Below are 57,671 nucleotides of genomic sequence, written 5' to 3' on the forward strand. Positions count from 1 at the left end.
ATATAAATTAATCGAACAAATTGCAAAATTCAGACGCAAAGAAAATCATAACATGGCCTAACATTGGTAACCGTTGCACAACTCCAATTTTAGAATAGAAGATAACTTATTTCACCTCGTTTAAGCCTTTTTAAGCGAGGTAGTTTATATCTCACGGAAATGACAATCGTTCCTGCATGTTGCAGAACCTCGTTACCTGTCATCCGCAGAAAATCATCAAGTCGGGTCACCAACCGGTCATATACATAGGCTTACGATTGAGCGCTTGCAATTCAGCCAATTCAAGATAAGCGGTGACCATACGGTTGAGCACGTTGAGTTCTTCTTCGTTGAGGTAGTTTTTTGCAATCTGTAGCTCTTGCTTAGTAGGTGTATCTCCTTTAAAATTCGTCAACCCCAGGATGTCCAGCACTTTACGCCAAAAGACTTTTTCTGAAGAGCGTATATCGCGTATACGGGCCAATAGTTCGTCAAAATAATTGCCCCCTCCTGCTTGCTTCAGCAACTCATCATTCATCGTGAAGCCTTTGACGATATATTCGCGCAAGCGTGCCGTCGCCCACTGGCGGAACTTCGTACCTTGATGGCTTTTGACACGGTAGCCTACAGAGATGATGACGTCGAGATTGTAATATTTCACCTCGCGAGTCTGTGTTTTATCTTCAATTGCCCCGTGCTGAGTGGTTGTTCGGAAATTCCGAACAACCACTTCTTCTTCGAGTTCCCCTTCTTCGAAGATATGTTTAATATGCTCGCTGATGGTAGCTAAATAATCAATACGCATCACGATACGCGTATAGATCCACCGAAATGATGTCATCAATGCTCAGCCCATAATATCGCGCGATCTTGATTAACAGGTCTATAGGTGGCTCGGCCATGCCATACTCATACTTGGAATAGCGTGTGCGGGTGATCCCCAGCTCGTCGGCCAGCTGTTGCTGTGACCGCCCCTTCCTCCCGCGCAGATACCTCATATTGTCAGCCAGATACAACATTGTTCCAATTTTGAACAACAAACATACTAATATTTTTAGTATTTCAACATAGCTTTGTATGAAATTTAACAGGAAAGGTATAACATGGAACGCGCAATAGTACACATGGATCTGGACACGTTTTTCGTGTCCTGCGAGCGCTTGAACAACGACAAGCTGAGGGGTGTGCCGGTGATTATCGGTGGTGGCGAACGCGGTGTGGTAGCTTCCTGCTCCTATGAGGCACGCTATTTTGGGGTGCACTCGGCCATGCCCATCAAGATGGCGTTGCGGCTCTGCCCGGAGGCCAAAGTAATAAAGGGCGATATGGAGCGGTATTCCAAACTTTCGCACACGGTGACGGAGGTGATCGAAGAAAAAGCACCGGTGGTAGAGAAAGCCAGTATTGATGAACATTATCTGGACATTACGGGTATGGATCGGTTTTTTGGCGCCTATAAGTGGACGGAGGAACTTTCCCAATCTATCACCCACCATACGGGACTACCGATCAGCTTTGCGCTCTCGGTAAACAAGACCGTGGCCAAGATCGGTACCGGCGAGGCGAAGCCTCTCGGTAAAAAGGAGATCAGCGCCGCGATGGTGCGCCCATTTCTGAACCCGCTGTCGATCAAAAAGATACCCATGGTGGGCGATGCTACCTTCCAGCTGCTCTCGCGTATAGGCATCCGGCAGATACATACGCTAGCGGATATGCCGATGGAGGTTTTGCAGCAGATGATCGGCAAGAATGGTATCGACCTCTGGAAAAAAGCCAATGGCATAGATTATACGCCTGTAGAACCTTATACGGAACGCAAATCGATTTCGACAGAGCATACTTTCGGGCAGGATACGATAGACCTGGCTAAGCTACGCAGCATAATCGGCGGTATGGTGGAGAAACTCGCCTATCAGCTGCGCAGCGAGCAGTGGCTGACTTCTACTGTGGTGGTGAAAATACGTTACGCTAATTTCGACACGGAGACCAAGCAGTGCCGCATCCCCTATACTTCGGCAGACCATACGCTATCGCGTTGTGTGATGGAATTATTCGATAAATTGTATAACAGGCGTATGCGCATCCGGCTGATCGGTGTGCGCCTGACGAATCTGGTGCGCGGCAGCCTGCAGATCAACATCTTTGAGGATACGCAGGAAATGGTAGCGCTCTACCAGGCGATGGACCGTATCAAGAACCGCTTCGGCGTGGATAAGGTGGGCCGGGCTTCGGGATTCAAGGGGTTACGTAGGGAGGAGGTCTGAGCATGTACCTGAACTGCCACTCCTATCATAGCCTGCGCTACGGCACGCTTCCGCTGGAAACGTTGGTCCAGCAGGCGCTTGCCTGTGGGGTAACTTCGCTGGCCCTGACAGATATCAATACCGTGACGGGAATCTATGATTTTGTTAAAATCTGCCGAAAGGTAGGGATAAAGCCGGTGGTGGGTATGGAATTCCGCGAAGGAAACCGGCTGCGCTACATCGGCCTGGCGAAAACGCAACGGGGTATCGGGGAGCTGTGCCGACTGCTCACGGCCCGCAACTGCGAGGGTATACCCCTCCCCGATCGGGCTCCAGATTTCCAAGATGTCATCACTATCTATCCGCTGTCCAATGTGCCGCAGCAGCTGGGCACGGATGAATATATCGGCATCCGCCCCAGCGAACTGAACCTGCTGGTACAGGAAAAATGGAAAAGGTTGTAAAATGCAAATTGTTAGAGAATTGCGAAAAACAAAAGAGCGTATTAGTAATGAGGTCTGTAAACTTGTTGCTCGTCGTTAATCATGTTAGGCAATTTTTACGTTATCAGTAATGTCTGCTGTTTCTCCAGTTCTATTAAGTAGCAAGGACTGCATTTAGTCATGACTATCAAAATGTTAAAGTAATGTGCTAAATCTTTAACATTCTTTTCCATATGATAACTTCAATCGAGACTTTCCCACCATTTGGTAAACGTTTGCTCCGTGTCGTTCAAGTATACGATGTCGCCTATTCTGGGTGTGATCAATGTCGTTTTATGCGCTTCTTCATTTAACGCAGTAACACTTGTCAAAGGTTCGTCCCATGGGTGGTAGCCCAATTTGAATTTGGATGAATGTATCGGCAACAATCGCTTTGTCTGTAAGTCCTTTGCGGCTTTCAATACTTCATCTGGCAATAAATGGATCTCCCTCCAGGCTGGATTGTACTGACCGTTGTCCAAAAGGGCTAGATCGAATCCACCAAACTGTTTCCCAATCTCGGCAAAATGCGTATCGTAGCCGCTATCACCACCTAGATACAATTTCAAATCTGGTGTCTGCAAAATGTAAGAAAGCCAAAGTGTACCATTACTCTTCATGCCTCTGCCAGAAAAATGCCGTGCTGGCGCAGTGTGGACTGTAAGATCATCTCTGATCAAAATATGTTCGCTCCAATCTTTTTCGATAATTTGCGCAGGATCAAACTTCCAATATTCAAAATGCTCGCCCACTCCCAGACCACATATAACCTGCTTTATTTTGGGTTTTAATTTTATAATGGTTTCGTAATCGAGGTGGTCGTAATGATCGTGCGTGATGAGGAGATAATCAATATCAGGCATATCGTTAGCCGAATAAATATCTGTTCCAATGAATGACTTATTTGAACCTGGAATAGGCGACGCATTGCCGCTGAAAACAGGGTCTACCAGGAACCGCGTACCGTTGAGCTGGATGAAGTAGGACGAATGACCGAACCAGATCAATACATTCTCGCTGACCGGCAAGCTTTTCAAATCGGTCTTTACGGATGGGATTTCGTCTATCGGTTTGGTCCGAGGAAATTTTCGGAAAATAAAATCAAAGGTCACTTTGGTCATCGAATATCCCTCGCTGACCATAGGTGTATAGTGTGTGTTTTGAAATTTCCCGTCTCTGTACTGGGGCGATTGTTTTATCCGTTCCAATCGTTTTCCACTTGGTGCTTTCCCGAATTTAGGATGTTGCATATAGGCAAGGACAGCTACAGTCGATATACCTATAAAAATGAGTATCCCTATCATTACATTTTTCAATATTTTAAAAAGCTTCTCCCTTCTCATACTTTTGCCTTATTGCACTTTGATTATGCAAATATACTTTGTAGATTTACAACTAACAACCATATAGTATGGTTCATACTTTACATTTTTTATTCACAAAACATTAGGCCATGTTAATCAATGAATTATCAAAAAGGACAGGCGTATCGATAGCTACGTTGCGATATTACGAGAATTATGGAATGTTCAAAGGTGTATCTGATGAAAAGGTGAGAACAAACAACTATAAACATTATGACGAACTTGTAGTGGAGAAAATAGAAATCATCAAAGGTGCCAAGGAGGTTGGATTTACATTAGCTGAAATAAAAGATCTGTTGGAAAACTGGCATAGTGAGCAACTATCGATGGAAAAGAAAATAGCGGTCGTAAATAGCAAAATCAACGAGGTCGATGCCAAGATCCACCAACTAACGGAAGTCAAAAAGCTCCTAGCAAGATGCATTGAGGATATCGAAAATGGGATGTGTTAGTATGATTTAAAAAAGTTTTTCCTTTAGCCTATCATAGTACGCAAGGTCACGACTAATAGTTTAAAGCCACTATAACGGGTGCTTTATAAAATTTTACCAATCTATCATGAGTTGAGTAGCTTCTTTTTATTAACTTGGCCTATAAAATATTAGAGGCTTTATGAGCAGTCCGTTTTTTAAATTATCCGCCTCTACGCCGCAAGGTCGTGAGGTATCGATGGGAGAATACGAAGGGAAAGTAGTACTGATTGTCAATACGGCAACTAAATGTGGGCTTGCACCACAGTTTGATGGTTTGGAGGCGCTTCATCAGCGGTATAAGAACCAAGGGCTAGTAGTTTTGGGTTTCCCGTGCGATCAATTCATGGGCCAGGAACCTGAAACAAATGACACCGTCGAAGAGGCCTGTCGTATCAATCACGGAGTAACTTTCCAGCTGATGGCGAAATCTGATGTCAATGGAAAAAATACAAACGAAGTTTTTAAATACCTAAAAAGTGAGTTAGGCCGATTTCTAGGCAGCCGTATAAAATGGAATTTCACCAAATTTCTGATCGATCGTTCGGGCAAACCTTATAAGCGTTATTCGCCCAGCACGAAACCCGAAAAACTAGAACAAGACATCATACAATTGTTAGAAAAGAAAGTTCTCTAGTACTACATGGACACTCTCTCTGGAATTGCAACTAAAAAGTGGGGACTTTTTAGTTGCAATTCCAGTATTTCTCTGATCCGCCATAGCGAAACTGGGACTTCAGATTGTATTCATAGTTAGCTGTAATTTAACCCTCCAATATGCGAATCAAATCCTCATTGATATAAAAAATGATCTGGAAAAAGTCCAACGTATTCTCGTTGATTTCGTAAAAAAAGAAATAGAAGAAATAATTCAGATTTGTATACCTGACGTATAAGACTGATGAGATTTAAAGAAACTCCGACCAAGCTTATAAGGCGATGTACGATAATTATCGTAGTGTGTGCGATTGCCCTAACTATTTTTTCCTGCGGGTCAATTTCTCCTAAATATCTACAAAACATATCGATTGATGCTGGAGCGGAAAAGATAAACGAAGAGCAGACATACGTTTTTGAGAATTTTCCCACCAGTATAAGTAATCTTGGGGAAAAACCTCCTCAAAAGACGGCTGAAAACGTATCCGATTGTTTATGGAACTTTATTGATGGTAAAGGAGATAAAAATGATAGTCTCTTCTATAGATATAACGTTTCACTAGAGCTAAAAGGCAAAAGAAAAGTCCTCTTTAAGTTGCTAGATGAATCTGGTTCTGTAATCGGTAAGAAGACAAAAAAAAGGAAATCGGAGATAGCACCATTTGTTTCAATAACGCATACTGATTTCAAATTTTATTTTTTGCTAAATACACTTTTAATACAGACCTCTGCCCTGGCTTTAGACAAAAATAAAGACTTGATTTTGTCCTACGAGTACAAGGGAGGTGGGTTCATAGTCCTGTTTCCTATTCCGATAGGTACAGGACTGGATACACACATATATAAACGTGTGTCGTTATATCTTTTCTAAAATCTGTTTTTTCACTAATTCGTACGCTTCATTGATATCGTATGCAATTCCACTTCTTAGCAATCCGTTCATATCACCAGTAAAATCTGCATCTTCAATTTTCTTTTCCATATTTTCGAGGAATTCTTTTTGCGTAATAGTATTCCCTTCTTCGTTCATATAGTGTTTAAATGCTTCAATCACCTTTTCTACATTTACATCGGCATTATTCAAGGCATACCACAAATCGAATAAATCACGTCCTTTCTTACGTTGGTATAAAGCTCGTAGCTTGGTGGCTAATAGTTCATCTAATCCATATGTTGGAACAAAAGCTTCGCCGTTATCCCATTCTGAATCCAGTTTTACAGGAATATCTTGTAAGCCATACACCGAGAAATGCTCTCTTGTGTTGACTTCTATCTTCAGTTTTATAGGTACATCGTCTTCCGAAAGAATACTGAACACAATGGTATTATTATGTTCCTTTTGTTTGATACGTGGTTTTCCCAAAAAAGAAAGCTGTTCCCGAATTCTGTCTATGATTGCTCCGAATGGTTCAGCTTTGACTTGTACCAAATCAATATCTTCTGAATACCTCGCGGCAGGAGCTAAAAACAATTTATGCAAGGCTGTTCCTCCACGAAATGCCAAACGTTCTTTGATAAATTCATCACTGAATAAAGCGATCAAAGCCCGCTGTATGATCAGATCCTGTTCTACCTGATAGTTTTCCGGCCAGGGAGCCTGCTTACGCCACGCTGTTATGTACGACTGTGGTATCATATATCTGCTTCTATTTCTACATTAGGCACAATTTTCCATTTGTTGCCGGTTATCATATTTTCGGGTTTCTTTTTTTGTGGTCGCAATAAAGTCGGATAATATTCAATAGAATTAAGGTAGTTGTATAAGGCGTTGCTTAATTCGTTTTCCTCTAACACACAATCCAACACATATCCCAAACGCTGAACCACTGATATTTCATCATATCGTTTTGCAGTTTCTACTAGCTTTTCTGGTTGTATTACATCTTTCAATTCTTCGATTACAGTCGCTACCCGGTTAAATCCTCCCACTTCATTATAATAACTTACCAAATCCAAAGCGGTCAATTCTGGTGATGAAATATTGATATATCCAGTATCCACTTTTTTCTTTATGATATCCGCTTTATTCCAGGATTTTTTGATGTAAAAATGAATACCCACCTTATCGTTTTTAATCGGTCTCAAAGCAATACCTTCTGTAATAACTGAATAGTTTTGAGGTTGCTGATGAGCGGCTCCGTGATAAGCTGCTGCATTTAATAGACCAACATAATAATCTCTGTTTAAAAACTTCATCAAATCATTTACATACAAACTGGTCGGAATAATACCTTTAGCTCTATATTCAGGTGGAACAATAACATAAAACCCTCTGCGAACCATTACCACGGATTCTTGTTTTTTAAGCCGTTGTAATGTTTTCTTAAGAGCATTTTCAGATACTCCTAATTGGCTATGCAAACCTTCGGTAGTAAAGCTATACTTTCCGTTAGCCCTTTGTTCATCAATAAAGGAGTTTAAATATTTGTATTGTTCTGCCATTATTTTAGTAACTGATTGCGATACAGGTTTAATTTCAACCCTTTTTGCAATGACAAACTTATATTTTTATATAATCAGAACCAAGCGTTTAGTTAATTATTTTATAGGGTATATTAAGTTATCATTTGCAATACCTTCCTAATTCCAACCCTTTATGCAATCAAAAACTCAATTCTTCCGTTTATTTCGAATCACACCTAATTCAAAAAATAACTAGGATAACCTCATTTCCTGAAAAGATTTTTTGTTATACCCATTGCTTCTTCGTTGAAGTAGTTTTTTGCAATCTGTAGCTCTTGCTTAGTAGGAAGCCTACCGAAATCATGACGTCGAGTTTGTAATATTTCACCTCGCGAGTCTGTGTTTTATCTTCAGTTGCCCCGTGCTGAGTGGTTGTTCGGAAATTCCGAACAACCACTTCTTCTTCGAGTTCCCCTTCTTCGAAGATATGTTTAATATGCTCGCTGATGGTAGCTAAATAATCAATACGCATCACGATACCCGATATAGATCCACCGAAATGATGTCATCAATGGTCACCCCATAATACCGCGCTATCTTGATCAAAAGCTCTATAGGTGGCTCGGCCATGCCATACTCATACTTGGAATAGCGTGTGCGGGTGATACCCAGCTGGTCGGCCAGCTGTTGCTGTGACCGCCCCTTCCTCCCGCGCAGATACCTCATATTGTCAGCCAGATACAACATTGTTCTAAATTTGAACAACAAACATACTAATATTTTTAGTATTTCGCTATAACTTTGTATGAAATTTAACAGGAAAGATATAGCATGGAACGCGCAATAGTACACATGGATCTGGATACGTTTTTCGTATCCTGCGAGCGCTTGAACAACGACAAGCTGAGGGGTGTGCCGGTGATTATCGGTGGTGGCGAACGCGGGGTGGTAGCTTCCTGCTCCTATGAGGCTCGCTATTATGGGGTGCACTCGGCTATGCCCATCAAGATGGCGCTGCGGCTATGCCCGGAAGCCAGGGTGATGAAGGGTGATATGGAACGTTATTCTAAGCTTTCCCATACGGTGACGGAGGTGATCGAAGAAAAAGCGCCGGTCGTGGAAAAAGCCAGTATCGATGAACACTACCTCGACATCACGGGTATGGATCGGTTTTTTGGTGCATATAAATGGACGGAGGAACTTTCTCAATCCATCACCCACCATACGGGTCTGCCAATCAGCTTTGCGCTTTCGGTAAACAAAACGGTGGCCAAGATCGGCACCGGCGAGGCGAAGCCCATCGGCAAGAAGGAGATCAGCGCCGCAATGGTACGTCCTTTCCTAAATCCACTGTCGATCAAAAAGATACCCATGGTGGGCGATGCCACCTTCCAGCTACTCTCGCGTATAGGCATCCGGCAGATACACACCTTGGCGGATATGCCAATGGAGGTATTGCAGCAGATGATCGGCAAGAATGGCATCGACCTCTGGAAGAAAGCCAACGGCATAGATTACACGCCTGTAGAGCCTTACACCGAACGTAAATCGATTTCGACAGAGCATACTTTCGGACAGGACACGATCGACCTGGCCAAACTGCGCAGCATAATAGCCGGTATGGTGGAGAAGCTTGCCTACCAGCTACGCAGCGAGCAGTGGCTGACTGCTACCGTGGTGGTCAAAATACGCTATTCCAATTTCGACACCGAGACCAAGCAGTGCCGTATCCCCTATACTTCGGCGGACCATACGCTATCGCGTTGTGTGATGGAATTGTTCGATAAATTGTATAACAGGCGCATGCGCATCCGGCTGATCGGTGTGCGCCTGACGAATCTGGTGCGCGGCAGCCTGCAGATCAATATCTTTGAGGATACGCAGGAAATGGTGGCGCTCTACCAGGCGATGGACCGCATCAAAAACCGCTTTGGTGTGGACAAAGTGGGCAGGGCATCGGGATTCAAGGGGTTACAACGGGAGGAGGTTTAAGCATGTACCTGAACTGCCACTCCTACCACAGCCTGCGCTACGGCACGCTTTCATTGGAAACGCTGGTGCAGCAGGCGCTTGCCTGCGGGGCAACTTCGCTCGCCTTGACAGACATCAATACCGTGACGGGTATCTATGATTTTGCCAAAATATGCCGCGAGGAAGGGATAAAGCCTGTGGTGGGCATGGAATTCCGTGAGGGAAACCGTCTACTCTACATCGGCTTGTCGAAAACGCAACGGGGTATCGGGGAGCTGTGCCGACTGCTCACGGCCCGCAACTGCGAGGGTATACCCCTCCCCGATCGGGCTCCAGATTTCCAAGATGTCATCACTATCTATCCGCTGTCCAATGTGCCGCAGCAGCTGGGCACGGATGAATATATCGGCATCCGCCCCAGCGAACTGAACCTGCTGGTACAGGAAAAATGGAAAAGGTTGTTGCCGCGTATGCTGGCGCTAAACCCGGTAACGGTATCGGGCAAAAAGGAGTATAACCTGCACCGCATCCTGCGCGCTATCGACCTGAACGTGGTGCTGTCCCGCTTGTCGGAAGATGCTTGCTGCCGTACCGATGAATATATGCGGCCTGCCAGGGAACTAATGGAAATATTTGGGGAGTACTCGCAGCTCGTGGCCAATACGGCTCGGGTAATGGAAGCTTGCGATTTTGCGTTTGATTTTAAAACACCCAAGAACAAAAGGCACTATACGGGAAACCGCGAGGGTGATATCAACTTGTTGACGGGGCTGGCTTATGCGGGTTTGAAAAAGCGTTATGGGGAGAAAAACCGACCTGCGCGGGAGCGTGTGGAAAAAGAGCTGAGGGTAATCGATGAGCTGGGATTCAGCGGTTATTTCTTGATTACCTGGGATATCGTTCGCTACAGCAACAGCATGGGCTTTATGCACGTGGGCCGGGGCAGCGGGGCGAACAGCATCGTGGCGTACTGCCTCGGCATTACGGATATATGCCCCTTGGAGCTTGATCTGTATTTTGAGCGCTTCCTGAACCTCAACCGCAAGACACCGCCGGATTTTGATATTGATTGGAGCTGGCAGGAAAGGGATGTAATATTGCAGTATATATTTGACCGCTACGGAAAGGAACATGTGGCTTTCTGCGGCACGAATGTGGAATTTAAGTACCGCTCGATATTCCGGGAGGTGGGCAAGGTATTTGGTCTGCCAAAGGAGGAACTGGACGGGCTGGCAACCCAGCCGATGGAGCTGCACGATAACAACGCGGTGGTGGCGGCTGTACACAAGTATGGCAAGATGCTCGAAAAGTTTCCGAACCAGCGGAGTATGCATGCCTGTGGGATATTGATATCGGAAACGCCGATAACCGATTATACGGCTCTGGAGATGCCGCCCAAGGGTTTTCCGATCGTGCAGTTTGATATGCATGTGGCGGAGGATATCGGTTTTGAAAAGTTCGATATCTTGAGCCAGCGGGGTCTGGGCAGCATCAATGACGCGGTTAAACTGATCAGGAAAAACCGGGGGATACAGGTAGATATCCGGGATACGACGCTCTCCAAGGGGGAAATGCGCTGCAATGATTTTCTGGCTCGCGGCCAGACGATCGGCTGCTTCTACATTGAGTCGCCGGCCATGCGCGGGCTGCTGCGCCGCCTCAAGTGCGACAACTACCCGACGCTGGTGGCGGCTTCTTCCATCATCCGCCCGGGGGTGGCGCAATCGGGCATGATGAAGGAGTATATATTCCGGCATAACTATCCGGATCGTTTTGAGTATTTCCACCAGGTATTCGAGGAGCATCTGGGCGATACGTACGGTATCATGGTGTATCAGGAGGACGTGATCAAGATCGCGATGCATTTTGGTGGCCTATCGGCGGCTGATGGAGATATTCTGCGGCGGGCCATGAGCGGAAAAGGCCGGTCGCTGTCGGCCTTGCAGCGGGTAAAGAACAACTTTTTTGCGTCCTGCGCACGCCTTGGCCACCCGGAAACGCTGAGCCGCGAGGTGTACCGGCAGATCGAATCGTTCGCGGGCTATTCGTTCTGTAAGGCGCATTCGGCTTCTTATGCGGTGGAGAGTTACCAGAGTCTTTACTTGAAAGTGTATTATCCGCTGGAGTTTATGGTGGCGGTGATCAATAACCAGGGTGGTTTTTACCGCACGGAGGTGTACGTGCATGAGGCGCGTATGTCGGGCGCGCGTATCTTGAACCCATGTATAAACAAAAGTGGTTATGAGACCTCGTTACATGGCCGGGAGGTATATCTTGGATTGATGCTCCTGCAGGGGCTGGAAAACAGGCTGGCAGAGGGTATTGTGGAAGAGCGTGAACGCAACGGGGATTTCGCGTCACTGGAGGATTTTGTGCGGCGTATACCGATCGGCATCGAGGGGGTGCAGCTGCTCATCTTTATCGGGGCTTTCCGTTTTACGGGGAAGTCGAAAAGTGAGCTGTTGGTGCAGGCGAGGCTGCTGCTGGTAAATTTTAAGCCGGAGCAGCGCATGCCGCTCTTGTTGCAGGAACCGGCCAAGGAGTGGTCGCTCCCGAAGCTGGAGCGCTCTTACTTCGAGGATGCTTTTGATGAGATCGAACTGCTGGGCTTTCCGGTTTCCAGCTCGCCTTTTGATCTGCTGCAAACAGCCTTCCGGGGGGATGTGATGGCGGCTGATTTGGTGAACTGCCACAAGAAGGAGGTCCGGATGCTGGCTTATCTCATTGCACGGAAGCATGTGCCGACAAAACGGGGTGTGATGTACTTTGGGACGTGGATCGATGTGAACGGTGATTATTTTGATACGGCGCATTTTCCGGACTGCTTGGAGCGCTATCCTTTCAAGGGCGGTGGCTGCTACTTATTGCTCGGCACGGTGGAGGTGGACTACCACTTCCCTACCCTCACGATCCACAAGATGGCTAAGTTGCCTTTTATCCCGGACCCGCGTTACAACCACGACCGCGATAGCCAGTATAAGATTCATCAGCAGATTCGTGAGGATGTGAGCATGACGCATCGCGCGCCTTATCCGCAGGAACACGAGATCGGGCTGCCGAGGTTGAAAGGGTGAGATCGAGCTTTAATTCGTCCCTTCAATTGGTATAGGCCGACTTACATTTTCAATGACTTTTCCGTTTGTTTTCTTTATCCGGATCTTGAATTTATACGCGCCTGGCTCTTTCGGCAACTGATCAAGAACGCACATGTAAGTATTTCCGATAAAGGGCTTTTCAGGAAAATTAATTTCATCTAACTTACCTCCGGTAACAGCATGCGGGAAGATGCTGTAATTAATGCCCGAGAGCCGATAGCCTCCATCAGGCTGTCGGTATTCGTTTTGGATTACCAGATAAGGATCTTCAAAGTAAATTTTGAAAAGATGGTTTAAATTAGTGCCCGCAGGAAGTTCCGGTGAAAAATCGCTATCGGCGGTAATCTCGATGCTTTGCAAGGTATCAACAATTGCTATTGGCACAGACCTCAGTCCAAAAACTGGCTCAGCATTATAATAGGTATCTCCGGCCATAGGAGCATATTTTTCATCATATCCTTGCGCTTCGGTATAATCGAAAAATCCATCTCTAAATCCTTCCTTCCATTCCAAAGAGGCAAATAACATGATATTGTCTTCCAAGCCAAATGTCTTCCCTTTATTTTCTTCATGGTGCACTAAAGACGCATTACTTAGGTTTAGCTCATTGTTCTCAATAATGGCACCAATTCTTTCTAAAATAGTGAGCGTATCCGTAGCTAAATAACGTTGGACATAAGACTTCTTCGTGCCGGGAGGATATGGAGGTGAGTCTAGCTTTCCTTTGTCGCACCCGCTTGCTACTATCAAGAATGCACTTATAATGATGATGGTACCTTTCATGTTTTTAGTTCTGGATTTAAAGTTCGTTTATTTTCTTATAAATGGAATAATTTCTAAGTTGTATTGATAATTATTGGATTCGCCATCGCTATCAAGCGATTTGCTATAAACAGGTACATTGTAATTAAAGTCAGGAAAATTGTTGGCATCGAAATAATAACCAGCATAATACCCATCTCTAATGCCTCCCCAACCCCAATTGACATGGTGATAGTGAGAATTGGAAATATCACTTCCTGTCCATCTATCAATAATTGCTCCATCCGTCCTCGATCTTCTTTCTGCAATATAGTTATATTTAGTCTCGGTAGTCAAATATCCGTCGATAATCCACGCATGCCAACCCGTATAACCGACGACTATACCTAAAACTTTAACTTGTCCAGAATTTCCTCGTCCAAATACAGGTTGACCGTTATTAATAGATGAGACGACAGTATTATAATCATAAGATTGCATACTTCCATGTGAGAAACCCGCAGCAGTAAGCATCTCTGCTGCTTTATTGCTCTTAGTGCCTGTTGTTTCACAGGAATAGTCGGATTCCATCCTTCGGCCCAATTGATCCATTAAATTGGCTACTTGCGCCTTTACGCTAACGGGGGCAGTATTTTGCATCTGATTTAGAGTTGGATATTGATTTATGGACGTCCAATTGTAGGAATGGTTATAAAGTGTTGTTGGATATTTCCAAAAGGCCATCAATTGACCGACAGCTACAGGTACACAACCTGCAGGGGAGGTACCGGAGCTACAACTATTATATCTGACATTGTCGTTAAAGGGTGCATTTTGAGACCATTTTGTTGTAATTAATGGGTCTTTCTTATATATAACTCTATTCTGGTAGGCAAGGGAGGTTTCATAATAGATTTCGCCCTCATAGTCGTACTCGTCGTCTCCATAGCTTGCAGATGACACTAATTGTGGTAAGGTGATCCCTTTTTGTTTAAGCTCTGCGCTTACTGAATCTTTCATTTTTTCGTAGTCATAAATCGACTGTTTGATCCCCATTTCTGCCATACCTAAGAATGCGCCTAGCCCGCCGTTATATATAGTGTCTTGTAAACTCCCTGAATCAACGAAGGCTAAAAGCGGAACTTTTACCCTTCGATCTGCGGCAATAAGCAGAAAACCACCTTCATCTGCAAAGTCGACAACGTATGCTAACGTATCACTAAAATTAGATGACATTTTTAACTTACTATTGCTCATTCTCATTGCATTACGCGAATTCGTAAGCGCACGAACTTTTTCAACTCGTCGTGAAATAGACTTTAAAGAGAGTAGTTGATTTTTATTATTTAGCAATGCAAGGGCATTATCTACTTCTTCATAAATTTCATCTGTGTTAAGTAATTTTGATTGTTCGTTCTCTATGCTCAAAATACGTATTTCATCATCGCTTAAGGTTGCTTGTTGAGAATATGGTTGTTCCAAGTTTAAGTTTTCTGATTGTTTGGAACAACTCACGGCAAAAAATGCAAGGGCAAGGTAGGTTGATAGTTTTTTCATGCTTAATTAAATATATAGATTAAGTATTCTACACTAAGGTATGGTGTAATCGCTATATATTTTCATGTTTTATGAAATAATTTAAAACTTAACATAAATCTTTTCTCTTGTTAATATTCAGTGAACCGTCAGTATAACACCTTCTAAATTTATAATCTTGTTTTTTCTGTACATTCTTACTCGTTATGAACGATTAGTGAGTTATGGTTTTCTTTTCATTGCTTAAGCACTTGGCTTTAAATGTTTATCAATATAACATATCAACATGTGATTTGTATTACTTACCACTACTTATTTTATATTTGTTAGATTATAAAAGGAAAATAGATCACCGCATTTCTACAAATAAATTGAGACTTGGGACGAAATGGGTTAAGAACGATCTCAAAGAATAAAAATCGTTTTACATAAATACAAAATGGATATTGTTGTTTTAATTTGCACGATTATAGGCGGTATCGCAGGTTTAATTGCGATAATAAGCTATAGAAAAGATCATATCAACAAACCAAAAGAAGAACTAGAGTTTCTGAAAATCCAATTTATGAGTACCCGGTCGTTATCCATTTCTGTTTCGAACCAGTTGGATGAGTATTGTAAAAAATTTAATGCGCACAATGAGCTGATATTTCCCGGTGTTACAGTAGAAAAATACATTTCGCTACTTAAGGAATCTCAAGAATCGAATTTATCAGAAAACATCCTGCACGAAGCACTTAAACTGTCATTGACAGCTCCTATAATAGCTTCAATGACAAAAAGCCTCGAGAATCAATTTAACGAGCTACTAAAGCTTGATGGATGGGTAAAGGCAAAGATGGCTTGAGTTTAATTCCTCTCCTACTAAACCATTTTACCTCCTCACCCGACTCCTAAAATACCGCTCCGTCTCCTTATCCATAAAGTATACGTAGCAAGCTTTCATGCCACGTCCCAGTAATACGCGGTATGTATTTTTTACCAGCTGCACAAAAACCTCGCTACCCTTTACCTGACCATCGTGCGAATTTTCAGGGAAGCCCCACTGGCTGTATTTCTCTGATCCGCCATTGCGAAACTGCGATTCCAGATCATATTCATACACGGTACAGCCCATCTTTTCGGCTTGCGCACGGATAAAACTGGACGAACCAATTTCTCCTCTGCGCACGACTTGATAATCGTCTATAAAGAATACCGATATACGTGCTGCCCACAAGAGCTCCTCGACCTGTAATCTTCCAGTAGGTTTGAAAGGATATCCGGTCTTCTCGCGTATACGGTGCGATTCATCCATTGGCGGGACATCTGAAACGGTTGGGATATTCATAACGCAATTAATACTCAATCGTGACGCAATTGACGCAATTAATGACGCAATTCAATTTAAGGTATAGTAGGCACCAGCACCTTTCACTCCACTGGATTTAAACAATTTTTTATCTACTAATTCTTTGATGTCCCGTGTTGCTGTTTCTCTAGATATACTATTCAACGTCTGATAGTCACTATTCGTTATTTTCCCTTTCTCTTTAGCAAACAACACCGCTTTCACTTGCCGGCCGTTCAATCCAAGAGACTCAAGATACTCCGTGTTATAAATATCCTTCTTGAATATTACCCAAAAATCGGAACCTTCAACAATATAGCTAGGCTCAGGAAGTCCAGCGGCTACACACAATTCCGTCATTTTGCTAATACCACGTCCCCAAGACTCCACATAACCACTACGGAAAAAAGCATTCGCAATATCTGGATTATATGGCCTGGATGAATGGCTGTTTAATAAATTACGCACCGTCCAGTTTTCCGGGAGATGCCCCTCGTTCCAAATCATAAGCTTATCAGGATATACCCGAATCTGAATAGGGGTTGATCCCGAATAATCTTTATGTGCGATGGCATTTAACAATGCCTCCCGAACAGCCTCCTTGGGGTATTCATATGTTTCATTACGATGGATCCCATCGTAACTGATAATCGCCTTAATATATTTGGTGAACAATAGATCGATAGTCCCTTCAACCTGTTCAAACAAATTTCCATGAACTTCATCTTGAAATATGAGGTCTGCTTCCCGCTCAAAATACCCAATCTTCACATAAGCCCCCGTTACATACTTTTCCGGATCTGGATGAAACAACAAAACAGCAGCTCGTTTTAAATAACCATTCTCAACCAGCTTCAAATTTTCAAGCAGATGCTCGTCACTATCTGTTAAATTGTCTTCAGATAAGCGTTTATTTTTGAAGCCACGATTACGAAAAAAAGCAAACGTTTCCTTCTTCAGGTCATCAACGGACACTCGAGGAACAGCCGCACCATCCCAACGGACACCTTTCTTCTGTAATAGAAACTTATCCAGCGCTACGCTCTTCAGCTCTTGTTTCGTGCTACCACTTCTGTAGTGATATTGCCCTTTATAATTAACAGCGTTTGGATAAGGCTCTACGATAATTTCTAAGTAATCCCCCTCAATAGTCTCGTACATATTGACGTCAACCAAAATACCTAATACATCGCGTACCTTATTCGGAATATCCTCCAACAGCTTTTTAGCGTCAGCTAGTCCAACCGTCTTACCTGCATCGTCCTTACCTATGAAAAGAGTACCTCCATTCGCATTTGCAAATCCACATATCCATTTCAGATATTCATCTCTCCAGTTTTGTTTGTATTCTATATTTTGAGATTCTGCCATTGTTAATTTGTATGGAGCAAGTTATATATAAGTTGGTCTTGTTTCAAAGATAAATAATTTTCTAGCTTGTGGCAAATCTGGCGGGTATTAAGGAAGATTATCAAATTATGGGACAGATTATATCGCTGATGGAAGTAAAGAAGTCTGAAACGCTTGACAGGTGCTTTATCTTGCCGAAGATCGCTAGTTATTGACTAGAATAAGTAACTTTACTCCATGGACACAAGCTTATCCCCTATTATTACAGCCGAGGAGCTTCTGCATATAAGAAGCAGAGAAAATCTGGTTATTATCGATGCTTCCAACGCCAAAGATGCCTATGCAGACTTTAAACGGGCACATTTAGATAAAGCGGTATTCGTAGATGTACATACACAGCTCGCATCTGTACAGCAAGATGTCTCCCACGGAGGAAGGCATCCGCTACCTAGTATAGCGAAGTTCATAACGGTGCTGGATAACCTCGGTATATATAAAGATACGCATGTTGTGGTATATGATCACGCAGCCGGAGCAAATGCTGCTACGAGGTTTTGGTGGATGCTCAAAGCGTTAGGCCATCAAAAGATACAAGTATTGAGTGGTGGGTTTGAATACGCTAAAAGTAAAGGCTTCCCCATTTCCGAGGGAGAATCTGCTTCTTCAAGAGGAACAGACTATACGCTTGATAGGAATTGGACGCTCCCCACAGTTGATATCCATGAGGTAGAAAGGGCATCGGCCGACGACGGGTATACGATTATTGATGTGCGCGAAGAAAGCCGGTACCAAGGGGTACACGAACCTATTGATTTGGTTGCCGGACATATTCCATCAGCGATCAATCTTCCATTCTCACTGAATCTGGACGAGGACGGTCTGTTTCTCGATGCCAAACGCTTAAAAGATGTCTACCGAACTGCATTGGAGGGACGCGACCTAGGTAAGACAATCGTACATTGTGGCTCCGGTGTGACAGCTTGCCACACGATCCTTGCCATGCATCTCGCTGGTCTATCGATCCCCAAGCTATACGTAGGATCATGGAGTGAATGGAGCCGTAATAATAAGCCGATAGATGGGAAGAGAAGTTTAGACCTATTGTAAAGATGTGCGGACACAAAAGTAAACCTTCCTATTTCTCTGGAATATACGTAGATGATATTGGAAATTTGCAACTGTCAAATCCAGATTTAAAGGCCAAAGATTTAACACCTTGTTGTAGTTGCTGCACACATACATTGAACGGAGTAGTTTTCTAATGAGAAATCTGCCAAAACTGATTACAAATTGAAACGATATCAATATAAAGATCTGACAATTGAAATACTTGACGAGCAAGATTATAGATTGGGATCGGCAGATAATTCTTTCTTTTACAAGAAACAATATTTCGGTATTGATGCACAAGAATATCCGACTTCAAAACACGGCATCAAGGTTTGGCGAGACGACCAAGTAATTGATAGTTGTATCATAATTGGCTCCGGTGGCACTACAGGTATTCATCAAAATTCTTCGCTACTTGACGACGAGCATTTACTAATTTGCTGTTGCGACACCATATTTTGCGTTACGCTTCCATATCTAAACTTAGAATGGAAGACACAGACCGACCCAGCTACATGTTTTCAGGTATTTAAATTACAAGATGACTATGTTGTTCACGGTGAACTTCAAATAGTTAGGGTTGATAAAAAGGGAATAATAAAATGGGAATTTAGTGGTGCAGATATTTTTGTGTCAATAGATAACCAGGAAGAATTTAAAATCGAAAATGACGGAATTTTACTTACGGATTTTTCTAATACGAAATATAAAATTGATTTTGATGGAAGACTAATTTGGGATAATTATGGCAAGTTATAACTAATCAATAAAAAACATGAAAACATCGCTAGCATTTTTTATTTTCCTATTTGCGTTTATGTATGAAGGGATTTGCCAATCGAAAACAGTACCCATCGAAGAAAAGGCTTATTCCTTCGCAGTAGACATACTTAAAGAAGGAACATATCAAGCAGACATCCTAGACACTCCTCCTATAACTCCTGAACAGCAAATAATCTTGCAAAAAATGCAAGCAAGCCTTGCAAACAATCCGGAGTGGGCAAAAGAAATGATCCTACATTTAGAACCTGGTGAGCCGTTCCCTTATCATGAAAATTTAGGGATTGAGGAAGATGAGTACCGGTCGATCTTAATCGCTTTGGATTCCGAAAGATTGATAAAAGTAGATTCGACAAGCGTACGTATTATTCATGAGGATCATATAATCACGTTTGCAGAAAGTGAAAACGACGAACAGTCGTTGCTAGATTACCTATACATTGACACAATACATCGCCAGATCTATATTGATGATGCTCCTTTGGAGTTTAGTACTCATTTATTGGCCGACAAAGCGAATAGTACATTTTCAAATGCTTGGCATGGTTACACTTGGGAATATAAAGATGTCCCGCTAGAGAAACTAGAAGACATAGATTTGTCGGAGCCTTTCGACGCGACACAATTTAGATGTACTATCGGTAAAATGGAAGAGACTAACGATATAATATTGTATATTACGGCAAAGGTCATTAAACAGGGACAAGCAACTGTTGATACGAAGTTAATGTTAGGGCTTAGGAAATAAGTAAAAAATGAATTGGTCTTATATACTGGCATTTCTTTAACACTTTATCTATTAGGCGGAAGTGTCATACTACAAATTGGTTTCAGATTATGATCGCTTAGTACCATGAGATTCATTACAATCAAATTGACGATTCAGTACTATCACTCATGGTCCAGTTTTGATTTTTATAATCATAAATGGTAATGCTTCCCTCGAAACCACAGTCCGCAAAATATTGTTTAAAGTTAGTTTGGCCAAATGCACTTAATACAAATAGAAATGTAAAGAAAAGGCCGTACATTGTTCTTATTACCATCCAAATTTCCTCCGTTTTGAAATTTAGCAAGTGAATTTACTCAATATCTCTAATAAATTGTACGATATTATTAAATGACACACTGCATTCTGTAAATGCCCGATGCGAGAACAAGGCAGGCCAAGAGCGGTGGGGTCAAGATTACTTAAGAAAATGGCTTGATGAGAATACAGCAGTGAATTTATCATTTGAGGAGATCTGGAATGTAAGAGAACAATGTATCTTTGACTTATCAACAAAAAAATATAATCGGTGAAAATTAGGGAGCTTAAATTATATACAAATAAAATAGCGGAACAAAAGCATTTTTTTGAAACCACATTAGGCTTTACTGTCTATCAAGAAGATAATGATACGTTTTGGCTACAGTTAGGTTGGACGAAGTTTTACTTTCAGCGTAGCATGGAGGACTATAAGTATCACTATTGTTTTCTGATTCCTGCAAATCAGTTGTTGGAGGCGATGCAATGGCTGTCACCCAAAGTGGATATCATAGCTGCAGAAGGAGATGAAAAGGTGGTGTTTTTCGATACTTGGAACGCACATTCTTTTTATTTCTACGATGCTGCCGGAAATATTGCAGAATGTATTGTACGTCATGACTTACAAAACCATTCGAATAAGCAATTTAGCATTGGAGATTTTCTCTGTGTTAATGAGATTGGTTTAGGCACGGATAATATTTCAAAAACAAACCAGCAACTTGAAGATAGTTTAGGAACTATTTTTTGGAAAGGTGACAAGGAAAGATTTGCCGCTAATGGTTCGCAGGAAGGGTTATTTTTGATGCCAAATTATCTTGTAAAAGAAACATGGTTCCCAACTAAAATTCTCATTAAACCAAACCCGCTTACGGGAATTATCGAAAATGAGGGTAAATCCTATAATGTTCATTTTACACATGGCGAAGTAAAAGCACACATGGAGGTTGATGTAATCGAGGCTTTTTGGAATAAATTCCAAGACCAAAATTCAGAGCATAAGCAGGTAGAAATTCCACCGTCCTATTACTTTTGTGATAACCAAAAGGATGCAGACGAATGTGCCGAACTTGTACAAGAAGGCATTAAACAGGCTACTACACACTCTTTATCTGGATTGCAAATCAACGAAGAAAAACTACCTGCAATCGGAGACTTAGCTATCGTGACCGGTTGGGATGGATCTCCCAAGGCAATTATTAAAACCATTAAAGTGGAAATAGTTCAATTTAAAGATGTTACGCCGGAATATGCTTTTATAGAAGGTGAAGGTGATAAAAGCTTAGGTTATTGGCAAGAAGTCCATTGGGCTTACTATACGCGCGAATTGAGCGAGCATAATTTGAAGCCAACTATCGATATGGAACTTGTCTGCGAATACTTTGAGACGATTTGGCCGAAAATCTAAAAAACATGGATATACACCCACTCACCCTCCAAGATTTGCCTTCAACCCGTCATCTCCAACCAGAAGGATGGGGTGACATTACCATTTACTTCATGGAATACTGTCTTCAATCTTTTTGTAGGCCTGTTAAAGTTGTTTTTGAAAACAAAATCATCGGTGTTGGAGCTCTAATATTACACCAAAATTCAGCTTGGCTGGGTCATATCATCGTAGATGAATCGTACCGTGGTCGTGGGATCGGTTTCAAAATCGTAAAACATTTAATAGACTTGGCGGCCAAAAATGGGGCAATGTCGATCAGTTTGATTGCGACAGATCTCGGTTCCCCAGTTTATAAGAAAGCCGGATTTAAAACTGTTGGTGCTTATCAATTTTTTAAGAGGGAACATGTATGGTCAGAAAGATCTTTATCGGATCAATTGTTATCAGCAACACCAGCACAATACGAGCAAATTCTTGAATTAGATCAACAAATTAATGGTGAAGTCCGAAGAAAACTGATCAACGGTCATCTTAACCGGGCGATAATTTTCAAAGAGGGAGAACGAGTTGAAGGATATTATTTTCCACAACTCGGACAAGGACCGATTTATGCTATAACCGAACGTGCCGGCATGGCATTGATGGAACTCAAATATAGTACAATTGATACGGCTGTTCTACCTAAAGATAACACCATTGGGAATGCTTTTCTGAAAGATAATGGGTTTATACCACAAGATTTTACAGCTATACGAATGGTTTATGGGACAGAAACCCAGTGGCTTCCGAAGCAAATCTATAGTCGAATCGGAGGAAACTATGGATAGAATAGACTTGCAATTTCAAACTGTCGAGTTACTGTCACCCGATGTGAAAGGCAAATTAAAGCCAATGAATCCTTGCTGTATGGATGGAATAGTTTGGTTTGGACAGGAATATAATATAGAATAGCAATACGTATGAAAATATATGCAGAAACAGAGCGCTTGATTTTAAGGGAAATACTTCCGACGGATGTTGATGCCATGTTTGAACTGGATTCCGACCCAGATGTACATAGATATTTAGGCAACAACCCTGTGGACGATAAAGATCAAATTTACCGCGCTATAGAATTCATTAGGAATCAATATGTTAAATTTGGAATCGGAAGATGGGCGATTATCGACAAACAGACGAATCAATTTATCGGATGGTCAGGTCTTAAATATGTTACTGATGAGACAAATGGGCATACAAACTATTATGATCTTGGGTATAGATTGATCAAGCGATATTGGGGAAACGGTATCGCTACTGAAGCAGCTTTAGCTTCTATTGAATACGGTTTTAAGATACTTGGGTTAAACGAAATCTATGCTATTGCAGACCAAGAAAACGATGGGTCAAATAGAATCTTGAGAAAGGTTGGATTTACCTTCATTGAAGCTTTTGAATTGGATGGTATACGGCTTAATTGGTATAGAATACAGAAACAGCTATGAATATTCGATATCTTCTGACCGAATAAAGGAGTTGCTACCTTTAGTGCGAGACAGATTTAATAAAACGCATAATACGTAAAACAAGACCATTTATGAAAGATCTAACGCTTTAGATTTGCTGTTCGGTTGATATCCACCGATGGAGATCATCCCGATTCTGAATGGTAGCGTAAATTGGGATGCATGACGAGAGACCCTAAGCTTATATTGCAAACCGCTTTATTAATGTATATTGCATAATATTCAATTTCTTTGTCAGATGTACCACGAGTTAAAACGTCATATAGAAGAGGTAATACCGCTCACTGACGATGAGTTTTCATTAATCATAGCCCATTTCACGACACAAAAGTTTAAGAAAAATGAATTTTTAATTCGTCAGGACGAAAGAGTCAAGCACACTTATTTTGTTATTTCAGGGCTTTTAAAACTGATCTATCACGACATGTCAGGTAAAGAACATATACTCTCATTCGCTATGGAAGATTGGTGGGAAACTGATTATTATGCATTCTATTCCGCATCGAGGGCAACCATGTCCCTACAGTGTCTGGAAAATACCGAGGTTCTTTGTATAACCTTTGAAGACTTTCGGCGTTTGTGCGAGACATTGCCAAAAATTGTTTCATTTTTCTTACAAAAAGCGACATCTGGGCATATTGCATCTCAACAAAGGATACTATCGTTGCTAAGTTCAAGCGCAAAGGAACGTTACGAACAATTGCTCCATCGCTATCCCTCCTTGTTTCAAAGGGTTCCAAAAAAACTACTAGCCTCTTATCTAGGCGTTTCAAGGGAAAGGCTCAGCAGACTAACTACATAAAAAACGTGATAATCTAAATAGTGATCTATGTCACGCGGATTAGGCCCTTGTTCATTCATCTTTGCAATATTATAATTTTCTAAATAAAAACAGAGATGCAAAAAAGAATCATCAATCCGTGGACTTGGTCTGAAGACCGGGGTTATGTGCAAGCTGTAGAAGTGAAACAAACTGAAAGTATGCTATTTTGTGCAGGGCAGGCGGCCGTTCTTCCAGATGGGACTTCCAGCGATGCAGATATGAAAACTCAAATGAACATCGCGCTAAAGAATCTTGAAAATGTTATTTCCGAAGCTGGTTATGAATGCACAAACATCGTTCGATTAACCATTTATTCAACCTCTACAGAAGAATTATTAGCGACCTGTTTTGACGTGTACACAAACTGGGCTAAAAAAAATAATGTACAGACTGCACTTACAGCCATGGAAGTAAACTCACTGTACGAAACACTAAATATTGAGTTTGAGGCTACTCTAGCCAAGTAAATCAAACTGCTCGCGCAGTGCTGCGCGAGCTTACCTAATTTTTACCCCTTCTACCCCAAGAATATTTCTAACCGCCTCTGATACATAAATATTCTCCATTTTCTTTCAAAACCTCAGCGTGTGCTGTATATTGACACCTCTATAAAATTAAACACACTAATCAACAATTATCAGTTATGGCAAAGCAGACCCAAGACATAATTATCCCTAACGGAGTGTTGGCGGATGTGCTTCCAGAGATTATAATTTTTTACCTTTATTAATTTTTGTAAGCAACTCTTGAAAAGCCTGTTTAAACCAAACCGTGTAACGCGATGGATTATTTCGTATATCGGATAGAATTTGCTCTTCGTTCATCCACTTATAATCCTGAACTTCATCTATATTTAAAGCAGGGCTTTGATCGGAATATCCAACAAAAACATAATCTAACTCGTGTTCAGTCAAATTATTTTCAACAGGCTCATTGTATATAAAGGTATATACCAACTTTAGATCACATTCTATTCCCATTTCATAGTTTAATCGCTCTTGTGCACTTAAAGCAACGTTTTCTCCTAATTGCGGATGTGAACAACAAGTGTTTGTCCATAAGCCGGCTCCGTGGTACTTGTGGTTTGCTCGCTGCTGTAAAAGAAGCTCTCCCTGATCGTTAAATATAAATACCGAAAATGCCCGGTGAAGATACCCTTGCTCGTGTGCAGCCAGCTTTTCCATTTCAGCAACTGCATTATCATTTTCATCGACCAGTACTACTTTATTTCTTTCCATTTTACTGTAATTAAAAAGTTATTGATTGCTTTTCCGCAAAGCTTCACTATATACCTTCAACGCTCTGTCTCTTGCGTAGCTGTGCTCTACAACCGGTTGGGGATAAGCTTCAGTTCCAAATTCGGATACCCATCTTCTAACATATTCCAACTTTTTGTCAAACCTATGCATTTGAATGGTTGGATTAAAAATCCTGAAATAAGGTGCAGAATCGCAACCTGAACCCGACGCCCATTGCCAATTTCCATTGTTAGCGGACAAATCATAGTCATTCAATTTTTGAGCAAAGTAAGCCTCTCCCCAACGCCAATCTATCAATAGATGTTTGCATAGGAAACTCGCTACAATCATCCGAACCCGATTGTGCATATATCCTGTTTCATTTAATTGTCGCATTCCGGCGTCTACAATTGGGTAGCCAGTTTCTCCCCTGCACCATTTTTCAAAATCTTGCTCATCGTTTCGCCATTTGATGTTGTCGTATTTCGCTTTGAAAGACTGGGTCACTACTTTCGGGAAATGATACAGAATCTGCATAAAAAACTCCCGCCAGATCAATTCATTCAGCCATGTTCGATTATGGCTCATTGCAAAAGCTACGCATTTACGAATACTGATGGTTCCAAATCTAAGAGCGATGCTCAGCATTGTTGTCCATTGCATTGCCGGATAATCCCTGAATTTGTCATATTCGTCCATGATTTTTGAATCCAATTTTGGAGGTTCGAACGTAATATCTGTTTCTTCAAAACCAACTTCGTTCAATGCGTAAAGTGTGTCAAACTCCTGTCTGAAAAAATTAGTGAAATCAGGGCTATGCGATTTAAAATTCTTTTCGGTCAATAGCTTTTTCCACTTTTTTGAATACGGTGTATAAACCGTATAGGGTGTACCGTCGTTTTTCATCACATCATTTTTATCAAAAATGACCTGATCTTTGAATGCCTTAAATTGAATGTTTTGTTCGTCGAAAAATTGGTGAATCTCCTTATCTCGTTTAATGGCTTGCGGCTCATAATCACGATTGCAGAAAACACCCTGAATAGCATGTTTTTCAGAAAGCATCTTAAAAACATCGAACGGGTTGCCATAAAATGTATTCAGCCTTGAGTCGAATGTCTTCAATTCGTTATTTATTGCCAAAAGTACCTGATGGATGTAGTCAACCCTCCGGTCTTTTTTATCTTCTAATTTATTTAAGATGGTTTCGTCAAAAATAAAAACCGGTAACACGGGAAATTCAGAAGCAAGGGCTTGATATAACCCTACATTATCGTCCAAACGTAGATCTCTGCGAAACCAAAAAATAGAGACTTTACTTTTCATTCAGAAATGGATTATCGTTCCTGTCGTGCTTTATCCAAATCAGTTTAGAGGTATCATAGCCAATCTGTCTCGCAATTTTCAGATAGTTTGTTTTGACCTCGTCCGGAATACCTTTTGTTCTCGATAAAATCCATAAATATTTTAAATTTTTCCCCGCAACCAAGGCATATCGGTAATTTTCATCTACTGCTATTACATTGTATCCTGCATAAAAGGGGCCGAAGAAACTTACTTTTAATTTAGCAGTATCTTTATCTTCTCTGAATTTTGCTAAGCCTTCCGCTTTTTTCCATTTCTCTTTCTTATAGTTATAACCGCTGTTCAACACAGTGACATTACCATCTTCATTCAGGCTGTATTGGGCGGAAACATTGTCCAAATCCTTTTCAAAACGAAAATCAAAACGGGCAATTTCATACCACGTCCCCAGATATCTATTTACATCAAAGTTTTCGACCGCTTTTGCCTTTTTTGGAATCGAGGCACAGGAATATAAAAGAGCAAGAAATCCCAAGGAACAGGCTACAACTAAAATTTTATTTTTTGCTTTCATCATGCGTTTGTCTAAATTTTTTAAAAAAATAAAGCACCAAAAGAAATTGAGTATATCCATAAACAGCATCCTCAATTGGTATCGTTAGTATTCGTATGCCTAGAAAATCTCCGGGATTGTAATTTACGATAGGTGTTTCGATCCCAGTTCCAGTCAGCACGCCATTTACAGGAAAAAAACCTAACATCAATATCGTAAACACCAAAGATGCCTTGCCAATCCAATCTGCCTGTGCAATGAAATGTAGGTAAATTAAAGTTGCTATAGTGGCGATAGCCGTCAAAAGTGTATAGATTTTATCATAATGCAACAAAGCCATAACCGAACAGACAATCACACTAACGAAAACGATCAGGTTATTAAAGCCGGATAGCCATCCTAACTTGAAAAACTTATCAAAACAGAAATAGGTAAACACGCATGAAAACGGAATGAAAATAAAGAAAAGCCATTCTTCAAGAGGCAAACCCGCTATCACTAATCCCAGTGTATAATCTGTATTGAACCACCAAACACCTTTTGCGGTAAACCATATATCCCAAGAAATAAATGGTATAGCAACCAAAATCGCAGATTTTATAAACGATCCAAAATAACGGTTAAAGCGAATTCGTCTATCGTAAGATGCGATGAAACATATGATGACCGTAAAAAGCAACACTAATGAGTAAGTATATGCTAACATTTTTTCTCGGAGTTAAAATACATTTTAAAATACTTGAAAGGCACATATAGAAAACCAAAACACTCGCCATCTCTTTTGCCGATATGCTTGTGATGTTGTTTGTGTGCTCTTCGCAGTGCCAAAAAATAGGGGCTTTGGGTTCGGGAAAGAAATTTAATCCGTTGGTGGATAAAAATATCGTGCACAAAAAAGTAAGCCATTCCGTACAGCATAATGCCCAATCCGATAAAAAACAGATAATTGAAATTTTCTAACGATCCAAAATACATCAAAGCAATAGTCGGTATAGCAAATATGACAAAGAAATAGTCGTTCTTTTCAAGAACGCCCTCATTGCTGTGGTCGTGATGGTCTTTGTGCAAAACCCAAAGAAATCCATGCATAACATATTTGTGGATGATCCAGGTTGCCCCTTCCATTAATGTAAATGTGAGCAATACGATTAAAAAAGCCATATCAGTTCTTTATTGTGTTAAAAAGTTTTTCTAAAACGTCGTATCGGAAATCAAAGATGTCCGCCAATTTCTTTCTCACAAAAAGTAGATGTGCCATCTTCCCCAAAAAGCCGAAAGGCAATTCATAATCTACCGTATCTTTCATCAGCACTCCGTCTTTATTGGGGATAAATTCGTGAAAATGGCTCCAGTATTTATAAGGTCCTTTCTCCTGAAAATCAGTAAAGCTTTTATTTGATTCCACATGAGTAATTCTCGTTCTCCACTTCAACGGAACTTTCAGCAACGGCGAAACGATATAATCGATAACCATTCCTTCAGCAATCTGTTCGCTGTTATAATCAGACAGCACAGTAAAACCCATATCTTTGGGTGTGATTTTCGAAAGGTTCTTGGGAGAAGAGAAAAAATCCCAAGCTGCTTCGATATCGCAATACAATTGTTGCTCCCTATATAATTGATGTTTCATTGCTTAGTCTTTTAAAAGTGTTTCTATATTTTTCCGCAAAATCTCCGACCCGATTTGGTGATGGTTTTCCTTAATAAATTCGGTATCCTCATGTATGTTTGATTTATATCCCAGAAAAGAGGGAGCATTTTTTTGAATCGAAAATCGGATAAACCTTAATTCCACATTGGCAGGTTCTTTTTTGATTGCCTGCTCGATGTTTTTCTTCCCTTCTTTAAATGTACCTAGTTTACTTATAGGACTAAAGATGTGATTTGCCCAAATGGTTTGCAAAGCACCTAAATAAGCCAGATGAGTAGCCGAATTATGTTTTGCTTTATCCAAATCCGCAATCATTTTTTCGCACAATTCTTTATCTGATACCACCTTGTTGTAGTTAGCCCTTACTACATCCAAACCTGTTCCATTAAAATTTATCAAAAAGAATATAGCCGATATTAGTAAACCAAGAAATTTCATCACAGAAAAGCTGCTTTATATCTTACATAACTTTTGAAAGCTAGATAAGCTTTTTCGGAATTATGGATGCGAATCCTATTGTTCAATATCTCTTTGGAAGATTTTCTTTTTATCTTTTGGAACAGAGAAAGGTAGTACTTATAGGCCAGATACACGCCGAACATAGATGAATGGGGTAATTTCTTAATGCCGATCAACGCTTCCTTAAATTCTTCCTCTATTTCTTCTTCAATCTGACATTTTACATAATTATCAAATATGCACATATCAATATTCGGAAAATAAGTTCTGCCCAAAATCTGATAATCATCTTTCATATCCCTTAAAAAATTAACTTTTTGAAAAGCTGATCCCAGTTTCATTGCATAAGGTTTCAATTCACTATACTTTTCCATATTCCCATCTGTAAAAACTTGCAGACACATCAGTCCAACTACTTCCGCTGAGCCAAAAATATATTCTTCGTATAGTTCTGAATTGTAATCTATTTTCTGCAGATCCATTTCCATACTATGTAAAAACTGTTCAATCAGACTTTTGTCAATTTTATACTGATTTACGGTTTCCTGAAACGATTGTAGGATAGGGTTGAGCGCAATTCCTTCATGCAGTGCGTCGTAGGTTTCTACTTTTAAGCGATTCAATAGCTTCTCTTTATCGTACCCATGAAAACTGTCCACGATTTCATCTGCTAATCTCACGTACCCATATATTGCATATATTGCAGAACGAATAGACGGTTTCAGCGCTAAAATACCCAGGGAAAAACTTGTACTATATTTTTGGGTCGTTATCTTGCTTACCGAGTAAGAAAGTTCGTCAAACAGCTGTTTCATAGTTTTTCTTGTTTAAGCTTGATTATTTCGTTCGCTACAATTTTACCCGATATAATGGACGGGGGAACTCCGGGGCCGGGAACGGTCAATTGACCGGTATAGAATAAGTTTTTCAATCTTTTATTTCTTATCTTAGGTTTTAAAACCGCAGTTTGATAGAGCGTATTTGCCAATCCGTAAGCATTCCCACCATAGGCATTGTAGTCGGAAACAAAATCGCTGGCACAATAACTTCTTTTGTATTCGATCTTTGACCGTAAATCGGTTAGGCCTGTATGTCTTTCAATCCTTGAAAGCATTTCCGTTAAATATTTTTCCCGTTTAAATTCTCCATCGTTGATTCCGATCGCCAATGGCATCAGAAGAAACAGGTTCTCTTTACCGTGGGGAGCAACGGTATTGTCTGTTTTGGAGGGACAACAAGTATAAAACAGAGGTTTCTCGGGCCATTTTGTCTCGCCATAGATAGAATCAATATGTTCGTCCAGATCATTCTCAAAGAAGAGTGTGTGATGTTGCAGGTTGGGAATGGTTTGATCGATGCCCAAATAATAGATCAAACTTGATGGTGCAAATGTTCTGTTTTTCCAGTATGCTTCAGAATAATTTCTGTACTCTTTTTTTAAAAGCGTTTCTGTATGATGATAATCCGAAGAAGCAATTACAGCATCAAACTCATAGATATTGCCATTGATAGTTAAAGATCTTACCGTGCCGCTATCCGTGTTTATACATTCAACGGTTTTGTTGAAGTGCAAAACAGCGCCTTGCCTTTCGGCTACTTTTTTCATCGCCAGTACCAATTGATAAAAACCGCCCATCGGATAATGTGTCCCCAAAGCATAACCTCCATAATTCATCAAACTGTATAACGCAGGAATATTTTTTGGAGAAGCACCGAGAAAAATTACGGGAAATTCCATCAATGTCCTTAGCTTTTCGCTTTTAAAGTATTTGGCAACGTAGGTTCTGAAGCCCGTCAGCAAATCCAATTTAATTGCACTTTTAGCTATTTTTGGAGAAATGAATTCCGCCCAATTGTGGCACGGCTTATTCACGAAATTCTGCATTCCGACTTCATACTTGAATTTGGCCGATTGCATGAATTTTTCCAATTGTAGTCCTGCACCCGTTTCAATTTGTTCGAACAAGAATTTAAGTTCTTCTAGATTCTTGGGAACACTGATTTTGTCTTCTGAAAAAACCACTTCAAACTGCGGGTTTAACGAAATCAAATCGAAGAAATCAGAAATTTTGTAACCGAAATCGGCAAAAAAGCTTTCCATAATGTCAGGCATCCAGTACCAACTTGGTCCCATATCAAAGACGTAACCTTGTTCGGTAGAAAATTGCCTTGCTCTTCCTCCTGGTTGGTCGTGTTTTTCAAATACGTGAACCTCATTCCCTGCTTTTGCTATATAGGCCGCAGCAGACAGGCCAGAAAAACCAGAACCAATAACGGCTATTTTTTTCTTCATACTCCCCTATCTTTTAAGACTTCATTCAACAAATACTCGGACTCAATATTTTTATCATAGATCCGTTTATGAAAATCATCAAGCTTATTGAGCAACCTAATCAATTCCATTTTTTCGATATATGTTAAATTTCCTGTAACTATTTCAGTTGCTTTTCTGATTCTGTCCATTTGATTTTCTAAAACCTCAAGCCCTTTATTGCTGATGCTTAAAACTTTACTTCTTTTATCGATCTCGGAATCAGTTTGATTTACCCAGCCCTGAGCGATTAATCGATTGATAATTTTTATTCCGGCAGGTTTTTCATGAACATTCTTTTTTATCAAGTCCATTTTGGCCATTTCTCCGAAAGCTTTCAAGTTAATGAGGTAAATGAAATCTTCTTGTGTAGAAAAACTTGAACCGAATATTGCGGATTTTGAATAACTCTTGGCATATCGGTTCATATGGACAATTAATGTGCTAATTACACTTTCTGCACTACGTCCCTTTTCTTTTCCATCCCAATTAGGCTCATTATCTCTTTGCTCAGCTTTATAATTCGCAACTAACCATTGCTTAAAGCCTTCAATATCGTTAGGGAATATTCCGCTAGGGAAATTGTGTTCGTCAAATTCTTCAAGAAGATCGATAACATTTCGCAAAATATCGTATTTCATATCAAAATTAAAATACAAGTATACCAATAAAATATTAAAAAGTATAAATATATACTTTTTAATATTTATTTTGAACACGCATTCATACCCCATTCCCATATTACTTTTCACGGAAACAAAAGTTAAAAATAGATTTTCTCTTTATTTCGATATTTTGTAACTTGTGAAATACTGGGTTTTCTGGCTTTTCACTAACTAAAACATATAGACACGGATGGACAACACTTCCCCAAAATTTCAGCAGCCTGCTATTGGTTTACCTGTTGGCGGAGGAGCCATCAAAGGCTTGGGCGAATCCTATCAAACGTCAGGTTTTAACGGTGCTGGAAGCATGAACATTCCCATAGCGTTGCCTGAAGCGCGAGGTGTATCGCCACAGCTGGCATTAAGTTACCAGAGCAGTGGTGGCAACGGCAGCTTCGGAATGGGATTTAATATCGGTTTGTCAGCCATTACGCGAAAGACTAGCAAAGGTATTCCAAAATACGATGAGACTGATGTATTTCTACTGGATGAAGGCGAACTGGTACCTGTCATTGATGCCGAAGGTAAGGTACAGCGAATAGTGCAAGACGACTGGATCATCACCCAATACCGATCGCGTATCGAGGGTAGTTTTGCCCAGATAGAACATCATTGTCAAAACCATGGTGCAGAATCTTATTGGAAGGTCATTTCAGGAGATAACATAATGACAATCTACGGTCGCAATTCTGCTGCACGGATAGCCAACCCTACAGATTCCAGCCAAGTGTTCTGTTGGAAGCTTGAAGAAATGACCGATCCGAATGGCAACCGCATGCGCTATCACTATAAACCCGAAAACGGGGAAGGCATTCCGCTTGAATTGCTGCGAGAAGGTGCCTGCAACAGCTATCTGGATCGGGTAGAATACGGCAACTATATCATGGATGGTGAAGAATATTTCGCATTTCGTGTTCAAATGCAGTATTCCCCATTCGATCCCAAAAACCCTGCTGTCGTTCCAGACCTCTGGGAGGCTCGTCCGGACCCTTTTTCCTCATTCATCAGCGGATTTGAAGTCCGCAATTACCGGCTCTGCAAAGCCATCCTCATTTACCACCAATTTCAGGGACAATTCAATAACGAACCTCTATTATCCGCTGCCCTGCACCTTACCTATACATGTGATCACGGTACAGATTTGTCCTTTCTCACGCAGGCTAGGCAATGGGGTTATCGCATCAACAGCCAGGGCATTTACGAGTGCCTGTCCCTCCCATCACTAGACTTACATTACCGCAAATTCAAGCCAAGCGGACACCGCTACCAGTATCTTCAGTTGGAAGGAAACACCTCCCTTCCCGGTTATCTTTGGAGCGGCACGTTCACCGCTACAGACCTCTACAGTGAAGGTTTACCCGGCTTCCTGCTCAGCAGCGAACAAACCACACTCTATTGGGAACCCATGGGAGAAGGGATCTATCGTGGTCCCATCATTCCAGAAGCTTTCCCCCTAAACAAAGACCTGCAACAACAGAACGTAATACTCTCGGATATAGAAGGTAATGGCTATAAATCATTGGTTAGTTACCAACAAGGCATAGCGGGTTATCATACCGCCAGTTATCAAGGAAAGTGGGCACCGTTCGTGGCTTTCGAAGAGAACGCATTGGAGCTTACTGAACCCGAGGCGGTTCATGTTGACCTTACGGGCGACGGACTGGCGGATCTCGTGGTTTTTGACGGCACTTCGGTGCGCTGGTATCCATCCCTTGGCACTAAAGGCTATGGCAAAGCACATGAATGCACCCTGCCTACCGGCTTTCCGGCAACTCATCAAAGCTCAAAAGAAGTGTTCTTTACCTTCGCGGAATTTAATGGCGATGGTCTGGCAGATTATGTTCGCATCGCCAATGGCGAGGTTAAATACTGGCCCGGAAGCGGCTACGGCACCTTCGGCGAGGTCGTTCACATGCAAGGTGCCCCGGTGTTCAACAACGGGCTCGATGTCTCACGTTTACACTTGGTCGATATCGATGGTTCGGGAACGAATGACATCGTTTATATGGAATACGATCGGGCTATGATCTGGTTCAATCGTTCGGGTAATGGTTTTAGCCCTCCGATAGAAGTCCATCTTCCCTTTACCTATGATACCATCAGTGAAGTGAATTTCGCGGATGTGCTCGGTAACGGAACCCAATGCATGATACTGACCCGTATTGAGCCCGAAGTGGAGCATCTGTACTACGATTTTTCAGACGGCCATAAGTGCTATCTGATGAACTGTATAGAAAACAATGTGGGTGCACGGCACGAGATCAGCTATAGCAGCACTGTCCAGCAATACCTGGCCGATAAGCGCGCCGGACGGGTCGATGCTTCCCGCCTTTTCTTCCCAGTACAGGTAGTAAGCCACCACGCTACAATCGATCAGATATCACATGCCTTACACGTCTCGAAGTACGCTTACCACGACGGGTATTTTGATCCGGAAGAGCGAGTATTTCGCGGTTTCGGATTTGTGGAATCATGGGATACGGATCATTATCAATCTTTTGAGACCACGGCCCTTAAGCTGGACTTTAAGCCCGACACACTCAACAGGGATTTGCATGTACCACCTGCTTATGTTAAAAGCTGGTACCATACCGGTGCCTTTGCCAAGGCAGATACCATCGAAGCCCAGTATCGAAAAGACTATTATCAAGGTGATCCAGAAGCTAAATCGATCCCATCCAATAGTTTCTCGACCGCCTTTGAACAAGCAGATTCGGAAACACACCGACAGGGATTTGTAGCCCTGGAAGGTCAATTACTCCGACAAGAAGTTTATGGACTTGACGGATCCGATAAGGAGAGCGACCCCTTTACCGTTTCGGAGACACATACACATGTACGACTCGTACAGCAAAGGCATCAAAACCGCTATGCCGTGATCTTTCCTTATACCAGCGAGTCGATCACATATAACTATGAGCGCATTCACGAGGACCCGCAGATCGCGCATTCTTTCGAGTTGGAGATTGATGATTACGGAAATACCGTGCGCAGTGTTGCGATTAGTTATCCCAGGCGTCCGCAAGCAGATAAATGTGTATTCCCCGAACAGGAAATGACCCACATGGTCCTGAACCAGACGGCCTATGCCCGCCTTATCCGAAACGAACCGGACGAAGCACGGCAGCTTCTGGCTTGCCGATGGACAGGCGTAGCCTACGAGAACACCTCGTATGAGATTAAAACCACTAAATTACCTCCTGGGCAGCTCAGCTTTGAAGAAGTTGCAGATTGGGTTACAAAGGCCCTGCAAAATCCAATACCCTTCCACGAGGTCTTTGATCCAAACGATACTCCAGAAGCACGTTTGCTAAGCCAAAGCCGTACTTATTTTTGGAACGAGCGTCAAACCGACACCGGTACCCTTGGCGAATTAAGCTACCGCAATCTCTCGCATCACAGTGAAACGGCTATCGGCACCGCAGCATTATACGCTTCTGTGTTTGAAAACAAGGTAGATAATCAACTAATGACCGATGTATGCGGATACGTGCTGCAAGACGATATGTGGTGGTCGCATAGTCCAATTACAGTGTACTTCGATCAGCCAGAACAATTTTACCTACCCAGCGAAACGGTCAATGCAGCTGCAAAAGACCTTCCTCCCGATCCATTGACGGGGGCTAGCGAAAACGCACTCTATAGCAAAAGCAGCATAAAATACGATAGATATTATCTTTACAACACTTCCGTTTCGTCTTACTTGTCTGATACGATCGATTTGACCACAACGGCCGAAATCGACTACCAGGCATTGAAAACCTGGCGAGTAACCGATCCCAATCAAAATATAAGCGAGGTGCTTTTCGATCCCTTCGGACAGGTGATTGTTTCCACTACCTACGGACGGTTGCAGGGAAAAGCTGTAGGCAATAGCCCGCTCGCAGATTACCACATCCTTGCAGGCGAATTTGAAGAAATACTTGAAAATCCCGAAGCTTACCTACAGAAAACCAGTCACTTTTATTACTACGATCTCCACGCCTGGGCCGAGCGACAGCAACCCTTACGTTCGATTGCCCTGATCGGAGAAAAATTCTCCTCACAGCTGGCTGAACAAGAAGAAAATATCATTCAGATTGCCGTCGCTTACAACGATGGTTTCGGAAGAGCCATCGAAGTCAAGCAAAAAGCCGATGTGGGATTACAGATAGCGCAACGTTGGACAGTAACCGGACGAACCGTGTACAATAACAAAGGTCTACCTTCTCAGCAATATTTACCCTACTTCTCTGCTACACCAGATTACGAAGACCAACAGACCATCGAAATGGAATCGCTGGTACCGCCTCCATCCGTTCTTCATTACGATGCTTTAGATCGGCCGGTGCGCACTGACGATCCTAAAGGCTTTCACTCCAAGGTAAAGTTTACGCCCTGGAAGACAGAGACCTTTGACGCCAATGACACGGCAGCCGTTTCCACCTATTTCCAACAGCACTATGAAGACCTGTCTGGGCCCGAAAAGGATGCACTTGACAAAGCGCTGGTGTGTAGCCATACCCCTTCCATACAGATCATGGATAATTTAGGGCGTGTTACGCGAAATATTGAGAATAACCTTGGTATCGTGCGACTAGCACAGCTAAAAAAACTGACTACACAACACCAAACTACTGCAAGGGCACTGTTCGACCAGCTGATGGCACTCGGTATCCTCGAGCCCATGGGTGAGAGCGCTAGTGAAGGAATTTTAAGTGAGGCCACACTCCATTGGAATAAAGACCTAATAAACCGCATTAACCAGCAGTTTGGCCCCCTCGCTCCCAGCCTGCTTACCTTATTGTACAATGGGCGCATGACTACCCTGAATGTCTATGATATCCAGGGGCAAACCCTCTTCAGTATCGATCCGCGGTTATATTACCATAACCTGAACGACGGCGCAGCACGAAACAATCTCACCTATACCTACAATATGACAGGTGAAACGCTATATACCCAGAGCTGCGACGCCGGCGAGGCCTGGGCACTCAGCAATATTTTTGGTATGCCGGTTTGCAACTGGGATAGTCGCAGTTTCGTTATCAGTACCTATTACGACCGTCTCCAAAGGCCTTTACTCCGGCAGGTAACAGGAGGTGATGGCAAAATCTCTCTAAATAATATTACGCAGAGAACGATATATGGAGAAAGTGCTCCAAACGCCATTGAAAACAACCTCAGGGGGCAACTCCTGCAATCCTATGATGAAGCCGGCCTAGCTACAACAAGTGGTTACGCACTAAGCGGTCAGCCGTTAGAAGTTATCCAACAACTACGTGCTGACTATAGCAACGAAGCCAACTGGACTACAGAAGCCTGCGAAGCTGTCGCAAAAGAAGAGACATTCATTACCATTACAGAAAGCGATGCGTTAGGCCGGCCTATTTGGCAACAGACCCCAGATGGAAGTCTCTGCGAACCCACTTACAATCAAAGGGGATATTTCAAGGCTACACAGGTCGTACTGGAACAAAGCCCGCCTCAAGTCATCGTGAATAACGTGGAATATGATGCACAGGGCAATCCGGTTGAGATTAATTACGGCAATGGCATCACGACGCGCTATGATTACGAAGCCAGTACGCAGCGAATGATCAGGTTGCGGAGCTATCGGCGTTCAGAAAGCCCCAGCGAGGATGATCTTGTACAAGACCTCCGTTATTGGCATGATCCGGTAGGCAATATTACTTCCAAGACCGATCAGTCGTGGTCGACCGTCTTCAGTGCCAACCAACAAGTTGATCCGCAGAACGATTATGCCTATGATCCGTTATATCGCCTTATTCGGAGTACAGGACGACAGTTGAGCTACACCGGCGCAGTCCCACCCGATGAAAAATGGATCACCGACAAAGGTATCGGGCTCCAAACCGCCAATCCGGACGATCTGAACCAGCTGGAAAACTATACCGAACGCTATGCTTATGACTTTGCAGGCAACCTTACTAGCCTACAGCACAGCGCGGCACATAAGTGGACCTACCGCTTTAGTATCGCTTCAGACAGCAACCGGTTGGCAGATACAGATTATGACGCCAATGGAAACTCTCGCTCCCTTGATCATTTGCAGCACATGTGTTGGGACTACCGCAATAACCTGGCTTCTGCGGATATTATCGCACGAAAAGAGCGACCTTCAGACATCGAATACTACCTATATTCAGCCGGCGGCACGCGTTTACGCAAAGTAAGCGAGCGACTCGCTGCAAACGGATCGATAGAAATAACCGACACCATTTATCTGGGCAATTACGAAAGGAAAACAATAAGTGTCAAAACACAGGATACGTCTACCCTCCTGTTGCAGCGTGATACCATTAGCGTAGACGGCCCCGGCAACGCCAGTTGCCTCATTCATCATTGGCCGATTGACGTCCGCAAGCGCGAAACCAATCGGGAAGGCAAACGACAATTGCGTTATCAGTTGGGCGATATGCAAGGCTCCGTGAGCCTTGAGCTCAATCAAGAGGCACAGCTCATTACCTATGAAGAATATTTCCCTTATGGCAACACCGCTTTTACCGTGGGTAAAAACCAAATCGAGGTAACACTAAAGACGTACCGTTATTCCGGTCAGGAACGCGACGCCACAGGCCTATATTACTACGGCGCCCGGTACTACCCTCCTTGGCTCTGTCGCTGGCTCAACCCAGACCCGGGCGGTACAATTGATGGTTTGAATCTTTATGCTTTTGTGGGCGGGAATCCGGTGACCTACGAAGATAATGGAGGGACGGTCTCAACCCGTTCCAAAATCTCCGCTGGTAAGGAGCCACTGAGTGAAGGGATTCCAAATACGCGAAGGGCCGTTTCAGGAAAAACGAGTGGGCCGAAGTCTATACATGGAGAAATAGTGTCTGGGCTTATGCCCCAGGAAGAGATGCACAAAAAGAGTGAAGCACTTGGAAAACAAATCGCCAATGAGATAAATGAAAGTACAATAGATCATCTCCCGGAACTGGAAGAAATGAACAGGCAATTCACTGCAAAAAAATTAAAGTATAGTATGTCTGTTCAGGATGAGGACACGATTACGGCAGCTATTGGGCATGGCTTGGCGGGTAAACAGGAAGAATTCAATGCAGCATGGCATAAAGCCGAAAAAGGAATGGATGAAAATTTATCAACCATAACGATGTTCTATATATTGAAGGGTGCCGGCTCTGTAGCACTCAATGTCGACAAGAAACAAGAACTTACAGAAGCCGCGCGAGTAGTATCTCAATTCCGCACGCTTACGCATGAAACGGGATATAGTACCGCGGATGGAATGGCGCAACATCCTACGTCAGTAGGAAAAGAATATTGGGGACCGTCAGCAACACACCATGGGACCTGGGACAAGGTAAGGAGACATGATGTTATATTGCACGGAGAACGAACCAACAGGAAAGGTGTTTTCAGATTAATTGAAATGGGGGCGAAAGGTGCCACTCATACCTTGGCTTATGGAATGGCCCCTGCAACCGCTTCCAATGTCAATGTACTATCAGGAATCTCAGACGATGCAAAAGAGAAGCAGGTTCTAAGGAGGGAAGTTATAAAAAAAATTACTCGGATTTCCAGAAGATTTTACGGTAAACGATCCCCCCAACCCTTCAATGCAGCTTGGAAGCCGAGCCGAGACCGGGGAGGAAGTCCACCTAGAAAAAAAATAATAAAAAAAACACCCACAACTGTATGACGACAATTTAAAATCATGATAGCATCAATTTTCACCACCTTCCTTAACAACAACCCTAACTTCAACTGGGAAACCAATAACCTGGCCCGTCCAACAATAGCAGATGCACAGAACTGGCAAGATCTGGAAAAAGAAACGCTTTTGCCAGAATTACAGACCTTTCAGCGCTTGCTTCGCATCTACCCCCAAGCAGACGTTGCACAAGCATTGATGGAAGCAGGTTTCCACTCGGCGCACCAGATCGCATTTTCCTCTCAGGAAGCTTTTACGGAGCAACTTATGCCGGTACTTGACCAACTGGATTCAGCACAGAACACAACAGCATTGGCCCAAACGCTCTGGGAGAATAGCCGCAGAATTAGTGCGCAGGTGAATCAATTGGCAATGGTTGCCCTTCCAAAAACCGACGGACTGGCGGTATTGAAACACGAAACAGGAGTTAATACTTTTGAGGCAGACCTGCCTTCCTGGAACGAACTGTTTGGTCCGCAGTATTTCTGTGAATGTGAAGAATGCCGTTCGGTATGGGGAGCCGCTGCTTATTTCACAGATCTTATGCGGCTCATCGATCAATATATCACGCAGCCAAGTGCTGATTCTATTCCTAAAGGATTAAGCTTACCCGAAAGGCGTCCAGACCTATGGAACATGACCTTAAGCTGTGACAATACCTACAACGAAAAAAGCTATTTGACATTGGCTAATAAGGTCATGGAACAAAAGATAACGAGTGATCTAGATATGCCGGTAGGTTTAGCATTAGCCATCGCTACCTACCCTTTTACCCTTCCCGCCAACTTGCCCGAAGAAGAGATCCTAGCCTATTTAAAGTTCTTTAAACTCAACTTGCCTGAAGTCTATCGGCGTTTTTGGGCAGACGAATTACAGGTGGCCCGAGCTTCCCTGGGACTGTCGGTAAACCAGCTGAACTTGCTTACGAAGGACTCTTCCCCGTATCTCCAGTCCGTCTACGGCCTGTACCCGAATGAATCGGCGGAGCAACTGGCACAGACAAAATTCTTCCTGCAAAAGACTGGGTTGGACGGACAACAGCTGGATAAACTCATTTATCAAGGTATAGACAGGCAGTCCGTATCATTTGGTGCACTAAAATTCGATCCAACTATCAATAGCCAAACGGTTTCTATCGCCCAAAGTGATGCGCTGGATGACGCCCTCACCGGAAATCAAACGATTCTTTTCTGGGTAAAGGCCGATGCTTATGGCGGTTTGTTAATGGACAAGGGTTACTATAACCAGTTTGATATTTACCTTGATAAACCACTAAAGGGATTGTCATATCGATACGGACCTGGAAATGAAAACAAAGACTATCAGAATTTCTGTATAAGTGATGGATTCGTCTTGGGAGAATGGATACACGTAGCATTTGTGCGTGATATGGATAATAAGGAACTGAAAGGCTATTTCAATGGCCGCCTTTCTGGAGATCCCGTTCCCTTAACGTATTCCATTGTAGGAAAAGGCACAAACAGTCTTTCAATCGGAAAGAAGTACACTGAAAATCTATCGGCCGCAATGGGCCAGGTCAGCATCTGGTCACGTGTATTGGGTCAAGAGGAAATTCATAAAGCCATGCAAAGTGGATTACCATCAGACAACAGCCAATTAATTGGGTATTGGCCACTATCTGAAGGTGAAGGAACAATCGCGCATGATGAAAGTGGTAATGGGTATGATGGCACTTTGACAAACTTTCCCGATTTAGCAAGTAGCTGGGTTACTAATATAAATATTCCTTTGAAAGAACAATACCAAGGAAAGGTACCAAGTCGCTTTTTTGTCAATCAACTCCTTCCGGAGGATACCTATCTTCACATCGTTGACAGGGATATTGAACAAAAACAAGTGTCACTCATTCAGTCACGGACTGGGAATGGAACGTATAGTATACCCGGTAACGATACTTTCGACCGCTTGCAACGCTTTATCCGCTTGGCACAAAGCATGAAGTGGAACTTTGCCGATCTGGATTGGGCCCTGTGCAGCTTGAAGGCAACCGATATCACCGAAGGTGTCATCAAATCCTTGGCATTGGTGAATCAGCTAATAACGCAATTCGCCATGCCGATAGATGAGGTAGTTGCGTTGTTTTCTGATATAAAAACCATCGGACGTGGACAGGAACCGCTTTCCAAAACCCTTTTTGATCGCACGTTCAACCAACCACAGGTCTTTTATAATCCTGACGGTGGCCTCGCGGCTCCTTATCATCCGCACTATAGTAGAAATCCATTGTTTGTAAGTGATATACTGGTTTGGAATGCCTTGCCGAACATGGATACAACGGGTACCGATCAAGATGCAACGATACGCGCGCGCCTGCTGGCTGCATTACAACTAAAGGATGCGGACCTGAGCCTACTGGTGGAATTTCTGGACACCCATGCCTTGTGGTCAAAAGACGGAGTAGACGCAGGGATCAATCAGTCGGCTAACTCCGTTTACCTTACGGTACAGAATATCAGTTTATTATACCGCTATGGCCGTTTAGCAAGAGCCCTTAAAATGCCTTTGCCTCACCTGATCGCCTTACTACCCGTCTTATCGGGGCTTTCAGATACTTTCCTCTCAACTGTAAACGACGTCATTGCGATCACTGAACAGGTGAAGATGGTGCGTGCTTCAGGATTGAGTATGGCCCAGCTTGAATATATTCTAAATCCGGATTTGAAGCTGCCCGCTACACTTAAAGAAGAATTGGACAAGCTTTTGGTCCAAGCGCAGGAACAATTGCTTAGTATCGCATCTACTGTATTGCTGCAACCGACCGACCTGTGCAGCGATCTCATCAGCAGCACAGATGCCCAAGAAATCTTTGCTTACCTGCGGGATCAATATTTCGTAACGGCTGAGGGAGCCATCCTGAATATCCGTCCCCTGGACCAAGTGAAAGAACTAGACACCCTGCAAACGAATACATCAGGCAAGTACCTGTCCGATGGGTTGCAAAATCGATTGCAAGACCAGGAAAGCAGCTTACAGAAGAACGTGACGCAAAGAAGGGGCCGGATAATGGAAATACTGGCAGAGAAAACAGCGGCTCAGCAGAAATTGGTAGAACAAACACTGGCGCAGGCCTTCCATGCCGATAACCATTCAACAGCTACCGCCCTTGTCTTGACTGAAAGACAATTGCCTTCAGTCTTGGTTTTCGATCATAAGCAAGCACAGGTGGTTCGCGTACCGTGGAGTTCATCTCTCAATCCCGACTCTACTACACTCTCGTTCTGGGTTTGCCTTCACCAATTATATGATGTAGACAATCACTTCATAACGCAGACATTTTTCACTAATAAACAGGATGATATGGGTTTCTCTGTCGGAATCATTAATGATTCAGGGCAGGTTAAGCTCCATGTATCTTTTAATGGAAAGGATGATAAAAGAAACTGGATTCCTGAGCCAAATACCTGGTATCATTTGGTGGTATCTATTGGAAACCTTTCCAACAATACAGCTGAATTGAGCATCTTTATCAACGGTCGGCCACTTGCAAAGCAAGGATTTGATGTGGTCTTCCATGCATCAAGCGAAACTTCTTCTACTGCTACTTACCTTGCATCAGAACAAGGAGTTAAAAACTTCATGAATGGATCACTTGCTGATGTCTGCATCTACAGCGGAATAATTCAAAATGAAGCGCAGGCTTTGGCAATGATGAATACAGAAGGTCCTTTACCTGAGATGAAAGCGCAATTGGGAGCATCGTGGCCTATGCATGGGTGGGAAAATATTCCTACCCTATATGACTGGAGTGGGTATGCCAACCACGGGGATATTTCTGGAGTAACGATGCCGGTAAGCGACACCTATAATCCACGTCTGCTGTTGACCAATAATACGAATTCTAAGACAAACGCAGCCAGACGAACACTCCTACACACCATTCATCAAAACCTATTTTGGATGGTGGGATTGAGCCTGTCTCCGTCCGAAACCCAAAAGATTTCGCAGAATCCGAAACCTTTTGGGATAAATAGCATGCGCTATGGATTCCGTTTTCGCTTCAGCGACTTAATGGCGCTATCGCTTTACCAACGTCAAAATCAGCTTTTACGGGGCACCGACAAAGCCTACCTCAATTACCTGAACCTATCGGCAAATGTCAACGACATGCGTGTTGACAACAAGGCAGCAGTCGATAAACGCAGCGCCTTGGCTACCCTCGCCGCATGGGATCCCATTCAGCTGGATCAACTGATCAGCGAGAGTCCCGGCAGTAATCAGTCACAAGATAACCTGGAAACAAAATATGACTTTAATACGGTTTGGGGCGTGCAGTCGTTAATTGATGCGTTCGCGGTCAGCAATACCGTAGGAACTAGCATTAACGTTCCGCTCGCACTCGGAATGCTTAGCAGTCAGGCTGTTTCAGCTGATGACTCCTCTTGGGAGCAATATATAAGCTTATCGGAGTCAATTAAGAACGCCCCTGCACTTCATGAAAAAGGAGAATCAGCGGAACAAGCTCTGGCTCCAATCCGTCAAAAGTTTGAAGAGCGCAAGCGCGATCTGCTGAGCAGCTGGCTGCTTTGGGAACTGGGCGAAGATTTCGGAGATCTCCACACATTGGACGATCTCTATGAGTTCTTACTGATTGATGTACAAACCGCTGGTTCGGTAGAGATATCACCGCTTAAACTGGGTCTAAACTCACTACAACTGTATGTGCAACGGTGCATGAGCAATCTTGAAAACAGAACGGTTTGCAATATCCCAAAAGCCTGGTGGAGCTGGATGAGCAATTACCGCGAATGGCAGGTCAACCGTGAAGTATACCTCTATCCAGAAAACTATGTAGATCCCGCCTTGCGCAAACTACAGTCGCCTCTCTTTAGCGATTTGGTAACACAGGTCAAACAAAGCCCCGTCACCGAAGAAAGTGCTACCCAGGCATACCTCAACTACCTGAATGGCTTGAAAGACATCGCCAACCTGGATATTATAGATAGTTGTGCATGGCCGATAGAACCCTTTCCCGGAAGCACGGATAAACCTTCCTACCGCCGGCTTGCTCTCTTTGGCCGCACTAAATCAGACCCCACCACCTATTACTGGCGTCAGGCTATAGTTCCCTACGGTGGGGAGACAGACCCAAACGAAAGTCACATTGCATGGGCACCATGGCAAGCTTTGGGGGTAGCAATCAATGCAAATTATATTACGCCGGTGCGAGCCTTTGGTAAAATGTTCGTGTTTTGGGTAGAACAGCAGCAATCAGCTTCCAATTACAATGGTGTCAGTTATCCCTATATCACCGCCACCATCTATTATGCCTTCCAGAAAACCGGCTCAGAATGGAGCAGCCCGCAAACGCTGGTGCGCGACTTGGTAATCAAAGCCATGAATCAGAATGGGGAGGCTATTTCGTACAATAATGCACCAACACTGTTTGGATTTGATGAAACAAGCGAGTACGAAAAGACAAAAGCATGGCAAAAACCACAGGTTTGGTCACTCCCTGCCAGTGGATCGCAACCGTCACAGTTGCTCATAACAATCGGAGATTATGTTGTAAATGGGGTATCCAATGCAAGTTCCGGTTACAGCCCGCTAACGCGAGAGCAAAAATTAAATAAGCAGACTCTTTCTGATGCATATGAACGGGCAAAGGAGATAGCGCCGAACTGCACAACAGTTTTTCCCGGTTTTTTACTTAGCTCCAGTTTAGCATCACGTGAGGTGTACCTCAACATCAGTCCCTTCAAGAACACGGTGGCCCGACCGCTGACGTATGACAACAAACATACAGGTAACCCCCAACTTTATTTCAAGGAGACGAAACTGGCCTTACCAAACCTAGACATCCCCTTACCTTATATGTTCCAGCAAGCCGATAATCCAAGCTTATACAACGCCCTCATCAATCAAGCTGCTACTCTACATGGAACTTTTTCATATGTCGACATCAAAGGTCCCGGCGGGAGCGACGTAAGAGCGGCTGCTTACGATGGAAAAGGCAATTGCCTATTACTCAAGCCTTCGGAGCAAAGCGCCTCGACCCTATTTTCTGAATTTACCTTTTCCTGCTGTTTTAAATCAGAAGGAAGCACTAGCAACCCATATCAAACGATTTTTGACTCGCGGAACAGTGAATATACCAAGGGCGTTACGCTGTATCTTAATTCGAGTAAGAAAAACATCGAACTCTTTAACTATCATGATGGTACTGTCACCTTGAACAGTTTGTCTTACGAAATCGTATACCAGGTTTGGTATTTTATCGAAATACACTGTAGCCAGAAGTACCAGAAAGTTTCACTCTATGATGAACATTTAAATCTTTTAGGAACCTTAATCGAAACCAAAACCTATACACCAACCGATTCTGGGATCATTCAGATTGGAGCTGGTAATTCGGAAACTGGTACTCCAGGCAATTATTTTTTCGGATATATCTTGGAGCCCACATTTTGGCAAGGATTTCCGATATACCCAACACTACGTTTTTTACCAGGAACTCCCGCTACCCTGGCATTAAGCAATTTACCCGCCCCTCCTTGCTCCCGAAGTGTACAAGGTCAGCCGGGCTGGTTCCTTTGGGATAATGACCACACTAGCTTTTTGGCCATTCCACAAAAGTTTCAACCTGCTTTGCAAGAGATCATACAGGTAAATTACGCTGGAGACAAAAACATGGTAGAGATCACTGGCATAGCAGAAGATAGCGCGGAAGAACGCGCAGATCCTCCAGTATTTAATTTCATGAACCTCTCGACGAGTGTAGTAGAAACCATGCTCGAAAAAGTATTCTCCGGCGGATTAAAAGAACTCCTACAACCCGCCTCGCAATATCTAAGGGAAATTGACTTTGATCAGTACCAGCCTACTTCGGCAGTAGTCGCTCCGGCAACTGATCTCATGGATTTCAATGGCGCCTATGGCCCCTACCTCTGGGAACTATTTTACCACATCCCCATGTATATGGCCAAACAGCTGCAAGCCGATCTAAGGTTCAAAGAAGCCATTCAATGGTATGAAGTCGTTTTCGATCCCACTGGGTCGGGAAGAAAATTCAATGGCATATCTGCCTTTTGGCCACTGACTATGGAATCTGTGTCGGTGCATGAAAATGGGAGCTATGGCACCGCTGATCTGCAAGGCAATCATGACCTAGCATGGTCTGGCGGTTTAACGATGCCAGAAGGAGTTCTGCCGCGCACCAGCAATCACTTCGGTCCGGGAAGAATGTATATGGATTTTACTCAAGGGGGCTTTGAGGGGAATCCCGTAACTGGCAAGGGGGAAGCATTTACAGTGGAGTTCTGGATCGCGCTCAAAAGCGAAATGAGTTCAGACTCACAGAAGATCATTAGTCAGAAAACCCCCGATGGAACAAGCGGATGGCACATTTCAGTGAAAGGAGGTGAAGTTTGCAGCATTGACACTTTGGTCCAAAGTACGTCAGCGACTTATACCTCCACTGATGTCATTCCCGTTAGTACTTTAACTTGGTTTCATGTGGCTGTAACCTGTGACCCAGCTTATTTTCATATGGTTATCTATATTAATGGAGCTAAAGGCACGGAGTTAACATCAGACAGTCCTATCACCTTTAGCGATGGAGCGTCCTTTAATATCGGGGCATCCACTGGATCGGTTAATCCTTTTAGCCAATATCTTGCCAATATTGTCGTTTGGAATCATGTGCGCAGCCAAGAGCAGATCCGGCAAGATATGGCTATGCTCCGTTATTCAGATGGACGCACACCGCTTTCAGAGCAGATGTATTACCTGTTGTTCCGTCCCTTCGGCATACCAGATATACAGACACAATACGATACCTTGGTGAACGAGCCGCAGCAGGTATTGCTGTATGAGTACGATCCATATGATCCAAATGCTATTGCGAGCCAGCGTCCCTCCGCCCATAAAAAAGCAGTGGTGATGCAGTACATAGACAACCTGATCCAGTATGGAGACAATCTTTTTGGGCAGAATACGTGGGAATCCATCAACTCGGCTACCCTATGCTACATCACGGCTTCCAACCTATTGGGACGTAAGCCCCGCGCTAAAGCAGTCGAAAACACAGAAGTGGACTACACCTACGGTCAACTGGCCGAAGGCAGTGCACAAGGACAGGTTCCACAATTCTTGATTGATATGGAGCCCGAAATCCCGCCAATACGCAATGCCGCATCAAAACCAGAAGCCCTCGAATTGGCACTGGCACAACGGCATAGCATCATGAATGCTTACTTCTGTATACCGTCAAACACAGCACTGTTGAACTACCGGGAAACCATAGATGATCGTTTGTACAAAATCAGGCTTGGACTAAATCTTGGTGGTCAGCCGAATGAGCTCGCCCTATTCGAGCCACCGATTGATCCAGAAAGTGCTACACAAGCCGCTGCACGGGGCTCAGACGTGTCGGCGAGTAGCTCGGCCAGTCAGGCTATTCCTCACTACCGTTTTAGCTATCTGATCCAATTGGCCAAAAACTTTGCCGCTGAGGTTAACCAATTGGGTAACGCCTTGTTGAGTGCCCTCGAAAAAGAAGATGCAGAATACCTGGCTATGCTCCGGGAAACCCAAGGGAAGACCCTCCTTACGATGACGAAACAAATGAAGGTAGACCAAGTGAATCAGCTCTACGCCCAACAAAGCAGCCTGCAAGAGAATCTACAAGCTGCTAAGACCCAGCAACAAACCTACCAGCAATGGATTGATGCCGGTTGGAACGACTGGGAGATTGCTCAATTTGCCACAGAGGGATCCGGTATAGGGCTTAGTGAAGTAGCTGCCATTATGACCTTTGCCAGCTCCCCGATGTACCTGTTCCCAGTCATCTTCGGATTCGCGGCGGGCGGAATGAACTTTGGCGGGTCTTTTGAAGCTGCAGGCAGGGGGATTGGAGAAGAAGGTGCTATTCTCGCCCGGATTGCTTCCCTCCTAGCCATGAAAGGGAACTTTGAGCGGGTCAACAATGAATGGAAGCTTCAAATGCAATTGGCTGAAAATAACATAAAAAGTACCGAATCACAATTACAGGCCATACAGTTCGAAATTAACGTGGCCTTACAGAATGATAAGCTCAACCAAACACAAATCCAGCAGGCAGATGAGGTCATTAACTTTCTGCAGACTAAATTTACGAACCATGAGCTATATCAGTGGATAAGCGGACAGCTGTCTACGATTTACTTCCAGGCCTACAGTGTTGCATTGAACATAGCCAGAATGGCTGAAACGGCTTATCAGTATGAAATCAATACCGAGAGCCACTTCATCAGCGATAGTGGCTGGAACAGCTTGTACAAAGGCTTACTGGCGGGAGACGCCTTGACCCAAAACCTACAACAATTGGAACAGGCTTATGTGCAGGGCAACAGGCGTCCATTGGAGATCGAAAAAACCATTTCACTTTTGCAGCTGGCACCCGAAGAACTTCTGCGCTTGAAAGACACGGGCACTTGCCGGTTCAGCTTAACAGAAAAACTCTTTGACCTTGATTTTCCCGGTCATTATTGCCGCAAGATCGCTGCTATTTCCGTCACCATTCCTGCGGTGGTTGGCCCTTATCAAAACCTGCATGCTACGCTCACACAAATCAGCAACCAGGTATTGGTCAGCGCGAGCGAGGACGGCGTAAAATACCTGTTGGGTGTAGATGAACAGGCACCTGATACATTGTGGACCAACCGCAATAACAACCAAGCCATCGCCATCAGCACGGGCACTAGCGACAGCGGATTATTCCAATTGAACTTCAATGATGAACGCTACCTGCCTTTTGAGGGTACGGGAGCTGTTTCAGATTGGCAGCTCGACTTGCCCAAGGCTAGTAACCAGTTTAATTTCGAAGCCATTTCGGATGTTATTATCACCTTAAAATACAATGCCTTCGATGGTGGCGCTGCATTCCGAGAGAAAGTAATCAACATTAGCGATGGCAATACTCGTCCTTTGCAAGACTACAGTGCCACAAAATTCGTCAGTCTGCGGCAGTATGATAATAGTGCTTGGGTGAAATTCCTGAACCAGCAGAACAGTACGGTGAACCTGGTGCGCCAGCTGTTTCCTCCCAATGTGTCTGGACTTGGCATTGACCTAACTCAGGCTGTACTCTACCCAGTGCTGGGCGGTGAAGAAACCTACTCCGACTTTCAGGATCAGGTCAGTCAACTTAAGCTTGTCGCTCCTGAAAGTTATAACGCCAGTGATCCTTTTTCCGATCCGAAGCTTGCGCTCACGCTTTCCGCAGAGATTTCCGACGATTCAGGTTTCTTAAAAGATGGAAAGATCAATCCGGCACTGTGGAAGGATCTTATCCTTGTGTTTCCCTATACGGCAACGTTGGATTGGCAAGGACCGGAAAGTACGAAGACAAAATTGCCTTCAAAAATTAAATCTAATTTTTAAGATGCTTAATTACATGGCTCACAAATTGCAATGTTATATGTATACCACTGTAAAGCGTATTGAAATGTGGTTGGCTCCTCCATAAATCTCTACAACTTAAACAATTTGACAAATTTGTATGTTGTGTAAGTGTATGAAAATATTATGGCTCTTAACACAGCAAACGAGGAATAAGATTGTAAAAAAATGAGATTTGTTCAGCTTACACATGAGGTTTTGCGCGAACTGAAAGCACAGGGATATACCGCGCTTCATTCGCCATCCCTGTTGGTAAACGACAATCCGACGTGGGTACCGGTCAAAGTTGACCTTGGAGAGCTGTTTGATTTGGATAACGAAATGCTGGAAAGGATAAGTAGACCAGCACATAAGCAGCACTTTCTAGTGATCGGTGATGCCTTACAGAACATCAGGGAAGAGGATTTGATCGGCTCTGTTTGGGTATAATAAACCTCACGTCCGGTAGACGCGGGGTTCAGTATGTCGCCTGATACCTACTTCAGACGACATCACTATTTAATCAATACGCATCACGATACCCGATATAGATCCACCCAAATGATTTTATCGATTCATTTGCAAAACTTCCTTCGCTGTTGGCTTCGAAAGACGTAAAAAAGTTTAAATTTTTTGCTTAGCTATTTCTCAAGATAAACATATTCTTGAGATAAGGAATAATTAAAGAATAATAGAACGGAATCCCTCAATCGGATTCGAATATTTATTTCCTCACCCTACTCCGAAAATACCGCTCCGTCTCCTTATCCATAAAGTACACATAACAAGCTTTCATTCCACGTCCTAATAATACGCGGTACGTATTCTTGACCAGCTGCACAAAAACCTCACTGCCCTTCACCTGCCCATCGTGCGAGTTTTCAGGGAACCCCTCCCATTCGCCGGTATCCGGGTTATATTTAAGGTCGTTACCAAATATGACACCGGCATAGTCGAATTCAAATCCTTGTGCCGTATACACACAGCCTACCTGATCGATACCTGCCTCGTCATAAGCCCAATATTGTGATTTAGGAATACCACGGCGCATACCTTTGGTGCTCTCGTCTGCATTCCACGGGCGGATATAATCACCCACAACAACATCTTTGTGCAATTCCCCATCGGCATCGGCCTGCTTTGTCCACGGCCAACAGAACCCTGCCATCACCCGGCCGGTATAACCTTCTTCAACCTTCTCCCGAATCGCCTGCTCCAAAGCATGCGGGCTGTCCATAATACGGAACTCGAAGGCATCCTCCTGCCGCCACTCTGTCGTGGCTGTCTGCCGGATATGAAGCGTATGATCTATCCACTGGCTGTATTTTTCTGAGCCGCCGTTACGGAACTGCGATTCCAGATCGTATTCATACACGGTGCAGCCCATCTTTTCGGCTTGCGCACGGATAAAACTGGATGAGCCGATTTCTCCTCTCCGCACGGCTTGATAATCGTCGATAAAGAAAACGCATATGCGGCCGGCATGGAGTAAGTCTTCCACTTGTAGCCTGCCGGTTGATTTGGCATAGCGTACCTGTGTTTTCTCACGAATACGATGCGCCTCATCCATCAACAGGACGTCAATGGCATTTGGTGTCGCACCACCGTAAGACAAGAAGTATTTGAGGAGGCTAGCGGAATCCTTGCCCAATATCTTGCGCAGCGTCTCGGTAAATGATCTGGAGCCTGTGGCATAGTGGGTGTTGATATCCAACGCGGTGAGATCGGCCAATAGCTGCAACCCTACGACGGATTTTCCGGTGCCTGCGCCTCCTTTGACGATGATGGCGTATTTATCCTGCCCTTTGGTTTTTCGGGCCAGCGACATGACCGTATCGTATACGATAAGCTGTTCGTCCAGCAGGATATAGTCTCCTTTAGCCTTTGCCCTGCCAAATAGTTGCAGCTCGCCGTTAAGTTTTTGCTTGATCACGTCGGACACCTGCTTGAGCAATTTCTTCGACGGACGCAGTTTGCTGTGTTCGACTTCGTCGAGGATGGTCATCCCCTCGCCTGCCCCGACACGGTTGTGTATAAATGCGGAAAGCTCTTCGCGATCTTCTGCTCCATACACCGGAAACCGGTCAATAGCTTCTTGGAAACGGTTATCGAGCAATGTCTGATCGGTGGAGATGCTGTAATTGTGCAGGTAGCTACAGGCAGACAGTTGAATAGGTTTCGTTTCTTGATAAAAGGCGCTATTGTTCTCTTTGAGGTAGTAGAGATAGTTGCCGACCTGTATACTGGGGTGCAATACTTGCCGGTTGCCGCCACCGACCCAAGTTAGTACGTAATCGCTATCGTAATCGGTAAAGTTGCATTTTTCCCATTGCTTGAGTTCGATGATAACGGCCTGTTTTTGGTGCTGCTCGTCATGCCCGTAGATGACCACATCGATCCGCTTGGCGCTGAGTGGAAGTTTATACTCGACCATGATGCCCTGGTCGCTCAGGTTCTGGCGTTCGAGGATATCGGACAGGCGGAACAGCGAGTTGCGCCAGGACATGATTTCGTTTTGGGAGGGATGGTACCCAAACTGCTGCAGGAATTGCTCGCGGAGTATATCGGCAAGCTTGTTCTGGATATTTAATTGTATAAACTCGGTTGCTGACCCGGCGTATAGCTTCATAGTTCGTTGTATTTTTTGGCTGTTCCTTTGGCTTTATCGACGGGATATTTCTCGTCGTTGCGCTTGATCTTGTCTTCGATGATCTGCTGGATGTCGAGCCCATGTTTATCGGCCAGTAAAAGGGCGTACATCAGCACGTCCGCCAGTTCTTCTTTCAGCTTTTCGGGATGGGCGTCTTCGTTGCCTTTCCAAAGAAATAGTTCCAGCAGCTCGGAGGCTTCTATGCTGAGGGCTACGGCGAGGTCTTTGGAATTGTGGAACTGCTGCCAGTCGCGGGCGTCGCGAAAGTTCCTGATCTGCTGCAAGAGTTGTTCGATATCTGTCATGGTGTGCTTCAAAAACGGCTTGATGGCTAAATTTACGAATTTTGTGGGAGTATTGGGGATGAAAATTTACAGAAACATTTTCACTAATATTTCCTACTTTTAAAGAGGTAAAGGAAATTATGAATTATATCCAAAATCAACTAAAGAAAATTTCGCTATATGAAACCAGATAATTTGACTGAATTTACTGATGATCAGCTATTCCAAAAAATGAAAAATATCAAGAATAACAAAATAATAAACGCCGTCATCGTTGGAGCCACCGTGGGGATTTTCTTTTTTGGAGTAATGAAAAATGGACTGGGGCTGTTTACGTTTTTTCCTTTAGTTATCGGATATCTGGTCATTAAAAATTCAGCAGGGGATAAAATTATTGAACAGGAAATCCGTAAAGAAATGCAGTCTAGGGATTTGGTGTAAAATTTCATTAAGGTAACAACACCGTATAACAAGGATGAACAATCTATGCTACCAGAGTTTATATAATGCGTTTAGAAAGAAACCAGGAATGGATCGATAGAATGAAAAATAGCAAACGACTGAAGTTGACAACCATGCAGGCTTTTACGCATTATCAAATTGTGTTCTTTTTTTTATTTATCGTTCTCTTGACAGCATGGAACTTATTTGAAATTTATGTAACCGATACCTATTCCGGCGTTCGAACAGGTGAAGAGCTGCTTATCGTCGCGTTGCCGTTTTTATTGTTAGCCGGATTATTTGCTTTTGTTCAGCATAGACGGCTTAGATTCAAAGAGATTGATGCTGCTCTCACCGAAGAACAATTTCAAGAGGTTGTTCAGCGGACTGCGAAGGACTTATCGTGGCGTATTGACAAGAATAATAATACATTTTTTAGAGCACATAGATCTTGGAATTGGACAGGGAGCTGGGGCGAAATGGTGACGATTATAAAATACAAAAACCATCTTTTGATAAACAGCATCTGTGACCCAGACTACGTAAGTTCTATTATTTCTTATGGTCAGAACAAAAAGAATATTGATGTATTCAAAAAGAACTTGACAGACGTTTTAAACAATACGCCGATAGAAGTCAAAATTGAAAAAGTAAACAACGAATGGAGTATAAAAAGAATGATAATACGACTTTTTGCATACCCATTTTGCGCTTTTCTGATTGTGTTTGGCGCCTATATGTTAGTAGAGTCATCAACGTTTAATGCGATGATTTCTGGGCTGGTGGCAATGGTGGTCGCTGGGGTTTATTTATATTTGGATATGAAAATTTTGGCTACAAAAACGAAGGACAAATAAACCCAAACCATTCGTACAGATTAACAAGGGTGATAAACAATATCGTCTCCGTACTTGGAAATCAGATAAGTGGAATGGATGACGAATTTGAAATTACCTTATTAGGCGTCTCGTATTCGGTATTTATCACTTTAAACACACACATTGTATGACAAAACACATTTTGACAATTTTAATAACCTTAAGTTTGACTTTTTCATTTGGACAAACTTATAATGAAACATATGGGCAGCCTATTGTTGTTCTTATTGAAACCGACCCTTGGTTGATGGTTATCGGCTCTGACGTTCCAACTTTCGCATTATATGAAAACGGTCAAATTATCTATCGCAAAATTGTTGATAAAAAATATAAATATTTTGAAGTGAAAAACAACGCAGAAAAAACACAAGAAATAGTAAAATCATTTGGTATAACAGATAGCCTAATGAAACAACCTGATTACACAGAAGCTTCAAGTTGGACAGACCAGCCGACAAATATTCTGCTACTCAACTTTGATACTTTGCGACAAATAGCTGTATATGGTAACTTACAACATACTAAAAATGAAGCAAGGGAAAATACACCGAAAGATTTTTTAACCGCATATGACAACATTTTAAAGTTTGACGACGAAATAGCAAAAGAATGGTTTCCCGACACAATAGAAATTATGGCAACAGATTATAGTCATTCGCCAGAAAAACCATTAAAGTGGAGCTCCAAATGGAGCGACATCAACAGCTCAACTACCGTGAAACGTGGTGATAATTTATACAGTATCTATTTAGATCGGAAATATTTTGCAGATTTTCTAAAACTTTTAAGAAGTTTAAAAGAAAAACAAGCTGTTGAAATCAATGGAAAGAAATATTCATTAACATATAGACTGCCTTTTCCGAATTTAAGATAACATAACACAGAACGCCTTACTGGCAATAGCTCGTCGAAAGTCATTGCACAAAGTTGGCTGAACAGCTTTTGGCTAGTAGTTACTGTAAAAGCAACAATCAATAAACGTTGTATCAATTGAACGGAATATATTAAAATTTAAATCGATATGAAAAAGGTTTACATTTTTAGTGGCTTAGGTGTCGACAAAAGAGTTTTTCAAAAAATAGATTTCGGAAACTTAAATATCGAATTCATAGATTGGATTGAACCTCGAAAGGATGAAAGAATTGAGCATTATGCGAAAAGGATTTCAAAGAAAATAAATGCTGAAAACCCGATTTTAATTGGTCTTTCTTTCGGCGGTATTATTGCCGTCGAAATTGCAAAAATGATAGCAATTGACAAGCTAATTTTAATTGCTTCGGCCAAGACTAGAAAAGAAATACCAATGCTGTATAGGATTTTGGGGAAACTAAAGATACATAACGTTATACCCGCACCTTTTCTTAAAAGCGCTAATTGTATTTCTAACTGGTTCTTTGGAGCTCAGACACCGAACGACAAAATATTATTAAAACAGATTTTAGAAGATACTGACAATAAATTCCTTTACTGGGCCATAGACAAAGTAGTGACTTGGGAGAACCTGCAGATCCCCCCAAATTATGTTCATATACATGGTCTCAATGACAGAATTCTACCTATTAAAAACATAAAAACGGATTATAAAATTCGGGGTGGTGGTCATTTTATGACGGTAAATAAATCAGAAGAAATAAGTAAATTGCTGAAGAAGATCATTGGTTAATAGTTTAGCAAACTCTCTACATCAAAATGGTATACGATTGAGACTGTAAAATAGACTGTGTCAAAGCTAAAAAACATTCTCCCCTTCACCGACAATTTCCCGACAACCACCGAGGAATAGCCTGCACCCCCCTAATTAATATTAGATAACAGAAGGCAACAGTTTACTTTTACAAATACTAACGTTTGTAAATTAATTTTTTAGTGCTGTTTTAATATCTTTTTATTTCAATCCTTAATGATGAAAATTTTAGTAGTTACCCTGTTTTCTGTTTTGGCAATGGCTCCTTTTGGACGATTAAATGCGCAAATCACAGCTGCAATAAAGGGACTCGGCAATGATACGGTTTATATATGGAAATATCCTTTGGCGAATATAAAGGACATGCATAAAGATACATTGATAGCGAATAATAATATGTTCACCTATCCAGTATCCACCGAGCCCACAGCTTATGCGATAATTCCACATAAAGCGGTATATAAAAGAAGTGATGGAAGTTTTTATGTTGCTCAAACAAAATTTATCGAACTTTTTAGCCTTCCAGATGAACAGATCACTATAGAAGGTGAACTCGAAGAGCGCTATCTTGATTATAAGACTTCGGGAAATGATGTTAGCCGAAAATTGGCGCAGTTTCGCACATCTTACAAAACCCCTTCTATAGAAGCTGTCAAAATTGAGCTTAAAATGGATTCTATGCGAGAAAATGGCGGAATCGAGGATCAAATCAACGAACTATTCCATACTAGACAGCAATATTTTGGTAAAATTGCCCAAGCCAAAACAGACTATGTAAATAATAATTTTGACCAGGATTTGTCGGCATACCTTATTTCTAGATTTTCTCTGGAGAAGTTTGCTACGTACTATCCGAAACTAACAACAGACATTCGGAACGGAATGTTCCGTGACGTCCTTGAAAATTCCTACAGAAACTATCAAAAATTTAACGCTGTAAAATTAGCGGAGGAAACCTTGAACATAGGGAATGATGCACCGCATTTCGAGTTAAAAGATAACCATGGCAAAGTCGTCTCGCTGTCAGACTTCGAAGGAAAAATAATAGTTCTGGAGTTTTGGGGAACGTGGTGTCCGCCGTGCCTAGAGGAAATCCCTAAATTGAAGTCTTTTTATGAAAAAAACAAGAAAAATATAGTCTTCGTAGGGATTGCATGTAATGAAAAAAAAGAAGAGTGGAATGCAGCTATAAGAGACTACAATCTGGAATGGCCCCAATTAATAAATTCCGACAAAGA

At 42.8% G+C, this 57,671-nt stretch carries 48 protein-coding genes (2 of these 48 running past the window's edge); 25 read left to right on the forward strand and 23 right to left on the reverse strand.

What is annotated here, in order from left to right; translation table 11 throughout:
• Positions 1–61, forward strand: the end of a protein-coding gene (locus H8B17_RS08845; RefSeq protein WP_190308833.1) for an iron chaperone. Its footprint begins 287 nt before the window's first position; 61 of the gene's 348 nt are visible here — the last part of the coding sequence; its start codon lies beyond the left edge, outside the window; the stop codon is at positions 59–61.
• 165 nt (positions 62–226) lie between these two features.
• Here H8B17_RS08845 and rhuM read toward each other — a convergent pair whose 3' ends face one another.
• Entirely contained in the window at positions 227–820 is a 594-nt protein-coding gene (gene rhuM / locus H8B17_RS08850; RefSeq protein ID WP_190309463.1) for a RhuM family protein, read from the reverse strand.
• Complete coding sequence (locus H8B17_RS20880) at positions 774–998, reverse strand: helix-turn-helix transcriptional regulator (RefSeq protein WP_190309464.1); 225 nt, start codon at positions 996–998, stop codon at positions 774–776. The genes rhuM and H8B17_RS20880 overlap by 47 nt, the downstream gene beginning before the upstream one ends.
• Before the next feature lie 84 nt (positions 999–1,082).
• On the opposite strand from H8B17_RS20880, the gene dinB (H8B17_RS08860) reads away from it, so the two are divergent.
• Positions 1,083–2,243, forward strand: a complete 1,161-nt coding sequence (gene dinB, locus H8B17_RS08860; RefSeq protein WP_190308834.1) for a DNA polymerase IV — start codon at positions 1,083–1,085, stop codon at positions 2,241–2,243.
• 2 nt (positions 2,244–2,245) lie between these two features.
• Positions 2,246–2,686, forward strand: coding sequence for a PHP domain-containing protein (locus H8B17_RS08865; protein ID WP_190308835.1), 441 nt, complete (start codon positions 2,246–2,248; stop codon positions 2,684–2,686).
• A gap of 221 nt (positions 2,687–2,907) precedes the next feature.
• On the opposite strand, the gene H8B17_RS08870 is transcribed toward H8B17_RS08865, so the two are convergent.
• The gene (locus tag H8B17_RS08870; RefSeq protein ID WP_223816449.1) at positions 2,908–4,047 is read right to left on the reverse strand and encodes an MBL fold metallo-hydrolase; all 1,140 of its coding nucleotides are present in this window, start codon (positions 4,045–4,047) and stop codon (positions 2,908–2,910) included.
• Between the two features lie 110 nt (positions 4,048–4,157).
• Here H8B17_RS08870 and H8B17_RS08875 point away from each other — a divergent pair, with 110 nt between their 5' ends.
• The 3 genes from H8B17_RS08875 to H8B17_RS08885 all read left to right on the forward strand — a co-directional run bounded on the left by H8B17_RS08875 (position 4,158) and on the right by H8B17_RS08885 (position 6,066).
• Positions 4,158–4,520, forward strand: coding sequence for a MerR family transcriptional regulator (locus tag H8B17_RS08875; protein ID WP_190308836.1), 363 nt, complete (start codon positions 4,158–4,160; stop codon positions 4,518–4,520).
• A 160-nt stretch (positions 4,521–4,680) separates the two neighbouring features.
• The gene (locus tag H8B17_RS08880) at positions 4,681–5,175 is read left to right on the forward strand and encodes a glutathione peroxidase (protein ID WP_190308837.1); all 495 of its coding nucleotides are present in this window, start codon (positions 4,681–4,683) and stop codon (positions 5,173–5,175) included.
• Positions 5,176–5,439: 264 nt separating this feature from the next.
• On the forward strand, positions 5,440–6,066 hold the full coding sequence (locus tag H8B17_RS08885) for a hypothetical protein (RefSeq protein ID WP_190308838.1): 627 nt from the start codon (positions 5,440–5,442) through the stop codon (positions 6,064–6,066).
• On the opposite strand, the gene H8B17_RS08890 is transcribed toward H8B17_RS08885, so the two are convergent.
• The 4 genes from H8B17_RS08890 to H8B17_RS08905 form a co-directional block, all read right to left on the reverse strand.
• On the reverse strand, positions 6,052–6,831 hold the full coding sequence (locus tag H8B17_RS08890) for a nucleotidyl transferase AbiEii/AbiGii toxin family protein (protein WP_190308839.1): 780 nt from the start codon (positions 6,829–6,831) through the stop codon (positions 6,052–6,054). The genes H8B17_RS08885 and H8B17_RS08890 overlap by 15 nt on opposite strands.
• On the reverse strand, positions 6,828–7,637 hold the full coding sequence (locus H8B17_RS08895) for a type IV toxin-antitoxin system AbiEi family antitoxin domain-containing protein (RefSeq protein ID WP_190308840.1): 810 nt from the start codon (positions 7,635–7,637) through the stop codon (positions 6,828–6,830). Before H8B17_RS08895 ends, H8B17_RS08890 begins: the two co-directional genes overlap by 4 nt.
• A gap of 247 nt (positions 7,638–7,884) precedes the next feature.
• Positions 7,885–8,130 carry a hypothetical protein gene (locus H8B17_RS08900; RefSeq protein WP_223816450.1) on the reverse strand — a complete coding sequence of 82 codons (246 nt, stop codon included), beginning with the start codon at positions 8,128–8,130 and terminating at the stop codon, positions 7,885–7,887.
• Positions 8,130–8,324 carry a helix-turn-helix transcriptional regulator gene (locus H8B17_RS08905; protein WP_262891640.1) on the reverse strand — a complete coding sequence of 65 codons (195 nt, stop codon included), beginning with the start codon at positions 8,322–8,324 and terminating at the stop codon, positions 8,130–8,132. The genes H8B17_RS08900 and H8B17_RS08905 overlap by 1 nt, the downstream gene beginning before the upstream one ends.
• 105 nt (positions 8,325–8,429) lie before the next feature.
• Here H8B17_RS08905 and dinB (H8B17_RS08910) point away from each other — a divergent pair, with 105 nt between their 5' ends.
• Together dinB (H8B17_RS08910) and H8B17_RS08915 are read left to right on the forward strand one after the other, a co-directional pair.
• Positions 8,430–9,590, forward strand: coding sequence for a DNA polymerase IV (dinB, locus tag H8B17_RS08910; protein ID WP_190308841.1), 1,161 nt, complete (start codon positions 8,430–8,432; stop codon positions 9,588–9,590).
• A gap of 2 nt (positions 9,591–9,592) precedes the next feature.
• Complete coding sequence (locus H8B17_RS08915; protein WP_190308842.1) at positions 9,593–12,643, forward strand: DNA polymerase III subunit alpha; 3,051 nt, start codon at positions 9,593–9,595, stop codon at positions 12,641–12,643.
• A 9-nt stretch (positions 12,644–12,652) separates the two neighbouring features.
• Here H8B17_RS08915 and H8B17_RS08920 read toward each other — a convergent pair whose 3' ends face one another.
• Both H8B17_RS08920 and H8B17_RS08925 read right to left on the reverse strand, forming a co-directional pair.
• Positions 12,653–13,447, reverse strand: coding sequence for a hypothetical protein (locus H8B17_RS08920; protein WP_190308843.1), 795 nt, complete (start codon positions 13,445–13,447; stop codon positions 12,653–12,655).
• A 27-nt stretch (positions 13,448–13,474) separates the two neighbouring features.
• Positions 13,475–14,962 carry a C10 family peptidase gene (locus H8B17_RS08925; RefSeq protein WP_190308844.1) on the reverse strand — a complete coding sequence of 496 codons (1,488 nt, stop codon included), beginning with the start codon at positions 14,960–14,962 and terminating at the stop codon, positions 13,475–13,477.
• 418 nt (positions 14,963–15,380) lie between these two features.
• Between H8B17_RS08925 and H8B17_RS08930 the strand changes: the two genes are divergently transcribed.
• Entirely contained in the window at positions 15,381–15,788 is a 408-nt protein-coding gene (locus H8B17_RS08930) for a hypothetical protein (protein WP_190308845.1), read from the forward strand.
• Between the two features lie 27 nt (positions 15,789–15,815).
• On the opposite strand, the gene H8B17_RS08935 is transcribed toward H8B17_RS08930, so the two are convergent.
• Both H8B17_RS08935 and H8B17_RS08940 read right to left on the reverse strand, forming a co-directional pair.
• The gene (locus H8B17_RS08935) at positions 15,816–16,271 is read right to left on the reverse strand and encodes a DNA/RNA helicase domain-containing protein (RefSeq protein ID WP_190308846.1); all 456 of its coding nucleotides are present in this window, start codon (positions 16,269–16,271) and stop codon (positions 15,816–15,818) included.
• A gap of 51 nt (positions 16,272–16,322) precedes the next feature.
• Positions 16,323–17,642, reverse strand: coding sequence for an ATP-binding protein (locus tag H8B17_RS08940; RefSeq protein ID WP_190308847.1), 1,320 nt, complete (start codon positions 17,640–17,642; stop codon positions 16,323–16,325).
• 216 nt (positions 17,643–17,858) lie between these two features.
• Between H8B17_RS08940 and H8B17_RS08945 the strand changes: the two genes are divergently transcribed.
• From H8B17_RS08945 to H8B17_RS08980, 8 genes are all read left to right on the forward strand, one after another.
• Positions 17,859–18,728, forward strand: a complete 870-nt coding sequence (locus H8B17_RS08945) for a sulfurtransferase (protein WP_190308848.1) — start codon at positions 17,859–17,861, stop codon at positions 18,726–18,728.
• A 183-nt stretch (positions 18,729–18,911) separates the two neighbouring features.
• Positions 18,912–19,490, forward strand: coding sequence for a hypothetical protein (locus tag H8B17_RS08950; RefSeq protein WP_190308849.1), 579 nt, complete (start codon positions 18,912–18,914; stop codon positions 19,488–19,490).
• 16 nt (positions 19,491–19,506) lie between these two features.
• Positions 19,507–20,259, forward strand: coding sequence for a hypothetical protein (locus H8B17_RS08955; RefSeq protein WP_190308850.1), 753 nt, complete (start codon positions 19,507–19,509; stop codon positions 20,257–20,259).
• A 550-nt stretch (positions 20,260–20,809) separates the two neighbouring features.
• On the forward strand, positions 20,810–21,946 hold the full coding sequence (locus H8B17_RS20825; protein ID WP_317170998.1) for an ASCH domain-containing protein: 1,137 nt from the start codon (positions 20,810–20,812) through the stop codon (positions 21,944–21,946).
• A 5-nt stretch (positions 21,947–21,951) separates the two neighbouring features.
• Positions 21,952–22,755: a GNAT family N-acetyltransferase gene (locus H8B17_RS08965; protein WP_190308851.1), complete on the forward strand. Its 804-nt coding sequence runs from the start codon at positions 21,952–21,954 to the stop codon at positions 22,753–22,755.
• A 132-nt stretch (positions 22,756–22,887) separates the two neighbouring features.
• Positions 22,888–23,412, forward strand: coding sequence for a GNAT family N-acetyltransferase (locus H8B17_RS08970; RefSeq protein WP_190308852.1), 525 nt, complete (start codon positions 22,888–22,890; stop codon positions 23,410–23,412).
• Between the two features lie 259 nt (positions 23,413–23,671).
• Positions 23,672–24,235, forward strand: a complete 564-nt coding sequence (locus H8B17_RS08975) for a Crp/Fnr family transcriptional regulator (protein WP_190308853.1) — start codon at positions 23,672–23,674, stop codon at positions 24,233–24,235.
• A gap of 95 nt (positions 24,236–24,330) precedes the next feature.
• Positions 24,331–24,723, forward strand: a complete 393-nt coding sequence (locus H8B17_RS08980) for a RidA family protein (protein ID WP_190308854.1) — start codon at positions 24,331–24,333, stop codon at positions 24,721–24,723.
• A gap of 240 nt (positions 24,724–24,963) precedes the next feature.
• Here H8B17_RS08980 and idi read toward each other — a convergent pair whose 3' ends face one another.
• The 10 genes from idi to H8B17_RS09030 are packed head-to-tail and all read right to left on the reverse strand — an operon-like array spanning position 24,964 to position 32,414.
• Positions 24,964–25,494: an isopentenyl-diphosphate Delta-isomerase gene (idi, locus tag H8B17_RS08985; protein ID WP_190308855.1), complete on the reverse strand. Its 531-nt coding sequence runs from the start codon at positions 25,492–25,494 to the stop codon at positions 24,964–24,966.
• An 18-nt stretch (positions 25,495–25,512) separates the two neighbouring features.
• Positions 25,513–26,820: a cryptochrome/photolyase family protein gene (locus tag H8B17_RS08990; RefSeq protein ID WP_190308856.1), complete on the reverse strand. Its 1,308-nt coding sequence runs from the start codon at positions 26,818–26,820 to the stop codon at positions 25,513–25,515.
• Positions 26,810–27,376 (reverse strand): lipocalin family protein, encoded by a 567-nt coding sequence (locus H8B17_RS08995; protein WP_223816451.1) that lies wholly within the window; start codon positions 27,374–27,376, stop codon positions 26,810–26,812. The genes H8B17_RS08990 and H8B17_RS08995 overlap by 11 nt, the downstream gene beginning before the upstream one ends.
• Positions 27,357–28,058: a lycopene cyclase domain-containing protein gene (locus H8B17_RS09000; protein ID WP_190308857.1), complete on the reverse strand. Its 702-nt coding sequence runs from the start codon at positions 28,056–28,058 to the stop codon at positions 27,357–27,359. The genes H8B17_RS08995 and H8B17_RS09000 overlap by 20 nt, the downstream gene beginning before the upstream one ends.
• A complete protein-coding gene (locus tag H8B17_RS09005) occupies positions 28,052–28,513 on the reverse strand; it encodes a sterol desaturase family protein (protein WP_190308858.1) in 462 nt (153 codons plus the stop codon). The genes H8B17_RS09000 and H8B17_RS09005 overlap by 7 nt, the downstream gene beginning before the upstream one ends.
• Before the next feature lies 1 nt (position 28,514).
• Positions 28,515–28,982, reverse strand: a complete 468-nt coding sequence (locus tag H8B17_RS09010) for an SRPBCC family protein (protein ID WP_190308859.1) — start codon at positions 28,980–28,982, stop codon at positions 28,515–28,517.
• 3 nt (positions 28,983–28,985) lie between these two features.
• Complete coding sequence (locus H8B17_RS09015) at positions 28,986–29,441, reverse strand: hypothetical protein (protein WP_223816526.1); 456 nt, start codon at positions 29,439–29,441, stop codon at positions 28,986–28,988.
• Complete coding sequence (locus H8B17_RS09020) at positions 29,441–30,277, reverse strand: phytoene/squalene synthase family protein (protein WP_190308861.1); 837 nt, start codon at positions 30,275–30,277, stop codon at positions 29,441–29,443. Before H8B17_RS09020 ends, H8B17_RS09015 begins: the two co-directional genes overlap by 1 nt.
• Positions 30,274–31,755, reverse strand: a complete 1,482-nt coding sequence (locus H8B17_RS09025; protein WP_190308862.1) for a phytoene desaturase family protein — start codon at positions 31,753–31,755, stop codon at positions 30,274–30,276. The genes H8B17_RS09020 and H8B17_RS09025 overlap by 4 nt, the downstream gene beginning before the upstream one ends.
• On the reverse strand, positions 31,752–32,414 hold the full coding sequence (locus H8B17_RS09030; RefSeq protein WP_190308863.1) for a MarR family winged helix-turn-helix transcriptional regulator: 663 nt from the start codon (positions 32,412–32,414) through the stop codon (positions 31,752–31,754). Before H8B17_RS09030 ends, H8B17_RS09025 begins: the two co-directional genes overlap by 4 nt.
• A 214-nt stretch (positions 32,415–32,628) precedes the next feature.
• On the opposite strand from H8B17_RS09030, the gene H8B17_RS09035 reads away from it, so the two are divergent.
• The 3 genes from H8B17_RS09035 to H8B17_RS09045 all read left to right on the forward strand — a co-directional run bounded on the left by H8B17_RS09035 (position 32,629) and on the right by H8B17_RS09045 (position 50,946).
• Entirely contained in the window at positions 32,629–40,107 is a 7,479-nt protein-coding gene (locus H8B17_RS09035) for a SpvB/TcaC N-terminal domain-containing protein (RefSeq protein WP_190308864.1), read from the forward strand.
• A gap of 15 nt (positions 40,108–40,122) precedes the next feature.
• Complete coding sequence (locus H8B17_RS09040) at positions 40,123–50,499, forward strand: Tc toxin subunit A-related protein (protein ID WP_190308865.1); 10,377 nt, start codon at positions 40,123–40,125, stop codon at positions 50,497–50,499.
• Positions 50,500–50,685: 186 nt separating this feature from the next.
• A complete protein-coding gene (locus H8B17_RS09045) occupies positions 50,686–50,946 on the forward strand; it encodes a hypothetical protein (protein ID WP_190308866.1) in 261 nt (86 codons plus the stop codon).
• A gap of 274 nt (positions 50,947–51,220) precedes the next feature.
• On the opposite strand, the gene H8B17_RS09050 is transcribed toward H8B17_RS09045, so the two are convergent.
• Both H8B17_RS09050 and H8B17_RS09055 read right to left on the reverse strand, forming a co-directional pair.
• Complete coding sequence (locus H8B17_RS09050; protein WP_190308867.1) at positions 51,221–52,930, reverse strand: DUF2075 domain-containing protein; 1,710 nt, start codon at positions 52,928–52,930, stop codon at positions 51,221–51,223.
• A 191-nt stretch (positions 52,931–53,121) separates the two neighbouring features.
• Positions 53,122–53,451, reverse strand: coding sequence for a nucleotide pyrophosphohydrolase (locus H8B17_RS09055; protein WP_190308868.1), 330 nt, complete (start codon positions 53,449–53,451; stop codon positions 53,122–53,124).
• Positions 53,452–53,610: 159 nt separating this feature from the next.
• On the opposite strand from H8B17_RS09055, the gene H8B17_RS09060 reads away from it, so the two are divergent.
• The 5 genes from H8B17_RS09060 to H8B17_RS09080 form a co-directional block, all read left to right on the forward strand.
• Complete coding sequence (locus tag H8B17_RS09060) at positions 53,611–53,871, forward strand: hypothetical protein (RefSeq protein WP_190308869.1); 261 nt, start codon at positions 53,611–53,613, stop codon at positions 53,869–53,871.
• Positions 53,872–53,936: 65 nt separating this feature from the next.
• The gene (locus H8B17_RS09065; RefSeq protein WP_223816452.1) at positions 53,937–54,728 is read left to right on the forward strand and encodes a hypothetical protein; all 792 of its coding nucleotides are present in this window, start codon (positions 53,937–53,939) and stop codon (positions 54,726–54,728) included.
• Positions 54,729–54,876: 148 nt separating this feature from the next.
• Positions 54,877–55,623 carry a hypothetical protein gene (locus H8B17_RS09070; protein WP_190308870.1) on the forward strand — a complete coding sequence of 249 codons (747 nt, stop codon included), beginning with the start codon at positions 54,877–54,879 and terminating at the stop codon, positions 55,621–55,623.
• 147 nt (positions 55,624–55,770) lie between these two features.
• Complete coding sequence (locus H8B17_RS09075; protein ID WP_190308871.1) at positions 55,771–56,412, forward strand: alpha/beta hydrolase; 642 nt, start codon at positions 55,771–55,773, stop codon at positions 56,410–56,412.
• A 237-nt stretch (positions 56,413–56,649) separates the two neighbouring features.
• Positions 56,650–57,671: the 5' portion of a TlpA family protein disulfide reductase gene (locus H8B17_RS09080; RefSeq protein WP_190308872.1), read on the forward strand. It continues 133 nt past the right edge of the window; the window shows 1,022 of its 1,155 coding nt (coding positions 1–1,022); the start codon lies at positions 56,650–56,652; its stop codon lies beyond the right edge, outside the window.

The sequence above is a fragment of the Sphingobacterium arenae genome, assembly GCF_014692505.1.
GTDB classification, from domain to species: Bacteria; Bacteroidota; Bacteroidia; order Sphingobacteriales; family Sphingobacteriaceae; genus Sphingobacterium; species Sphingobacterium arenae.

Coding starts and splice junctions, on each gene's coding strand:
- rhuM (WP_190309463.1), bottom strand. CDS start 820: ATGACATCATTTCGGTGGATCTATACGCGTATCGTGATGCGTATTGAT.
- H8B17_RS20880 (WP_190309464.1), bottom strand. CDS start 998: ATGTTGTATCTGGCTGACAATATGAGGTATCTGCGCGGGAGGAAGGGG.
- dinB (WP_190308834.1), top strand. CDS start 1,083: ATGGAACGCGCAATAGTACACATGGATCTGGACACGTTTTTCGTGTCC.
- H8B17_RS08865 (WP_190308835.1), top strand. CDS start 2,246: ATGTACCTGAACTGCCACTCCTATCATAGCCTGCGCTACGGCACGCTT.
- H8B17_RS08870 (WP_223816449.1), bottom strand. CDS start 4,047: ATGAGAAGGGAGAAGCTTTTTAAAATATTGAAAAATGTAATGATAGGG.
- H8B17_RS08875 (WP_190308836.1), top strand. CDS start 4,158: ATGTTAATCAATGAATTATCAAAAAGGACAGGCGTATCGATAGCTACG.
- H8B17_RS08880 (WP_190308837.1), top strand. CDS start 4,681: ATGAGCAGTCCGTTTTTTAAATTATCCGCCTCTACGCCGCAAGGTCGT.
- H8B17_RS08885 (WP_190308838.1), top strand. CDS start 5,440: ATGAGATTTAAAGAAACTCCGACCAAGCTTATAAGGCGATGTACGATA.
- H8B17_RS08890 (WP_190308839.1), bottom strand. CDS start 6,831: ATGATACCACAGTCGTACATAACAGCGTGGCGTAAGCAGGCTCCCTGG.
- H8B17_RS08895 (WP_190308840.1), bottom strand. CDS start 7,637: ATGGCAGAACAATACAAATATTTAAACTCCTTTATTGATGAACAAAGG.
- H8B17_RS08900 (WP_223816450.1), bottom strand. CDS start 8,130: ATGCGTATTGATTATTTAGCTACCATCAGCGAGCATATTAAACATATC.
- H8B17_RS08905 (WP_262891640.1), bottom strand. CDS start 8,324: ATGAGGTATCTGCGCGGGAGGAAGGGGCGGTCACAGCAACAGCTGGCC.
- dinB (WP_190308841.1), top strand. CDS start 8,430: ATGGAACGCGCAATAGTACACATGGATCTGGATACGTTTTTCGTATCC.
- H8B17_RS08915 (WP_190308842.1), top strand. CDS start 9,593: ATGTACCTGAACTGCCACTCCTACCACAGCCTGCGCTACGGCACGCTT.
- H8B17_RS08920 (WP_190308843.1), bottom strand. CDS start 13,447: ATGAAAGGTACCATCATCATTATAAGTGCATTCTTGATAGTAGCAAGC.
- H8B17_RS08925 (WP_190308844.1), bottom strand. CDS start 14,962: ATGAAAAAACTATCAACCTACCTTGCCCTTGCATTTTTTGCCGTGAGT.
- H8B17_RS08930 (WP_190308845.1), top strand. CDS start 15,381: ATGGATATTGTTGTTTTAATTTGCACGATTATAGGCGGTATCGCAGGT.
- H8B17_RS08935 (WP_190308846.1), bottom strand. CDS start 16,271: ATGAATATCCCAACCGTTTCAGATGTCCCGCCAATGGATGAATCGCAC.
- H8B17_RS08940 (WP_190308847.1), bottom strand. CDS start 17,642: ATGGCAGAATCTCAAAATATAGAATACAAACAAAACTGGAGAGATGAA.
- H8B17_RS08945 (WP_190308848.1), top strand. CDS start 17,859: ATGGACACAAGCTTATCCCCTATTATTACAGCCGAGGAGCTTCTGCAT.
- H8B17_RS08955 (WP_190308850.1), top strand. CDS start 19,507: ATGAAAACATCGCTAGCATTTTTTATTTTCCTATTTGCGTTTATGTAT.
- H8B17_RS08965 (WP_190308851.1), top strand. CDS start 21,952: ATGGATATACACCCACTCACCCTCCAAGATTTGCCTTCAACCCGTCAT.
- H8B17_RS08970 (WP_190308852.1), top strand. CDS start 22,888: ATGAAAATATATGCAGAAACAGAGCGCTTGATTTTAAGGGAAATACTT.
- H8B17_RS08975 (WP_190308853.1), top strand. CDS start 23,672: ATGTACCACGAGTTAAAACGTCATATAGAAGAGGTAATACCGCTCACT.
- H8B17_RS08980 (WP_190308854.1), top strand. CDS start 24,331: ATGCAAAAAAGAATCATCAATCCGTGGACTTGGTCTGAAGACCGGGGT.
- idi (WP_190308855.1), bottom strand. CDS start 25,494: ATGGAAAGAAATAAAGTAGTACTGGTCGATGAAAATGATAATGCAGTT.
- H8B17_RS08990 (WP_190308856.1), bottom strand. CDS start 26,820: ATGAAAAGTAAAGTCTCTATTTTTTGGTTTCGCAGAGATCTACGTTTG.
- H8B17_RS08995 (WP_223816451.1), bottom strand. CDS start 27,376: ATGATGAAAGCAAAAAATAAAATTTTAGTTGTAGCCTGTTCCTTGGGA.
- H8B17_RS09000 (WP_190308857.1), bottom strand. CDS start 28,058: ATGTTAGCATATACTTACTCATTAGTGTTGCTTTTTACGGTCATCATA.
- H8B17_RS09005 (WP_190308858.1), bottom strand. CDS start 28,513: ATGGCTTTTTTAATCGTATTGCTCACATTTACATTAATGGAAGGGGCA.
- H8B17_RS09010 (WP_190308859.1), bottom strand. CDS start 28,982: ATGAAACATCAATTATATAGGGAGCAACAATTGTATTGCGATATCGAA.
- H8B17_RS09015 (WP_223816526.1), bottom strand. CDS start 29,441: ATGAAATTTCTTGGTTTACTAATATCGGCTATATTCTTTTTGATAAAT.
- H8B17_RS09020 (WP_190308861.1), bottom strand. CDS start 30,277: ATGAAACAGCTGTTTGACGAACTTTCTTACTCGGTAAGCAAGATAACG.
- H8B17_RS09025 (WP_190308862.1), bottom strand. CDS start 31,755: ATGAAGAAAAAAATAGCCGTTATTGGTTCTGGTTTTTCTGGCCTGTCT.
- H8B17_RS09030 (WP_190308863.1), bottom strand. CDS start 32,414: ATGAAATACGATATTTTGCGAAATGTTATCGATCTTCTTGAAGAATTT.
- H8B17_RS09035 (WP_190308864.1), top strand. CDS start 32,629: ATGGACAACACTTCCCCAAAATTTCAGCAGCCTGCTATTGGTTTACCT.
- H8B17_RS09040 (WP_190308865.1), top strand. CDS start 40,123: ATGATAGCATCAATTTTCACCACCTTCCTTAACAACAACCCTAACTTC.
- H8B17_RS09045 (WP_190308866.1), top strand. CDS start 50,686: ATGAGATTTGTTCAGCTTACACATGAGGTTTTGCGCGAACTGAAAGCA.
- H8B17_RS09050 (WP_190308867.1), bottom strand. CDS start 52,930: ATGGTCGAGTATAAACTTCCACTCAGCGCCAAGCGGATCGATGTGGTC.
- H8B17_RS09055 (WP_190308868.1), bottom strand. CDS start 53,451: ATGACAGATATCGAACAACTCTTGCAGCAGATCAGGAACTTTCGCGAC.
- H8B17_RS09060 (WP_190308869.1), top strand. CDS start 53,611: ATGAAACCAGATAATTTGACTGAATTTACTGATGATCAGCTATTCCAA.
- H8B17_RS09065 (WP_223816452.1), top strand. CDS start 53,937: ATGCGTTTAGAAAGAAACCAGGAATGGATCGATAGAATGAAAAATAGC.
- H8B17_RS09070 (WP_190308870.1), top strand. CDS start 54,877: ATGACAAAACACATTTTGACAATTTTAATAACCTTAAGTTTGACTTTT.
- H8B17_RS09075 (WP_190308871.1), top strand. CDS start 55,771: ATGAAAAAGGTTTACATTTTTAGTGGCTTAGGTGTCGACAAAAGAGTT.